At 47.8% G+C, this 57,671-nt stretch carries 57 protein-coding genes, 1 rRNA gene and 1 riboswitch (1 of these 59 running past the window's edge); of the genes, 18 read left to right on the top strand and 40 right to left on the bottom strand.

The window, feature by feature from the left end; translation table 11 throughout:
- On the top strand, positions 1-280 hold the 3' portion of the coding sequence (locus KNQ18_RS13390; protein ID WP_214858867.1) for a cryptochrome/photolyase family protein. It extends 1,250 nt beyond the left edge of the window; the window shows 280 of its 1,530 coding nt (coding positions 1,251-1,530); its start codon lies beyond the left edge, outside the window; its stop codon occupies positions 278-280.
- Positions 281-320: 40 nt separating this feature from the next.
- Here KNQ18_RS13390 and KNQ18_RS13385 read toward each other — a convergent pair whose 3' ends face one another.
- A complete protein-coding gene (locus tag KNQ18_RS13385; protein WP_050678563.1) occupies positions 321-1,688 on the bottom strand; it encodes an amino acid permease in 1,368 nt (455 codons plus the stop codon).
- Between the two features lie 159 nt (positions 1,689-1,847).
- A riboswitch (glycine riboswitch) is annotated at positions 1,848-1,925 on the bottom strand.
- 209 nt (positions 1,926-2,134) lie between these two features.
- Between KNQ18_RS13385 and KNQ18_RS13380 the strand changes: the two genes are divergently transcribed.
- The gene (locus KNQ18_RS13380; RefSeq protein WP_214725203.1) at positions 2,135-2,674 is read left to right on the top strand and encodes a histidine phosphatase family protein; all 540 of its coding nucleotides are present in this window, start codon (positions 2,135-2,137) and stop codon (positions 2,672-2,674) included.
- Here KNQ18_RS13380 and KNQ18_RS13375 read toward each other — a convergent pair.
- On the bottom strand, positions 2,666-3,640 hold the full coding sequence (locus KNQ18_RS13375) for a PD-(D/E)XK nuclease family protein (protein ID WP_215085149.1): 975 nt from the start codon (positions 3,638-3,640) through the stop codon (positions 2,666-2,668). The two genes, KNQ18_RS13380 and KNQ18_RS13375, sit on opposite strands and share 9 nt — an antisense overlap.
- A 221-nt stretch (positions 3,641-3,861) precedes the next feature.
- Here KNQ18_RS13375 and KNQ18_RS13370 point away from each other — a divergent pair, with 221 nt between their 5' ends.
- Positions 3,862-5,085: an MFS transporter gene (locus KNQ18_RS13370; protein ID WP_050678565.1), complete on the top strand. Its 1,224-nt coding sequence runs from the start codon at positions 3,862-3,864 to the stop codon at positions 5,083-5,085.
- A gap of 41 nt (positions 5,086-5,126) precedes the next feature.
- On the opposite strand, the gene KNQ18_RS13365 is transcribed toward KNQ18_RS13370, so the two are convergent.
- Positions 5,127-5,648, bottom strand: coding sequence for an NUDIX hydrolase (locus KNQ18_RS13365; RefSeq protein WP_215085147.1), 522 nt, complete (start codon positions 5,646-5,648; stop codon positions 5,127-5,129).
- Between the two features lie 18 nt (positions 5,649-5,666).
- A complete protein-coding gene (locus KNQ18_RS13360) occupies positions 5,667-6,161 on the bottom strand; it encodes an LURP-one-related/scramblase family protein (RefSeq protein ID WP_215085145.1) in 495 nt (164 codons plus the stop codon).
- A 142-nt stretch (positions 6,162-6,303) separates the two neighbouring features.
- Here KNQ18_RS13360 and KNQ18_RS13355 point away from each other — a divergent pair, with 142 nt between their 5' ends.
- Positions 6,304-7,911, top strand: a complete 1,608-nt coding sequence (locus KNQ18_RS13355; protein ID WP_215085143.1) for an FMN-binding glutamate synthase family protein — start codon at positions 6,304-6,306, stop codon at positions 7,909-7,911.
- A gap of 107 nt (positions 7,912-8,018) precedes the next feature.
- Entirely contained in the window at positions 8,019-9,014 is a 996-nt protein-coding gene (locus tag KNQ18_RS13350) for a tRNA dihydrouridine synthase (protein ID WP_215085141.1), read from the top strand.
- Between the two features lie 47 nt (positions 9,015-9,061).
- On the opposite strand, the gene KNQ18_RS13345 is transcribed toward KNQ18_RS13350, so the two are convergent.
- The 5 genes from KNQ18_RS13345 to KNQ18_RS13325 form a co-directional block, all read right to left on the bottom strand.
- A complete protein-coding gene (locus tag KNQ18_RS13345; RefSeq protein ID WP_215085139.1) occupies positions 9,062-9,574 on the bottom strand; it encodes an SF0329 family protein in 513 nt (170 codons plus the stop codon).
- Between the two features lie 31 nt (positions 9,575-9,605).
- On the bottom strand, positions 9,606-12,365 hold the full coding sequence (locus KNQ18_RS13340; RefSeq protein ID WP_215085137.1) for a glycoside hydrolase family 3 protein: 2,760 nt from the start codon (positions 12,363-12,365) through the stop codon (positions 9,606-9,608).
- A gap of 16 nt (positions 12,366-12,381) precedes the next feature.
- Positions 12,382-13,461 carry an alpha/beta hydrolase gene (locus KNQ18_RS13335; RefSeq protein ID WP_251133427.1) on the bottom strand — a complete coding sequence of 360 codons (1,080 nt, stop codon included), beginning with the start codon at positions 13,459-13,461 and terminating at the stop codon, positions 12,382-12,384.
- Between the two features lie 176 nt (positions 13,462-13,637).
- Entirely contained in the window at positions 13,638-14,825 is a 1,188-nt protein-coding gene (locus KNQ18_RS13330) for a DUF4317 domain-containing protein (protein ID WP_035395462.1), read from the bottom strand.
- An 82-nt stretch (positions 14,826-14,907) separates the two neighbouring features.
- Positions 14,908-15,105 (bottom strand): hypothetical protein, encoded by a 198-nt coding sequence (locus KNQ18_RS13325; RefSeq protein WP_215085135.1) that lies wholly within the window; start codon positions 15,103-15,105, stop codon positions 14,908-14,910.
- 192 nt (positions 15,106-15,297) lie between these two features.
- Here KNQ18_RS13325 and KNQ18_RS13320 point away from each other — a divergent pair, with 192 nt between their 5' ends.
- Both KNQ18_RS13320 and KNQ18_RS13315 read left to right on the top strand, forming a co-directional pair.
- Complete coding sequence (locus KNQ18_RS13320; RefSeq protein WP_029343013.1) at positions 15,298-15,918, top strand: HNH endonuclease family protein; 621 nt, start codon at positions 15,298-15,300, stop codon at positions 15,916-15,918.
- A 15-nt stretch (positions 15,919-15,933) separates the two neighbouring features.
- Positions 15,934-16,173, top strand: a complete 240-nt coding sequence (locus KNQ18_RS13315) for a hypothetical protein (protein ID WP_215085133.1) — start codon at positions 15,934-15,936, stop codon at positions 16,171-16,173.
- Positions 16,174-16,232: 59 nt separating this feature from the next.
- Here the strand turns inward: KNQ18_RS13315 and KNQ18_RS13310 are convergent, their stop codons facing one another.
- The 4 genes from KNQ18_RS13310 to KNQ18_RS13295 form a co-directional block, all read right to left on the bottom strand.
- Positions 16,233-17,078 carry a DUF4352 domain-containing protein gene (locus tag KNQ18_RS13310; protein WP_215085131.1) on the bottom strand — a complete coding sequence of 282 codons (846 nt, stop codon included), beginning with the start codon at positions 17,076-17,078 and terminating at the stop codon, positions 16,233-16,235.
- A gap of 749 nt (positions 17,079-17,827) precedes the next feature.
- On the bottom strand, positions 17,828-18,016 hold the full coding sequence (locus tag KNQ18_RS17345) for an aldo/keto reductase (RefSeq protein ID WP_290714338.1): 189 nt from the start codon (positions 18,014-18,016) through the stop codon (positions 17,828-17,830).
- A gap of 249 nt (positions 18,017-18,265) precedes the next feature.
- Positions 18,266-18,859, bottom strand: a complete 594-nt coding sequence (locus KNQ18_RS13300) for a DUF4230 domain-containing protein (RefSeq protein WP_214748962.1) — start codon at positions 18,857-18,859, stop codon at positions 18,266-18,268.
- A gap of 127 nt (positions 18,860-18,986) precedes the next feature.
- Positions 18,987-19,445, bottom strand: coding sequence for a hypothetical protein (locus tag KNQ18_RS13295; RefSeq protein ID WP_214748964.1), 459 nt, complete (start codon positions 19,443-19,445; stop codon positions 18,987-18,989).
- Positions 19,446-19,994: 549 nt separating this feature from the next.
- On the opposite strand from KNQ18_RS13295, the gene KNQ18_RS13290 reads away from it, so the two are divergent.
- Together KNQ18_RS13290 and KNQ18_RS13285 are read left to right on the top strand one after the other, a co-directional pair.
- Positions 19,995-20,147 (top strand): hypothetical protein, encoded by a 153-nt coding sequence (locus KNQ18_RS13290; RefSeq protein ID WP_215085129.1) that lies wholly within the window; start codon positions 19,995-19,997, stop codon positions 20,145-20,147.
- Between the two features lie 27 nt (positions 20,148-20,174).
- Positions 20,175-20,549 (top strand): hypothetical protein, encoded by a 375-nt coding sequence (locus KNQ18_RS13285; RefSeq protein ID WP_215085128.1) that lies wholly within the window; start codon positions 20,175-20,177, stop codon positions 20,547-20,549.
- A 1-nt stretch (position 20,550) separates the two neighbouring features.
- Here KNQ18_RS13285 and KNQ18_RS13280 read toward each other — a convergent pair whose 3' ends face one another.
- The 19 genes from KNQ18_RS13280 to KNQ18_RS13190 form a co-directional block, all read right to left on the bottom strand.
- Complete coding sequence (locus tag KNQ18_RS13280) at positions 20,551-21,027, bottom strand: GNAT family N-acetyltransferase (RefSeq protein ID WP_215085125.1); 477 nt, start codon at positions 21,025-21,027, stop codon at positions 20,551-20,553.
- A 129-nt stretch (positions 21,028-21,156) separates the two neighbouring features.
- The gene (gene rlmH / locus KNQ18_RS13275) at positions 21,157-21,636 is read right to left on the bottom strand and encodes a 23S rRNA (pseudouridine(1915)-N(3))-methyltransferase RlmH (RefSeq protein ID WP_023469837.1); all 480 of its coding nucleotides are present in this window, start codon (positions 21,634-21,636) and stop codon (positions 21,157-21,159) included.
- Between the two features lie 72 nt (positions 21,637-21,708).
- Positions 21,709-21,870 carry a CxxH/CxxC protein gene (locus KNQ18_RS13270; protein ID WP_215085123.1) on the bottom strand — a complete coding sequence of 54 codons (162 nt, stop codon included), beginning with the start codon at positions 21,868-21,870 and terminating at the stop codon, positions 21,709-21,711.
- 145 nt (positions 21,871-22,015) lie between these two features.
- On the bottom strand, positions 22,016-23,305 hold the full coding sequence (locus KNQ18_RS13265) for a S1C family serine protease (RefSeq protein ID WP_215085121.1): 1,290 nt from the start codon (positions 23,303-23,305) through the stop codon (positions 22,016-22,018).
- A 106-nt stretch (positions 23,306-23,411) separates the two neighbouring features.
- Positions 23,412-24,203: an MBL fold metallo-hydrolase gene (locus tag KNQ18_RS13260; protein WP_023469840.1), complete on the bottom strand. Its 792-nt coding sequence runs from the start codon at positions 24,201-24,203 to the stop codon at positions 23,412-23,414.
- Positions 24,204-24,213: 10 nt separating this feature from the next.
- Positions 24,214-25,050, bottom strand: a complete 837-nt coding sequence (locus KNQ18_RS13255) for a two-component system regulatory protein YycI (RefSeq protein ID WP_023469841.1) — start codon at positions 25,048-25,050, stop codon at positions 24,214-24,216.
- 6 nt (positions 25,051-25,056) lie between these two features.
- The gene (yycH, locus tag KNQ18_RS13250; RefSeq protein WP_215085119.1) at positions 25,057-26,373 is read right to left on the bottom strand and encodes a two-component system activity regulator YycH; all 1,317 of its coding nucleotides are present in this window, start codon (positions 26,371-26,373) and stop codon (positions 25,057-25,059) included.
- Entirely contained in the window at positions 26,370-28,220 is a 1,851-nt protein-coding gene (gene walK / locus KNQ18_RS13245) for a cell wall metabolism sensor histidine kinase WalK (RefSeq protein WP_029343019.1), read from the bottom strand. The genes yycH and walK overlap by 4 nt, the downstream gene beginning before the upstream one ends.
- Positions 28,221-28,222: 2 nt before the next feature.
- On the bottom strand, positions 28,223-28,930 hold the full coding sequence (gene yycF / locus KNQ18_RS13240; RefSeq protein WP_149428086.1) for a response regulator YycF: 708 nt from the start codon (positions 28,928-28,930) through the stop codon (positions 28,223-28,225).
- A gap of 225 nt (positions 28,931-29,155) precedes the next feature.
- Positions 29,156-30,448: an adenylosuccinate synthase gene (locus tag KNQ18_RS13235; protein ID WP_149428087.1), complete on the bottom strand. Its 1,293-nt coding sequence runs from the start codon at positions 30,446-30,448 to the stop codon at positions 29,156-29,158.
- Between the two features lie 211 nt (positions 30,449-30,659).
- Positions 30,660-32,012 (bottom strand): replicative DNA helicase, encoded by a 1,353-nt coding sequence (gene dnaB, locus KNQ18_RS13230; protein ID WP_023469846.1) that lies wholly within the window; start codon positions 32,010-32,012, stop codon positions 30,660-30,662.
- Between the two features lie 19 nt (positions 32,013-32,031).
- A complete protein-coding gene (rplI, locus tag KNQ18_RS13225) occupies positions 32,032-32,475 on the bottom strand; it encodes a 50S ribosomal protein L9 (protein ID WP_023469847.1) in 444 nt (147 codons plus the stop codon).
- Positions 32,472-34,457 (bottom strand): DHH family phosphoesterase, encoded by a 1,986-nt coding sequence (locus KNQ18_RS13220; protein ID WP_149428088.1) that lies wholly within the window; start codon positions 34,455-34,457, stop codon positions 32,472-32,474. The genes rplI and KNQ18_RS13220 overlap by 4 nt, the downstream gene beginning before the upstream one ends.
- A 134-nt stretch (positions 34,458-34,591) precedes the next feature.
- Positions 34,592-34,822, bottom strand: coding sequence for a 30S ribosomal protein S18 (gene rpsR, locus KNQ18_RS13215; RefSeq protein ID WP_023469849.1), 231 nt, complete (start codon positions 34,820-34,822; stop codon positions 34,592-34,594).
- Positions 34,823-34,866: 44 nt separating this feature from the next.
- Positions 34,867-35,385, bottom strand: a complete 519-nt coding sequence (gene ssb, locus KNQ18_RS13210) for a single-stranded DNA-binding protein (RefSeq protein WP_023469850.1) — start codon at positions 35,383-35,385, stop codon at positions 34,867-34,869.
- A 23-nt stretch (positions 35,386-35,408) separates the two neighbouring features.
- Positions 35,409-35,696, bottom strand: coding sequence for a 30S ribosomal protein S6 (gene rpsF / locus KNQ18_RS13205; protein ID WP_023469851.1), 288 nt, complete (start codon positions 35,694-35,696; stop codon positions 35,409-35,411).
- Between the two features lie 120 nt (positions 35,697-35,816).
- On the bottom strand, positions 35,817-36,917 hold the full coding sequence (ychF, locus tag KNQ18_RS13200) for a redox-regulated ATPase YchF (protein WP_023469852.1): 1,101 nt from the start codon (positions 36,915-36,917) through the stop codon (positions 35,817-35,819).
- A 228-nt stretch (positions 36,918-37,145) separates the two neighbouring features.
- On the bottom strand, positions 37,146-37,334 hold the full coding sequence (locus KNQ18_RS13195) for a DUF951 domain-containing protein (protein ID WP_023469853.1): 189 nt from the start codon (positions 37,332-37,334) through the stop codon (positions 37,146-37,148).
- Positions 37,306-38,235, bottom strand: a complete 930-nt coding sequence (locus tag KNQ18_RS13190) for a mechanosensitive ion channel family protein (RefSeq protein WP_023469854.1) — start codon at positions 38,233-38,235, stop codon at positions 37,306-37,308. The genes KNQ18_RS13195 and KNQ18_RS13190 overlap by 29 nt, the downstream gene beginning before the upstream one ends.
- 182 nt (positions 38,236-38,417) lie before the next feature.
- On the opposite strand from KNQ18_RS13190, the gene yyaC reads away from it, so the two are divergent.
- On the top strand, positions 38,418-39,035 hold the full coding sequence (gene yyaC / locus KNQ18_RS13185; RefSeq protein WP_034786343.1) for a spore protease YyaC: 618 nt from the start codon (positions 38,418-38,420) through the stop codon (positions 39,033-39,035).
- A 37-nt stretch (positions 39,036-39,072) separates the two neighbouring features.
- On the opposite strand, the gene KNQ18_RS17440 is transcribed toward yyaC, so the two are convergent.
- From KNQ18_RS17440 to rpmH, 8 genes are all read right to left on the bottom strand, one after another.
- Positions 39,073-39,837, bottom strand: a complete 765-nt coding sequence (locus KNQ18_RS17440; protein WP_023469856.1) for a ParB/RepB/Spo0J family partition protein — start codon at positions 39,835-39,837, stop codon at positions 39,073-39,075.
- A gap of 38 nt (positions 39,838-39,875) precedes the next feature.
- Positions 39,876-40,718 carry a nucleoid occlusion protein gene (gene noc / locus KNQ18_RS13175; protein WP_149428089.1) on the bottom strand — a complete coding sequence of 281 codons (843 nt, stop codon included), beginning with the start codon at positions 40,716-40,718 and terminating at the stop codon, positions 39,876-39,878.
- Between the two features lie 48 nt (positions 40,719-40,766).
- Complete coding sequence (gene rsmG, locus KNQ18_RS13170; protein WP_023469858.1) at positions 40,767-41,483, bottom strand: 16S rRNA (guanine(527)-N(7))-methyltransferase RsmG; 717 nt, start codon at positions 41,481-41,483, stop codon at positions 40,767-40,769.
- A gap of 5 nt (positions 41,484-41,488) precedes the next feature.
- Positions 41,489-43,378 (bottom strand): tRNA uridine-5-carboxymethylaminomethyl(34) synthesis enzyme MnmG, encoded by a 1,890-nt coding sequence (gene mnmG, locus KNQ18_RS13165; RefSeq protein WP_149428090.1) that lies wholly within the window; start codon positions 43,376-43,378, stop codon positions 41,489-41,491.
- Positions 43,379-43,421: 43 nt separating this feature from the next.
- Complete coding sequence (gene mnmE, locus KNQ18_RS13160; protein WP_023469860.1) at positions 43,422-44,804, bottom strand: tRNA uridine-5-carboxymethylaminomethyl(34) synthesis GTPase MnmE; 1,383 nt, start codon at positions 44,802-44,804, stop codon at positions 43,422-43,424.
- 147 nt (positions 44,805-44,951) lie between these two features.
- Complete coding sequence (yidC, locus tag KNQ18_RS13155) at positions 44,952-45,806, bottom strand: membrane protein insertase YidC (protein ID WP_023469861.1); 855 nt, start codon at positions 45,804-45,806, stop codon at positions 44,952-44,954.
- 104 nt (positions 45,807-45,910) lie between these two features.
- Positions 45,911-46,261, bottom strand: coding sequence for a ribonuclease P protein component (rnpA, locus tag KNQ18_RS13150; RefSeq protein WP_023469862.1), 351 nt, complete (start codon positions 46,259-46,261; stop codon positions 45,911-45,913).
- Between the two features lie 166 nt (positions 46,262-46,427).
- Positions 46,428-46,562: a 50S ribosomal protein L34 gene (gene rpmH, locus KNQ18_RS13145; RefSeq protein ID WP_012371910.1), complete on the bottom strand. Its 135-nt coding sequence runs from the start codon at positions 46,560-46,562 to the stop codon at positions 46,428-46,430.
- A 737-nt stretch (positions 46,563-47,299) separates the two neighbouring features.
- On the opposite strand from rpmH, the gene dnaA reads away from it, so the two are divergent.
- From dnaA to KNQ18_RS13105, 8 genes are all read left to right on the top strand, one after another.
- A complete protein-coding gene (gene dnaA / locus KNQ18_RS13140) occupies positions 47,300-48,691 on the top strand; it encodes a chromosomal replication initiator protein DnaA (protein WP_023469863.1) in 1,392 nt (463 codons plus the stop codon).
- A gap of 191 nt (positions 48,692-48,882) precedes the next feature.
- Positions 48,883-50,016: a DNA polymerase III subunit beta gene (gene dnaN, locus KNQ18_RS13135; protein WP_023469864.1), complete on the top strand. Its 1,134-nt coding sequence runs from the start codon at positions 48,883-48,885 to the stop codon at positions 50,014-50,016.
- Positions 50,017-50,178: 162 nt separating this feature from the next.
- Positions 50,179-50,400, top strand: coding sequence for a S4 domain-containing protein YaaA (gene yaaA, locus KNQ18_RS13130; RefSeq protein ID WP_023469865.1), 222 nt, complete (start codon positions 50,179-50,181; stop codon positions 50,398-50,400).
- 1 nt (position 50,401) lies between these two features.
- Positions 50,402-51,556 (top strand): DNA replication/repair protein RecF, encoded by a 1,155-nt coding sequence (gene recF / locus KNQ18_RS13125; protein WP_023469866.1) that lies wholly within the window; start codon positions 50,402-50,404, stop codon positions 51,554-51,556.
- Positions 51,557-51,566: 10 nt separating this feature from the next.
- Positions 51,567-53,480: a DNA topoisomerase (ATP-hydrolyzing) subunit B gene (gene gyrB / locus KNQ18_RS13120; RefSeq protein WP_200864062.1), complete on the top strand. Its 1,914-nt coding sequence runs from the start codon at positions 51,567-51,569 to the stop codon at positions 53,478-53,480.
- A 27-nt stretch (positions 53,481-53,507) separates the two neighbouring features.
- Complete coding sequence (gene gyrA / locus KNQ18_RS13115; protein ID WP_064300777.1) at positions 53,508-56,120, top strand: DNA gyrase subunit A; 2,613 nt, start codon at positions 53,508-53,510, stop codon at positions 56,118-56,120.
- 90 nt (positions 56,121-56,210) lie between these two features.
- The gene (locus KNQ18_RS13110; protein ID WP_050678883.1) at positions 56,211-57,254 is read left to right on the top strand and encodes an HD-GYP domain-containing protein; all 1,044 of its coding nucleotides are present in this window, start codon (positions 56,211-56,213) and stop codon (positions 57,252-57,254) included.
- 346 nt (positions 57,255-57,600) lie between these two features.
- Positions 57,601-57,671, top strand: a 16S ribosomal RNA gene (locus KNQ18_RS13105); the annotation flags it as partial.

The raw sequence follows: 57,671 nt of genomic DNA, 5'->3' as shown, positions 1-57,671 counted from the left end.
ACCGTACATCGCTTCGGCGAATTACATCCATAAGATGAGTGATTATTGCAAGGGATGTCCGTTCCATCAAAAGGACATGCTCGGAGAGGATGCTTGTCCGTTTAACGCCTTGTACTGGGACTTCATCGACCGGCACGAAAAACGGTTCGCTGATAATCAGCGGATGTCGATGATGTATCGGCAATGGGGAAAGCGCGATGCGGACAGCAAACGCGATATTCGAAAGAAAGCGAAAGCACTTCGGAAACAACTGCAGGACGGTGCTTTCGATACACCATGAAACAAGCCGGTCGGATTAGATCCAACCGGCTTGTTTTGGCTTACGCACTTTTTTGATTAGCTGCTTGTTGTTTCTTTTTCCGGAGGTGATACAGTCCGAATAGTCCAAGGAACCAGACCGGTGTCAGCAACAAAGCTGGACGTGTATCGTCAGCAAATAGCATGACGACGAGAATGACTGCAAACAATCCAAGCACGAGGTAATTGACGAGTGGTGTCAATGGTGCTTTGAATGTCGACGCCGCATGCAATTCCGGATTTTGTTTCTTGTACCGGAGATGACAGACAAGGATGACACCCCAGACCCAAATGAAGCAGATCGCACTGATTGTCGTGACGATACTGAACGCTTGCCCTGGTAACAGTTTACTGAGCAAAGCACCGACTGAGACGACGATCGTCGAGACGAACAAGGCGTTTGCTGGAACATGATTTTTATTCAACTTCGAGAACTTGTTCGACGCTTGCTGTTGATTTCCCAGGTTATACAGAATCCGGCTCGTCGAGAACATTCCGCTGTTACACGCAGAAGCAGCAGACGTCAGTACGACGAAGTTGATGATTCCTGCTGCGAGCGGAATCCCAATCAGACTGAACGTCTTGACGAACGGGCTCTCTGTTGCACTTAATCCTGTCCATGGGTTGATCATCAATAGGACGAGTAAGGCACCGACATAGAAGAATAAGATCCGAAGTGGAATCTTATTGATTGCGGATGGAATGTTCTTCTTCGGATCTGCTGTCTCTGCTGCGGATACCCCGACGAGCTCAACGCCAACATAAGCGAAGACGACCATTTGGAACGATAGCAGGAATCCTGTAATTCCATTTGGCATCCAACCGCCATGTGACCAGAGATTCGAGACCGTCACCGGACCCGCGTCTGTTTTAAACCCAATCGCGAGCAAGACGATTCCGACACCAATCAAAGCAAGGATTGTCACGACCTTGATCAAGGCAAACCAAAACTCGAGTTCACCGAACAATTTAACGGTCAACAAGTTAAATCCAAGTAAAATCAAGAGAGCAAGAACGGCTGGAATCCATTGCGGGATATCAAACCAATACTTGACGTAAAGACCGACAGCGATGATGTCTGCCATCGCTGTCATGATCCAACAGAACCAATACGTCCAACCGGTCACGAACGCGGCACGTGGTCCGAGATAATCTTCTGCGATGTCTGTGAGTGACTGATAACCTGCTTTTGACAATAACAATTCCCCAAGTGCCCGCATGACGAAGAAGATCGCGATCCCGACGAGTAAGTAGGCAAAAATGATCGATGGTCCGGCGAGTTGGATCGCTTTTCCTGATCCTAAAAATAACCCTGTTCCGATCGTTCCACCAATGGCAATCAACTGTACATGACGATTCGATAAATCCCGCTTTAATCCTTGCTGTTCCAAACCTGAACTCCTCCTTGTGATGGTTTCTCTACGCTTCAGACCGTTCTGTCGGTCCTGAAAAAGAAAAAAGAGACTGGACGAATGTCCAATCTCAACAAAATCAAAGGAATAACCCATACACGCCACTATGACATTCCATGAATGCCCGTCGCTGCATGTGATTACTCTTCTGTCCGTTTGCCTGAGATTGTGAACCCTTCGGCGCCGTGTCGACACGGTCTCTCCAGAAGCTGCTCCTGCCATAGTGTGACCCATGACAATCATAGCTTTCTCTTTATTTGATTATCCGATGCGTCGCTGCATCGATGAATTGTTTCTAATTCTAGTAATCTCGACAGCGTTTGTCAACGCCTTTTTCAAAATGATTTTTCAATCTATGAAAAGGACTTTACCATCTTTTCCAGAAATCATACAGCACCACTTGATCACGAAAGGATGAAACATTCATGTCGACGATTTACTTGATTCGCCACTGTGAAACGACTGGTCAAGCACCGGAAGCCCCGTTAACACCTCGTGGAGAAGAACAGGCGCAACGACTGTGTACGCAGTTATTTGATCTTCCAATCCCACACCTTATTTCGAGTCCGTATCGCCGAGCGCTCGACTCGATTCAACCACTTGCGACTGCTCTGAAACTACCCGTTGCACAAGAAGAAGACTTAAAAGAGCGACGGTTAAGTGCTGTTCCACTTGACGATTGGCAGGACCATCTTCGTCGAACGTTCATCGATCCAGACTATACGTGTCCTGGTGGTGAATCTAGCCGGATAGCAACTAAGCGCATCACGCGTGTCGTTGAAGAAGCGTTGCAACAGCATGATGGTTCCATTCTCGTGACACATGGGAATTTATTATCTTTATATCTGCATTCGATTGACCCTACGTTTGGATTCGAAGAAAGTTTACAGCTGAAGAATCCGGATATTTTTAAGGTGACGCAAGTAGATGATGTAATATCTTTTCAACCAATCGATCTACACTAACGGAGCCTGACTAAAATACGCATAACGCTTCAACTCTAATACGGTTTGTTCAAAATTAATTTTTTGATCATCAAAGACTTGTATGTAATCGGGGCGTTGTGCAATCGTCATCGTTTTTCCACTACGAACACTTTTTGGTCGACTTAAATTCAACTCATTTTTTTGAGAATACTCCAATAATGCTTGCATACAGTGATCTCGATACTCTCTTATATTTTGACTATCAGCAGCTTCTACCTTTGCTTTTAACATTGATTCTTCTAACTGCCAATAGTGCGGTTGACTATCGTCTCCTTTCCACCAGAATGCCCAAAATCCTCCACGTGCATTTTCAACGCGTCCCCATTTTCCGTTCTTCAATTCTTTTTGCAGATCTCTATAGAATCCTTGCCAAGAGAAAGAATTCCATTCGGTGATTGGTAGTGATTTATAAGATTCGATCGAGGTGTCGATCTGCTTGAGATACTTAAGATAATCGTTCAAAATATCATTGGTCGTCGAAGTATGAAGGCCGCTCAGTACTTCGATCATCTTCGTTCGCGTAAATATTTTATATTCTGCTTCTGTCACGCCGGAGTAGTCGCCTTGTTCTACGATTTTGTAATAAATCGGTATCGGCTTCAAATACCATGTTTCGGGGTGAGTTTTGACCATTTCTAGATATCGACGTAATTGATCTGAATGATGACTCGTAAATACTTTGTCCTCAATCATAATGGCATATTTCTCATTGATGATCGCTAATATATCTAGACTATTGAACTGTCTTTTAATACACACACTTTGAATCGATTCGTTTAACTGGCAGTTATGAAGATCAAAAACTTCTTTAACAAATACATTCGCAATCGTATGGAGTTGCGGATCGTGACTTCGTGCTCCTTCTTCCGCCCACTTCAATAACCAACATAGAAAAGCGTCTTGTGATAACTCACTTGTGGCATAATCAAAAATATTAGGTTTCAAATGAATACCTCCTTTTATTACAATTATAACCATTTAATTTCCTTTTATTATTCATTTGAAGAATAATAACAAACTCTACTCATTCAATTTGCTTATAGATTTCATAAGAACTATCTATTTTACTTCCCTTCGGAACGGCTTTATATTGAATGAATTGATAATAAAGTTAAGTAGTTTTCGATTCAGGTATGAAGCGGAACTTCAGAAAAGAAGGGATTTTTATGTCTACCACAAAAAAAGGCTATTTCATGATGATCGTCCTCTGGTTCGCCTATGCGACCTTCGCCATGAACTGGGTCGCGGGTTCATCTTTGACGCCACAAATAACGGCGCATTTCTTCGGTAATCAGACCGTTGACCCCCTCATCTCACAACTCGTCAACTATTCGATTACGACGGCGCGTGTCTTCGCCAACATTCTCGCCGCGCTCATCTTGATGAAGCTCGGTCCGAAAAAAGCACCGTTGCTCGCACTGTTGTTCCTGATGATGTCGATCGTCGCCATCTATCTGCCGAACTACTGGGCGTATACGGTCGCTCGCATGGTCATGGGACTCGGTGGTTCAATGGTCATCGTCTACATGAACCCGGTCGTGACACGTTACGTCCAAGATCCGGCTGAAAAATTACGGATCAACGCCTTCAACACTGTTTCCTATAACGTCGGTGCATTCGTCGTGTCACTCTTGTTCACCTTGTTTGCCGATCAATTCGTCAGTGACTGGAAACTGACGTTGACGATTTTCGCGAGTCTGACAGCGATTCTCTTCTTCGCATGGTGGATTGGTAGTGAGTCGTTCGAGTTGAACGATGCTGCGGACGCGGACGAAACGCCTTACGGTTACGGAGATGCTGTCCGCGATCCGTTCCTCTGGAAATATGCGGTTGCCTTCGGCGGTTTCTTGACGCTCTATATCTTATCGCTCGTCGGCTTGAAACCTGTGTTCGATACGTATACGCAGTTGAACGGTTCGCTCGTCAACCTGTTGGTCTCAGGTGCCGGAATCGTCGGAACGTTCGTCGGTCTACGGATCGGTAACAAAGGAACACCTCGTAAACCGATTCTGTTGATCAGCGGGACGGTCATGATCGCGAGTTTCCTCGTCACCGTCTTGTTCGGAAACATCTCGCCACTCGTTTCGTATGTCTTTGCGTTCATTTCCGGATTTGCGATGTACATCCAGTATCCGATCTTCATGAACTTGGCACACGAACGAAAAGGGATGACACCGCAAAAGATCACCGTCTTATTCGGTCTCTTCTGGGCGATTGCTTATGCGACGCAGACGATCTTTACGATCATTTGGAGTTACGCACTCGGACATGCGGGATATACGGTCTCGATGATCGTCTTCTTCCTCTGCTGTTCCGTGTATCTGTTCTTCACGTTCTTCTTACCAGAAACAAAACCAAAACGGACGGATGCACTTCGAAAATCCGCTTAATCAAGCAACAAGCCCTTCCGAATCACCGGAAGGGCTTGTTTTTATGCCTCGTTATGCGCGCCGTAACTATGGCGAAGGGTAAACAACAGTCGAATCAATGATTCATGATAACCGATGAACCATCCTTCTTCGATTCCGTTAACGATCGCTTCTTCTGTCATCCAAGCGACGTGTTGGACTTCTTCTTCCTGCAACGTCAGCGTCGTCAAATCCACTTCCTGCTCGACGAGATAATAATCGTCAAAACCGATTTCAAAAGGAATCGTCAGATGGGGACGGATGCCTGTGAAATCGATATCGAGTCCAAGCTCTTCCGACAGCTCACGTTGTGCTGCCATCTGACTCGTATCCCCACTGATTGCACTGCCCCCGACCGTCACATCCCACATGTTCGGCCAACCGGATTTGAACGGTTGCCGTTGTTGGACTAGCATCTCTCCTTTGGCGTTAAAGACACAGACGTGAATCGTCATGTGATAATCGCCGGCTGTATGTGGCGTCCCCCGTGTCCAGAGCCGTCCTGTTTTCTTACGATCTGCTGTGTATACGTCCCACTGTTCCATCCTAAATCATGCCCCTTTTTAATCAATGAAAGATGTAGAGTTCGAACTTTCCTCCGCCTTGACGCAATCAATCGCGACGACGAGAGCGATCAACAATTCTTCCATTGCTTCATCTTCGACTTCAATGATGTACTGATCGGTCCAAGAGTTCCATTTCTTCTGCACGCGACCAATCCGTTGCCCTTGTTGTAAGACCTCAAAATCAACATCCCACCAGTCGCCCGTCACTTCGAATTGATCCGAGTTGATCGTATAGCGGTCCTTGAAGAACGTGAACTCTTTAATGATTTCAAACGATTGCCCTGCTGCTTCGACATAAAAGACCGGTCGGAAACTGAACGTCTTCTTCGTGATTTCCGCGACTTCCTCTCCATCTCGGTTCGTCACGCTGAATGACTTCGGAAGTTTCATAAAACTTCCCTCGATGTGATAGGCGTCGTGCCCTGCCTCGTCTTGAATCGAGAATCGTCCACGTAAACTGAACGCTTTTTCTTTCATATAGAGTGTATGCATACCGGTCTCCTCCTTTAATGTATAAGTTCATTTACGCGATCACCGACGGAAAAGATTCAATATCTGGAAATTATCGTTTGTATCCGAACTTTCAGTGGTATCAACTTACATACCACGAATCTACGGGAAAGAAGGAATTTTGATGTCTATCAATACGATTGTTCTCTTCATTTTACTCGCCATCGCCCTGTTGATCATCCTTGTCCCACCGCTTCTCTTTTGGCACGTCTGGCGCGCTGATCGTCGCCAGCAAGAACACGCGGTCCTGCGAAACTTCCCTGTCCTTGGAAAAATGCGCTATATCCTCGAGAACATGGGACCGGAACTCCGCCAATACTTATTTCTCAACAATAACGAAGGGAAACCCTTCTCCCGTAATGAATACAAGACGGCCGTCCTTTCCGGCAAATATCAAAGTCGGATTCTCGGTTTTGGATCGGAACGTGATTTTGAAGAAGCCGGTTTTTATGTACAAAACGTCCTCTTTCCAACGAATCGTCAGGAATTACGCATCGACCAGTCGGAACGTGTCGACACACACATCTATCAGATTGACCGCGATGAACTATTTACACGTAAAGAACATCTCGTTGCGAAGCAAATTTCACCGTATCTCTTGAAAATGGAGGATGCACCAGTCATTGGCGCAACGACATGTCGACACCCTTATCAAATCCAAGGACTGATTGGTCAATCAGCAATGAGTTTTGGAGCGCTCGGTGACCGTGCCATTACCGCGCTCTCGATCGGACTGGGTCGCGCCAAAGGGAGCTGGATGAATACCGGGGAAGGCGGGCTATCCGATTTTCATCTAAAAGGTGACGTCGACATCATCTGTCAGATTGGTCCCGGTCTGTTCGGTGTCCGAACGGAAGACGGTGACTTTTCGTTCGATGAGTTCCAGAAAAAAAGTGAGTTACCGCAAGTCAAAGCTTTCGAACTCAAGCTCGCTCAAGGAGCTAAGACGCGCGGTGGTCACCTCGAAGGATCAAAGGTCACAGAAGAGATTGCCGCTGTCCGGAAGGTCAAAGTCGGTGTCGGCATCGATAGTCCGAACCGCTTCAACGAATTCACGACACCAGAGACGATGCTCGACTGGGTCGAACGTCTACGTGAGATTGGCGGAAAACCGGTCGGAATCAAAGTCGTCGTCGGTAATCTTGAAGACATGCGGCAGTTGATTGCTTATATGAAAGAATCCGGACGTCATCCGGACTTCATGACGGTCGATGGAGGTGAAGGAGGGACAGGCGCGACGTTCCAAGAACTCGCGGATGCTGCAGGTCTACCACTTTTTTCCGCCTTACCGTTCGTCCACCAACTCCTGACGGAAGCTGGTTTACGCGACAAGGTCAAAGTGTTTGCGTCCGGTAAGCTGATCAGTGCCGATAAGATTGCGATCGCTCTCGCCCTCGGTGCCGACTTCGTCAATATCGCACGTGGTCTGATGTTTAATGTCGGCTGTATCCAAGCGCAAGTCTGTCACACGAATCACTGTCCGGTCGGTGTCGCGACGACCGACCCGAAGCTGCAAAAGGCGCTGATCGTCGACGAAAAAAGTTTCCGCGTGACGAACTACATCATTTCGTTACGAGAAGGTCTCTACAACCTGACGGCGGCAGCAGGACTCGTCTCGCCGACGGAACTTCGACCCGAACACGTTATCTATAAGGATGGAGCCGGACACCTGATTCCGGGGCCGGACTGGATGGCACGGCATATGATGGATCGCTCTCTTTCCTCACGGTAACGAATAGCACTCACTTGCACTTTTTAACCAGAGCGCTTAAAGTGTATAGTTGATGAAATTCTTTAACCACACATGTGCATTACCTTAAGGAAAGGGTTTAATATACTATGAAAAAAAACTTTTGGCAGGACTTACCACGACCATTTTTCGTCTTGGCACCGATGGAAGACGTCACCGACGTCGTCTTCCGCCACGTCGTCGCGAAAGCGGCGCGTCCGGACGTCTTCTTCACGGAATTCACGAATACAGAAAGCTATTGTCATCCGAAAGGCAAGCAGAGCGTCCGCGGACGTCTCGAGTTCACGGAGGATGAACAACCAATGGTCGCTCACATTTGGGGCGATAAACCAGAATATTTCCGCGAAATGAGCATCGGCATGGCAGAGATGGGCTTTAGCGGAATCGACATCAACATGGGCTGTCCCGTCCATAACGTCGCCGTGAACGGAAAAGGCTCCGGCTTGATCAATCGTCCGGAAGTCGCAGCTGAACTGATCCAATCCGCAAAAGCGGGCGGTCTCCCGGTCAGCGTCAAAACGCGTCTCGGTTATACGAAGGTCGAAGAGTGGCACGATTGGTTGCGCCACATCCTCGAGCAAGATATCGCGAACCTCTCGATTCACCTCCGGACACGTAAAGAGATGAGTGCCGTTCCAGCGCACTTCGAATTGATTCCGGAAATCAAGAAGTTACGTGATGAAATCGCACCACAGACGTTACTGACGATCAACGGGGATATCAACGATCGCCAACATGGGCTTGAACTCGTCGAGAAATATGGTGTCGACGGTGTCATGATCGGTCGCGGGATCTTCCACAATCCGTTTGCATTCGAAGTCGAGAAAAAAGAACATTCGAGCCAAGAACTCCTCGATTTGTTACGTCTCCAGCTCGATCTGCACGATCATTACTCGGCTCAATTCGAGCCCCGTCTCTTCAAGCCATTACGCCGGTTCTTCAAGATTTACGTCCGCGGATTCCGTGGCGCGAGTGAACTGCGGGTCAAATTGATGGAGACGAACTCAACGGACGAAGTGCGTGCCTTACTCGACGCCTTCGTTGAAGAAGAAGGCATTCACGAGGTCAACTCGTTTTCAATCTAACAACAAAGCACGCCTCCTCGTCTCGAGGAAGCGTGCTTTTTTTCGTGTCACCAGTGTTCGACGGTTTGCCGCGTATCCGCACACCATTGTTCAAAGTCAGACTGATGCGTCAGCAACAGGAAGCGCCGTTTACCGAGTCGTCGGTCGAGACGTGCGATGCCACGGATGAAAGGATGTGGATGAACGAGCGCTTGTTCAAACGCAAGGTTCGGGTACTGCAACAAGTCCTGTTGGATTTCGTAGTTCGCTAGGTATCCGTCCTGTTTGACCTGTCGTTCAATCTCAGTGGATAACGCATGCGACTGCTTCAACCAGTCGGACTGCCATAACGATCCGGCTGGTTTTTCCGGTAACTGTGCAGCTTGTAATGCGTAGCGCCGATCGACTTCCCGTTCGAAGTGAAAGTCGTCTGCTCCGAGAATTTCTTCTCCGTCAAACGTCACCCAGACGCGACTAGGACTATCTTGAATCCGGTAGACAGCTGCATGAAAAGCAATCCGTCCCTGTAACGACGGGGAAAGCAGTTGCTCGACCCGTTTTTTGATGATGGAAAACTGCACGCAATCCGTCCTTTCCGTCCGGCTAATCTAATCAGCCGTTCTTCATATGAAACGATTCCGCCAGCGTAAACGTCAACTCTTTTAACTCGAGACCACCGAGTGCAAAGTAGAGTTTTAAATAGTTGTGCGGGTTGAAGACGAAGACGTCCTTCGTCTGGCTGACCCACTCGCCGTTCGTTCCGTTGAAGGTGAAGGTTGCGACCGGCATGTTGTTCGCAAACAACGTCACCGGCATTTGCGCCAGTTCACCAGCGTTCGAACGTGCCGTCAACGTGACCTGATACATCCCTGTCTCTTCTGCCGTGACAGCGAAGACGTGACTGCTACCTGTCGTCGTCACGACGTCCGTTAACGGGAACGCATCCCCACTGACGAGCCGTTGGTGCGAGACCGCTTGATCTTCGAGCGTCTCTTCTTCGACCGGTGCCCCGAGAACTTCGACCGGTGATCCTGTTCCCATCACGCGATCCATGACCGGTGACCGAAGTAAGAACTGACAGATGTTCGCGGCACTTCGCAATAACTCGGAACGTCGAAGTGTTCCGTCAGCGAGAGCCGTCAACGTATCATCCTCGAACGGATTCGTTCCTGGTTCACCGACGACCATGTAGAGATCGTTTTGCGAACGGACCATCGTCGCTGTTTGCTGACGATTTGCTTCCGTTCCTTCGGCGTTGATCTTCGCCCACCAGTCGGTCATGACGATTCCGTCAAAGCCCCACTCATCGCGCAAAATACGTGTGTTCTGATCGTATAAGCCGGCAGTCCAGATCCCATTGACGGCACCGTACGTCGTCATGATCGAGTACGCTTTCCCGTCCTTGACGGCCATCTCGAATCCTTTCAGGTACAACTCACGTAACGCCCGTTCTGACACGATCGAATCCAGATCGTGTCGGTGGAATTCTTGGTTGTTGGCACTGAAGTGTTTCAACGTTCCCGTCACACCAACCCGGTGCATGCCGTCGAGTTGTGCCACTGCCATTTTTCCAGTCAGATACGAATCTTCCGAGAAATACTCGAAGTTCCGTCCATTGAGTGGATGGCGGTGAAGGTTCATCCCGGGTCCAAGCAACGTATCAATCTCGTTTTTCCGTAACTCAAGACCTGTCATCTCAAATAGATCGGCAATCAACGTCGTGTTAAACGTCGAGGCAAGCAATGTTCCGTTCGGTAACGAGAAGGCTTTCGTCCCGATGTCCATCCGGATCCCGGACGGACCATCCGCGCAGCAGCCTGCTGGAATGCCGAGTGCTTCGAGTTCTGTCGTCACGCCACCGAAGGCGCCCGCCGTTCCCGGTGTGACGCGCGGTGAGTTCATCCCTTCCCCCCGGACGATTGCCGCGAGATCCGCATCCGTTAATTGATCGAGGAACGTCTCGAGCGTGACACGTTCTTCTTTGACGTCGCGTAATTTCCAACCGGCATCTTCCGTCTGCGTCCGGTCAACGGGACGCTCCTGTTGACGACGTTGTTCCGGATCGATCGTCCGCAGTGGTGTCGCTTCATACGTTACCGTATATCCCGTTTCGGTCGCTTGCGGTTTGATGCGTTCAAACGCCGTCACCGGTGCCAGATTCTCGGTTAACACGTCCGTGACGTCAAGCGTCTCGACGGAATGGCTTGCGACTGGAACCGCCGACCTGACGTCCGTTCCGAGATAGAGCTGATACGTGCCAGGTTCTATGACATAAGACGATTTATGCCCGGTGACGCCACTATCGTCATAACTCGCAAATGAGGCGAACGGTACGACGAGTGTGAGAGATTCTTGCTCACCTGGTGCGAGTTCTTCTGTCTTTCCGAACGTAACAAGTTGACGCGTCGGGTTCCCGAGTTGTCCCTGTGGTTTCTCGAGGTATCCTTGTACGACTTCCTTCCCACTCGTCTGCCCGGTATTCGTCACCGTCGCCGTAATCGTCCAAGCATCAGCTGACGTCGTCACGTCTGTCGTCAGGTCGAACGACGTATACGATAATCCATACCCGAACGGATACAAGACCACTTCCGGTGCGAACGTCTCGAAGTAACGGTACCCGACATAGATGTCTTCTTGATACAACGCACGATCGGCATGACCGAAGTATGGTGTCGACGGATAATCATCGAGTGAACGGACGATCGTATCCGGTAGTTTTCCGGACGGTGAGACGCGGCCGAGCAAGAGATCACTCAGTCCAGTTCCGCCTTCCATTCCTCCTTGCCACGCGTAGAGGACAGCACTTGGTGTCGTCTCTTCGACCCAGCGCATATCGATGATGTTCCCGACGTTCAAAACGACGACAGTTTGTTTGAAGTGTGTCGTCACGAGTCGGAGCATCTCCTGTTCCGTCTCCGTTAAAAAATAACTCCCTGGATCCGCTGTATTGTCGCGGTCTTCCCCAGCCGTACGACCGATCATGATCAAGGCAACATCGGAGTCAAGCGCTGCTTGCTGAACGAGTGTCGCGTCAAGCGGCATCTCTTCTTGCGACCACGGCTCGGCTGCCCAGCCTTCGCCTTGGTCAAACGGATGGTCTTCAAGCCAGTTCTCGTATGCCTTGAGGACGTCTGCGTTCAGCGTCACGTCTTCGCGCAGCATGTCGAGCGGACTGACGACGTTCGTGACGTTGACCATCCCGCCTGATCCTGTTCCACTTTTATAGTAGTTGAACTGATTACGTCCGAAGACAGCGACCGTCGATGCGGGTTGCAACGGGAGCACACCATCATTTTGTAAGAGGACCGCCCCTTCCGCGACGGTTTGTCGTGCGAGTTTTGTATAGGCTTGCCAATCGAGCGTGTATGTCATGCGTCATCCACCTTTGTTAGTTAGTTTGAGAAAAAAGTCGTTTTAAGTCCTTCGCGATTTCGTCTAAGCTGTCTTCGGCTTGCGGATACAGACCGAGTTTATCAAGAAAGGCATGTTCCATCCCGCGGTACTGGAGATAACGGGTCTTGACGCCAGCGCGCGCCAGTTTTTTCGCATACGCTTCCCCTTCAAGACGTAAGTAATCAAACTCTCCCGTAATGACGAGTGCCTCTGGTAGATCATCGAGCGTCGCGAACAACGGTGAGATCCGTCGATCCTTCGAATCACTTGCTTGAACGTACCATTGCTCGAGGACACCTTCTTCATCTTGAAGCGACAAAATGATCCGTTCGAGTAGCTCCGATTCCGTTTGTCGGTCATAGGCTTCAAGCGTCCAGTCATATTCCGAATTCGGATGTTCCCCGACATTGACGACTGGATAATACAAGACTTGATAGCGGATATACGGCGTCGGACGCTCGCGGTCGAGCAAACAACAGACCGTCGCTAAGTTCCCACCGGCACTATCACCGGCGACAGCGATCGCACCCGGATCAATCCCAAGTCGATCAGCGTGTTCGACTGCCCAATCGATCGCTGCATGACAATCCTCAAGTCCTGTCGGAAACGGATGCTCGGGTGCTAATCGGTAGCCGACTGACAAGACGGCGACGTTCCCCTTATCGGCTAATGCCTTACATGGATTCTCGACCGTCTCGAGCGTACCACCGAAAAAACCACCTCCATGGAAATAGACGACGAGCGGGAGCGGACGTGCCGCTTCCGGACGATACAGCCGTGCTTCGATCGTGGTACCGGGTCTTGGGATCGCGAGGACGTCCGTTGAGATTTTCCGAGTCGTCACGTCTTCGTTGTCCCAACCCATGCCGGCACGCGCCAATTCAACTGGCGACGCTCCTTCTGGCATCGAGACCGATGGACGCTGCGTGAGGACGACCTCACGGACACGCGGATCGAGTGTTCCTGGAGTCGAGACGTCGGGAATCGGCTTATCGACGATCTCAAGTCCATCTTGATGGATGGATGAACGATTTCGTAACGTCCGCAGTAAATCTTGCATCGATGCGGTAGACAAGTGGATCGCTTCCTTTCTAGTCAAACCGTTATCGAAAGCGCTTTCGATAACAATTAAAAAAATTTCGAATGCCTCTTTTTTAAAAAAGAGACCGCTTACATCACAATATACCTGTCTTTGACAGGAGAAGCAAATATTTCACCTAAAAAAATCAGCGCAGTCGCCTGCGCTGATCCTCATCGTAATTGTTCTTGTGAAACGATCGTAAAACCATCAATGACCGTGTCTTCCTCGACCTCGATCAACAGGCATCGTTTCCCTTGATAGTTGACTTGTTTGACGTACTTCAAGTCTTGCGGACTGATCGCGATATTTGCGACCTTCGTATTGATTTTAATCGATTTCGCTTCATAGTTCGGAACGATGTTACTTGCCTTCATCTCGTATGTCGGATCGTCAACGACCGTCTTGAACGCCCGTTCGACTTGTTCCGTGCTGACATCTTCGACACCACTTGCCTTGAGGACACGCTCGACTTCCTGAACGTCGAGCATCGGCACTTCTTCCTCATCCTGATCCTCTTCGACGACGATCAACTGGTTGATGTTTTCATAGACACCGGCTAACGTCTTCGTATCCATCGATTCACCCACGACTGATTTGACGATTTCCTCGAAGATCGCTTTATCCTCATCTGCCGTGACGATCGGTTGACCGTTCAAGACGTTTTCAAGGAAGCCAAAATCCGGTTTATTCGGCTTGCCCGCCGCATACAAGACATGATTGACGTCTGCTGCGTTGTCGGTGAAGGTCGGGAAGAGAAATCCACCGATCGGCGATGCCAGTTTGATGACCGGATTGATGAATAAGTTCGACTTGAATTCCCGTTCGACAAAATCAAAGACGAGCGATTGTTTCGGTAACTCTGTCAAGTTAAGGCTGCCGAGGATGAACGGCGTCGTATAGACGTCGTCATTCGGATCGATCTCTGTCTCATCCGCTTGGCGCTTCGTCGTTTTATAGTATTGTCCGCGAATGAACGTGACGACGAGGTCATTCTCGTACTGGACGTCCTGGACCATCTTCAACGCCATCGTCTGCATCTGCTCGACCCAGTCCTCCGGCTCTTCCGCATACAGTCCTTCATAAAGGAGCTGTTGCGTATGACCCGTCTCTCCTTCTTCCGGATGCGTGAACTTGACCTCGAACAGCTTGACGTCGAGTTTTCCACCTAGTACTTTCTTGAAGTTCGCAAGAAACAGCTCCTGTTGTTCCGGATCAAGCAACGGAAACGGTCGGGCTTCCTCATGATAGATTTCGCTCGTCTCTTTTCGAATATAGACGTTGTAGATTTCATGGATTTTTAGTAAATCGGCATCCATCTTGAAGTGACGACGGATGTCGGCGATGTCTTTTTTATTCATGCATACCAGCTCCTCGAATCATTAAAATCCTGCTTCCTGAAAAGCGTACCATATGCGAGATGACCCGACATCTTTTAGAAAATCAATGCGCACGGAATGAATACGCGCGTGTGACAGGATTAACGATCTCATATTCATATTCTTGGTGGGCAGCGCGAGCTTGCGCGATGCAATTATCTAGTTCTTTTGTGTTGAAATAAAGTTGCGCTTCCGTCAACGTGCCACTTACGACTAAAAATACACCGAACACGATCAACCATCCTCTAATTCGTTCGTTCATGATGTAGTCTCCTTTCTTCTCCACCTAAATCCTAACATCAGACCCTTCTATATAATGACAAAAGTTTAATTTTAATAACATTTACACGATATTCATTTTCTCCTAAATAAGTGATGCCATACTAAAAATTGTGAAGGGTGTCTTCACATCATCTCGTCTCATACATAGGAGGAATGACACGTGTTCAAAGCCATCAAGTCCATCGTCATCACTACGCTCGTCTGCCTGACCGCTTTCCAATTCGATACGACGTCTGTTTCCGCGTTACCGTCGGGCATCTCATCGAAAGCGACGGCCCAGTCTCAACTCGATGCCTTAACGGTTAAAACAGAAGGCAGCATGACCGGTTATTCGCGTGATTTGTTCCCGCACTGGAGTAGTCAAGGAGGCGGCTGTGATACACGACAAGTCGTCTTAAAACGTGACGCCGATTCATATGTCGGATCGTGCCCCGTCACATCCGGTTCTTGGTATAGTTACTATGACGGACTGACATTCACGAATCCGTCTGACCTCGACATCGATCACGTCGTACCGCTTGCCGAAGCATGGCGTTCAGGAGCAAGCAGTTGGACGACGACGACACGTCAAGCGTTCGCAAACGATTTAACAGGTCCGCAATTGATCGCTGTCTCTGCGAGCTCGAACCGTTCAAAAGGAGATCAGGATCCGTCGACATGGAAGCCGACACGGGCAGGTGCGAGCTGCGCTTACTCGAAGATGTGGATCAATACGAAGAGCCGCTGGAACCTCAGCTTACAGTCGAGTGAAAAAACCGCCTTACAAACGATGTTGAACACATGTACATACTAAAAAGGAGTCGATTCGATGGAAACGAAAACCTCTACCTTTACCGCCACACATGGTGTCATGACGCAAGAAGTTGGTGTCATCAGCGGTGAACTCGAACTCCGGACGACCTGCCAGGAGGATGGGACGTTGGAACTGAAGATTGCTTACGTCGGAGCGATAGACATCTATACGTTACCCGGAAGTTATCGTGTCCATGACGTTCGGGATCATGACGTCATCCATCAGATGTTAGTGACAGTGCTCGAACGCTACTGAAAAACAAAACTAGGACAAGAATGTGAAACATTCGTCCTAGCTTTGTTTTTCAAGTGCTTTCAATTTATCGATACATCAAAAATATATGGCTTAATTTCTAAATCGTAATTCTCTGAAGACACTTCAGCATTAAATTTAATTTGTGTTTCACTTAAATCTATTGCAGGATAGACAATCACACCTTCAGTTTCTATACTAGGTAATATTTCATTTTGAATTTCTTGAAGTCCAGTAGTTTTAGAATCAACATACTCTTCTTCTAGTTGCTTATTTCCGACAATTAATTTTGCAGATCCCGGATAAAATGAAGCTTTTTCTTTTGTATCGTTTTTTATTTTTACATACACTCTCGTTTGATTCTCCGCAATTTCAATTTTTTTTAAAGTCATCTTAATTTCATATTGATTGATTTCTTTATCCACTTGAACTTCTTTTAATGTGGGAGAAACAGCAGTTAAATAATTAACGACTTCAATATGTTTAGCTAATACAACTGGTGCTGTTACAGTTCCTCCGAATGCATTTTCTCCTTCAAATTCATCTTTAATTACTCCATCTATTTTTACATAATCATCTGTTTTAACTTTAAATTTCGGATCATCTATAGCTACTAATGTATTTTTTTCAGCATTTTCCGGATCAGCCCAAACCTGAATGTACGTACCTTTTTCATCTTTTTCAGGTTCAGCAAATACTTTTCCAGTAATCTCTAATTCGTAACCTTTATATTTTTTAGGGTCACTATACAATTTCTCATAATCTTCTTCGTTTAATTTACCTTTCGTTTTGACACTCTCCGATTTTTTAACATCCTTAGAGTTTGAGGATGAAGACTCATTATCACTACATGCTCCTAACATCACTGTAGCAATAATCAGGCTGACAAGAATCATTAATTTTCGCATAATAAAGATACCTCCTTTAATAAAAATTATTATAGTAATTTTACCATATTTTTTAATATTTATTATTTTAATTCTATTTAAAAGATCAAAATGGTAAATTAAATTCAAAAATGCTATTAAGTCGTATAAAACGTTTTACCACGGTAACTTTGCATTTTTTATTTCTTCTTCCCACAAAATTCGTATCTCCTCGAAAACATTCATCGGTAATTTGCCTTCGGGTGCAGATAGATTGTGTTGCAATTGCTTACTAGTTTTAGCTACAGGAATCATCGTCGATACTTCTTCGTATGAAAAAATGCATTGTATGGCCGCCTGCACCATAGAAGTATCTTGACCGAGAATGCGACGAACGTTTTCAACTAACGCAGCTCTTATTTCGATTTCTTCCTTGCTTCAGCGATCCCGAACCCCACTGAAGGTACTGTAACGATCATACTTTCCAGTTAACCAACCTGAATCTAGCGGAATCTTAGAAATGATTCCGACTCCTTGTTGATGAGCTGATTTCATTCTCGTCACTGGTTCTTGATGAAACATATTGAACATTACTTCAATCACTTGACTGTTCGTGTGTTCTAATAGTTCTTTTACTTCTTTCCCTGTATCGACCGAAGCACCAAAAGCTCGAATTTTCTCTTCTTTTTTAGTCGTTCAAGTAGTTCGAATTGTGGAGATTCGCTTGTCAACGTCGTAAACGGTGGATTATGTAGTAAAAGACAATCTAAATAGTCTGTCTGTAAACGACGTCAGCTACTTTCGACGGATGTTAAGAGTTGTTCCGGTTCAAAATTTTGTTCCCCACTCGATTGATGACCACACTTACTACTGATTATGACTTGATCTCGTTTCTCTTTAATTGCTTTTCCGATCAACTCTTCACTTTTTTCAGCTCCATAATTAGGTGCTGTATCAAAAAAGGTGCACTCTTCATCAATAGCTTGCTCGATCTAATGTACTGCATCTGCATCGGTCATTTTACCCCAATCCTTTTCGTTTCCTAATTGCCATGCACCAAAGCCGATCTCCGATACTTTGATTCCGGTATTTCCTAATACTCTTTTTTTAATAAATATCTCCAACTTTCTTTTTTATGATTATCATCAATAACCCCCCCTTAATCGGGTCACTTTATGTAGTGTATAAAAAAAGACAATCATTCCACCTGACCGTCTTTTGTCATTCATTCAGTAAAATTCAATCGTCACATCGTTATACCCATTTGTTTTAAGGAAAGAGGTTAATAATTTTTGTATGCGTACATCTGCCGCTTTTAGAAAACCTTGCTGAATTTTTTTCTCTTCAATTTTTCTTTTTTCTTTGTTGATATCATCAAAAATCTGCTGGGATTGATAATCAGAAAAAATATTCCCTTTGATATCCGTTACCTTGGCTGTATCTGTATCTGCTACATTATCAAGGATAGTCGCATTCGGAACCTTAACGTATAATTGCTTAGCTGTTTCGTCATAAGATAACTGTAATTTCGAGAGATCCGTTCCTGCTTTTAGATAACCATCATATTCAATTAGTTTGATTGCCTCTGCCAGCTTCATGTCGATGAACGGTACCTTTTTACTGCTTCGACTGACTATGACTTTGCTATATTCATATTTTAAGGTAGTCCACTCGGACAATTCGACCAATCGTTCTTTTACTAAAGCAGTATCAGAACTTTTAGTTGTAGAAAATAGAGAAGGTTTGAAATAGAAAATGGCACCGGCACCGACTATTCCTATGATTACCAAAAGAACCAACATGTTCATAACGAATTTTTTCATTTTTAAAAGTCTCCTTACATGTGTATCACTAAATTTCAAGTATTAAGAATATATCTACGCGCTAGTTAAAAAGAGGTGACATGATCCATGATAATCACATCACCTCTTCCATTCATACTTATTACTATTACATAGCTCTTTTACATACTGCATAACATTCTTCGATATGTGCGTTCCCTAAATATTTCATTGCACCAAAACTAATTCCAGCTGAAACGGCCTGTCCCACAAAAGGAACGTACTTGGTGACCTGTTTAATTGCCATTTTGGCACCCATTCTTTTTAGTAATTGTGCAACTACTGTTTTTGTAATGTACTTCCCAACCAATTCGCTTCCGACCGAAGAAATAATGATTGCGAGTCTTCCTTTTATTTCAGAATCGAGCTGATCAATCTGCTCAGGAGATAATCCGAATTTCCGGTTAATCGCAGGAAGCAGCTCCATCATAATGACGACGTCTGCTCCAACGTCTGCTCCTGGAATAGGAACGACTGCGGCTGCGGCTGAAGCTGATGCTCTTTTATTAACCATTGAATGACACTCTGCTTTAATACGGTCTAGTTCTGAATTAGAAATAGGCAACACGTTGTTTCCCCCGATTCTTAAATTAATTTCTATACTAACAAAAGATGGTATCTCATAATGATTATCGGTTTCATTCCTTAAATTTACAATCTTTTTTATTATTTGATGTAAAAAGTTATTTATCCGTAATATCTTTTATTTTATAAATATGAATAAGAAGTACCTCAGAATTTTTAAAATAGTATTAGGACTGCTTTATGATATCCTGTCCCCTCAGATAGAAACAAAAACCTTTACGTTTGCTACGATCGCGGGATTATCAGCGGTGAACTGGAAGTCGGATGACTTGTTACGGTTGCTTATGTCAGAGCGGTAGACGTTTGCGTTATTCAGTAATTATTGTGTCATGACGTCATTTATCAAATGTTCATCAACGTGCTAAATCAGACACAATAAAACAGACGCTGTTCCATCACTGAATGGCGTCTGCTTTATTGTCGAGTATTTAAAATCAGATTGTCATTATTTACTAAAGCATACGTTTTTATCTGACGTTCCATTCGGTATAGTGAGAGCAGAGTCATTATCCGTTTTAAGGAGGCATAACTCATGCGGAATATTTTGATTCCAACCGGCGTCATCTTAAGTGGTGCAGGTCTCTATATGGCACTAGAAAGTCACGTGCCTTCGTTACTCGTTACGGGCATCATCATGCTGTTTGGTTGCGGTATCGGTCTCATCACAAAAGAAAAGTCGGAGTAATCTATATATCCAGTCAGGGGGATAACTATGATTCAACAATTCATCAAGGAACAACAGTCGCACCGTACTATTGGCGGTTTTATCGCTAAGTCTGCCGACCCGATCCTAGCCCACGTCAATCCATCGCGTTTACAAGACAACGATCTTGTACTGTTGATTCAAGCGGACCAATCGATTATTGTCTCTTTCGCTAATTCACAAGATCAATCAGATTGGACGCAACTATCACGAGAGCAGATTCATCGATCGAAAAGTCTACTTGCACCTAAGACATGCTATTTCAAAATTAAGCACGGTGAATATGCCGGAACCTATTTGATTTCACCAGATTTGATTGTGAATGATCAATTCAAGAGTGAGAAGGATTATTTAGAAGTTCTATCATCAACAACGAATAAGTAACTCATAAATGTTTTATCAAGACGATTTCGTCTTTAATCGGAACTCCCTTTTCATTGTATAACGGGATTTCCGGTTTTATTTTGCGTGCAAGGTCCACGGCATTCGGAATCACCTGCGATATTGTATATCCCCGATGTTGATAGAAACGTATCGCATGCTTATTATCATTCGTCGTAACAAGTGTCAGCAAGTCGCATTGTTGCTGTGCTGCCCTTTCTTCTACCACTTGCATCAATCGTGAGCCGATTCCTTTTCCTTCCTCAAGACTATCCAGCGAAATGATTTCGCACGTCTGTGAAGTCATATGATAGGTAATCAGTCCAATGATTTCATGATCATCGTTTATGGCATAAAATCCATCTAAGAGACTACAATCATGAACACCTGTCGATGTTACCATTTGTGAACTGCCCCAGTGCTTGGTAAAAAAGACTTTAACCTGACTACGTGTTTTTTCTTCAATGATCTGAATAACCATTATGTCCTCCTTTCATTTATATACATTTCGTCGTCTTTGTTAATTATGATATAAGAGTTAATCTTACTAACTAAAAAAGACCACCTAGAGTATCAGTTAATACACTTAAGGCGGTCATCTAAATACTGCTTATTTGTGATAAGGCTCATTCCGATTAATCCGGTACGCTCGATAAATCTGTTCACAGAGGATCATCTTCATCAACTGATGCGGGAATGTCATCTTTGAAAACGAGATCGTATCATTTGCACGCTGCATCACTTCTGGTGCAAGACCAAGTGATCCACCGATGACGAAAGCAATTTTACTCTTGCCGTATGTCGCGAGTTGATCGAGTTCTTTTGCGAACTGTTCACTCGTCCGTTGTTTTCCTTCGATAGCAAGTGCGAGGACGTGAACGTCGGGTCCGATCTTCGCTAAAATCCGTTCGCCCTCTTTTTTCTTCACTTGCGCCATCTCCGCTTCACTCAATTGCTCCGGTGCCTTTTCGTCCGCGACCTCGATTTCTTGGATCGAACAGTAGGCGCCGAGACGCTTCGTATATTCAGCGATGCCTTGCTTCAAATACTTCTCTTTTAGCTTTCCGACCGTAATGATGGTAATTTGCATCTTATTTCTCGCTTTCTGACAGAAAATTCAGGAGTTATCCACAGAGTTATCCACAAATCCACATGTTGATATTTATTTTTTGCTTGACACAAGATATGTTGCCGGTGCGTCACAGTATTCACAGGTGATGTTTTTTTCTGGATTTAGCTGATCGAGAATCGGGTATTGTTCTGTTTCATCTACGATTTCGTCAAGCCCGAGCTCGACATGTTCTAAACAGACGTACTTATCCACAGGTGGTCTCCTCCTTTCACTTATCCACATTTATCCGCTTCCAGTATAACAAATATCGATCTTCCTGACCGGAAAAGGCGCAGGTTTCCTCACTCAAAAAAACCATCCACAGGTCGGACCTGTGGATGGTTTTTCAGATTATGCTTTACTGAACAGTTGGTGACTGAGCTGACAACTTCACATCTGCTGTCTGTTTTTCACCGCCACGGTAGAACGTGACTTTGACCGTTTCGCCGACTTTTGCATCCCGGTAGAGAACACTTTTTAGATCAGCGAACGATGCGATCGCTTTTCCGTTGATCTCAACGATGACATCGTTTGCCTTCATACCCGCTTTTTCGGCTCCGCTGTTACGTGTCAGACCGACGACGACGATTCCTTTCGTGACATCATTCGGTAATTTCAGACGATCTTCGCGGTATCCGCTTGGGAATTCCTGCACGTCACGAATCTGAATCCCGAGCTGTGGACGAACGACTTCACCATTTTGCTCGAGATCACGCATGATTGGTAACGCTTCGTTGATCGGAATCGCAAACCCGACTCCTTCGACACTTGCTTCCGCGATCTTCATCGAGTTGATCCCGATCAATTGACCGGCTGTGTTGATGAGCGCTCCACCCGAGTTTCCCGGGTTGATCGCTGCATCGGTTTGGATGACTTCCGTGTTGAAGTCTTGCTGTCCATCCTTGTTCGTATCGACTGGAACTGTCCGTTCCTGCGCACTGATGACACCGCGTGTGACGGAGTTCGCGAAGATGCCGAGTGGGTTTCCGATCGCAAGCACCGTTTCACCGGCACGTAACGTATCCGAATCCCCCAGTTTTGCGACTTGTGTCACTTTCGATGAATCAATCGACAAGACCGCTAAATCGTACGTCGGATCTTCGCCGAGGACTTTTGCCTCGAGTGCTGTTCCGTCGGATAACGTCACAGACAGGCGGCTCGCGCCTTCAACGACGTGGTAGTTCGTGACGACGTAGGCTTTATTGCCGTCTTTTTTATAGATGACGCCGGACCCCGCACCCGTTTCCTGATCGGTTCCTTGGAACGAGCTCTGAAGGTTCGTCACGCTCACGACGGCTTCCTTCGTCTTACCGACCGCACCGACGATGTCGGCTTCATCCTCTGTCGTCTGTGTCGCAGTCTGTTCCGCTGTCGTCGACGAAACCGGAGTCGGACTCGTCATCTCATCGCGGACGAACGGCCACGCGACGAGAGCAATCAACACGGCTCCGACGATTCCGCCGATCAGACCGACGAAAAAGGCTTTTCCGGCACCGCGACGACGCGGTGGTTCTGGTTGTTCTTCATATGGTTCACGATAAGGGCTGACCGGTTCGCTCGTTGCCGGTTGACGGGGCGGGAAGCCGCTCTCATCGGATGACTGTTCGTATCGTTCGGATTCGTTCCGTGGTTCTTCGGGTCGATCCATCGACATACGCCTCCTTTATGACTCTCTTTACACAAGTATACCCCCATCACGTGGCAAGTGAGCCAAATGTGGGGGTCTTTTGAGCATATTCAGTAATTTCCCATAATCAAAGCTTTAGGAGCGGCGTCGGAATGACCGGATCCGTGTCGAGAAGCTGAATCTTACTCAGATCGACGTCACGGCTCGCGAGCGTCTGGGAGACACTCATCCGGGCGAGTTCCTTCATGTTGTTGTCCTTGCTCAAGTGGGCCATGTGGATGCGTTTTGTCCGGTCATCTAGGACCTCGCTCATCGCGATTGCGGCGTCCTCGTTCGAGACGTGTCCGTAATCGCCGAGGATCCGTCGTTTGACGCTCCACGGGTAATGTCCCATCTGGAGCATACCGATATCATGGTTCGCTTCGAAGATATAGGCATCAGCGCCTCGAATGACACCTTTCATCCGGTCCGAGACGTATCCGGTATCCGTGATGTGCGCCAACCGTTTTCCTTCGTGCGCGAACTGGAAAAACATCGGATCCGCTGCATCATGACTGACATTGAACGATTCGACTTCGATGTCACCGAACTGCTTGACCTCTCCGACTTCCCAGAGGAACTTCAGCGCCGGATCAATCTTACCGATCTTCGCTTCCATCGCCGCCCACGTCTTTTCATTCGCATAGAGCGGGATATTGTACTTCCGTGCCATGATGCCGACGCCTTTGATATGGTCGGAGTGCTCATGGGTGACGAACAGACCATCGATGCCATGCGGCGACCGGTCAATCTGGTCGAACAAGGCGAGCATCGCCTTGCCGGTCAGTCCCGCGTCGACGAGCAAGCGGGTCTGTTCACTTTCGATATAGAGGGCGTTCCCCGTCGAGCCACTGGCCATGACGCTGTAGTGTAGGCTCATCGTGCATTCCTCATTTCTCTGAGACTGTATCCAATCGTTCGACGGTCTGGACACCACCGTCAATCGCATTGACGAAGTAGACTTCTTCATTGTCGAGCTCGATTTGCCACGTCGGCGGCAGGATTTGGACCGATTCCGTGCCTTCCGTGACGAGACAGAAATAACCGAGCTTGTGACTCGTCAACCGCTTCGATGCCGGGAACAAGCCTTGCTCCGACAACTGGACGATTGCTTCACTTGCCGATAACAACGTCACGTCCTGCGCTTGCCGGACGACCTTGTTCAAGTGGCGTTGTTTGTAGCTGACGATTTCCTTTGCATCGTTGAGCTGCAAGACGAGCAGGGACGGTCCGATCATCGCATCGTCCTCACGCGACTGCTGTGGTGTCGAATAGAGCGGCTGTCCCTTATACGTCTGAACGAATGTCATCTCCTGATACTTACTATCATACTTCCAAAATGTATATTCGGCACCATATCGAACTGATGCTTGAACGAACGATGAAGCAGAATCCCGCATCGTCTTCGCATCGAGTCGATACGGTTTCGTCAACCGGACCGACCACTCGACATCGTTCTTGACGGAGGCGACCGCGTCACGAATCGGTGAACTCGCGAGTGGCGCTAACGTCCGCGCATCGACTTCGGCTGTTAAATAGCCGATGTCCCGCGTGACTGGTTGCAGTTTTTTCTCGTCGATTTGACGATCCTTCAAGATCGATTTCCCGGTCGCACTCGTCGCGACGATCCGCGGCTCGACCATCCGGTCCATCAATTGAATGGCGAGGTAGACGTTCAGGATCAAAAAGGTCAGCATCAATAAGGTCTTCGCTTTACTCCAGTCCACTCATCCTCACCCCTCATTCCCGACAGCTTGATTGATCGATTGCCAGACGCCATCGATTTTGATGAACCACGTCGGCTCAAAGACGGCATAGCGGCTCGTTGAAATCTTATACGTCATCTCATATCCAATCCGGATTCCACTGATCTCTTTTAAGAGGTCAGCACGACTCAGACGTTCGAGAACCGTTTCAACAGCTGGCACCGTTTCTTCCCGAAGGATGAGCTTCCGCTTCGCTCGGAGCATGCTACGACTGAGCGACCGGACTTGATTTTCCTCATACATGATCTTCAGTGTCGCAAGATCGAACTTCGTCTGTTCGAGTAGCGGACCACTCTCCCCAAATACCGGATACCGGTTCAAGTACAACCGGAACGTCGCCGTCTGTTCCTCACTCTTTTTACTCATCTGATCAAAGTAATACCGGAAACCACTGCGTTGGGTATCTTGATCGAGCCAGCCCCCATGAATGTTGACATAGCTGACGAGCGTGCTGTAATCGACCGTCGAGCTTTGCGTATTCGGCGATAATGTATTGAAGCGATACACATTATAGTTTCGGTCATACGTCGAAACGCTGACGCCGTCCGTTAAGACGTCGAGATCATCCCGACTCTTGATTTGCTGGACGTTCGAGTTCTCGGCAAAAAAGGCACTCCGAATGCGGTCGAGTGGTTTCGGCGATTGCCCGACCTCGTCATAGACGAAGACTTGCTCTAGTCGCGTCGTACCGCTCGCGACATACGTATAATCGCCACCTTTGAGTTCGACGCGTGTCATCGGTTTTTTCTTATCATGCGCGAACAGTCGCTTCAGAACCGTCTCATCGCCGACGAGCTTGAAGTCCTTCAGGCGACCGGTCGCCGACTCGAGACGGAGGATTGGTCCATCATAATCGAGTAAATAGAGTCGTTTGATCGGTTCCGAGAAGGCGATCTGTTTTTCTCCGAGTAACTCTTCAAGAATCGTCGCACTGATCGATGTCGGGAAGATCATCTCGACACTCCGGTCACCGACCGGGATGTTGTTCGCTTTATCCGTCAAGACAAGGACACCGATGTTAAACGACGCACCGATTCGGTTAAGGAAGGTCCGACCGATGATTTGTGTCTGATAGATCCCTTCCTGATCCGAATAGACGAGTAGTTCCGGGTTGATCAGTTGGTTGCTTTCAATCGTCTTTGAGGCATCGATCTCGTTGAACGAGACCTGTTCCCGCTCGATTGATTCACTGCTTGGATGATAGGTCCAGAGCATCGCTGTCTGAGCGATCGAACCGGCGACAAGTAGGACGAGTAACAGCGAACTCCAGTGTTGTTTCTTCATCCGGCATCCACCTCTTCGATCACCTCATACGGAAGCGTGAAGTAAATCGTCGTGCCGCGTCCCCATTCACTTTCTGCCCAGATGTCGCCACCATGTGCCGAAACGACGTCTTTTGCGATCGACAGACCAAGACCGGTGCCGCCGATTTTACGGGCACGGGCTTTATCGACACGGTAGAAGCGTTCGAAGATTTTTTGGAGATTCGCTTTCGGGATTCCGACACCTTCATCCTTGATGCTGATGACGATCCGTTTTGCCCGGAGCATCGTCCGGACGGTGATCGTTCCGCCTTCCGGTGAGTACTTGATTGCGTTCGTCAGGATGTTGTCTGCGACCTGAATCAATTTATCCTGATCACCACGGATATAGACTTTCCGCTTCATGATCTTACGACGGAAACGAATCCGTTCCGGCTTCGTCATGTCATGGCGATCGAGAATCTCATTCAGGAACTGAATGTAATCGAAGCGGACCTTGTTCATTTTGTATTCCTTACTGTCCATCTTCGACAGTTGTAAGAGATCGGTGACGAGGCGGATCATCCGCTCCGTCTCGTTCTGTGTCGTCTCAAGGAAACGTGGTGCGAGCTCCTCGTCCTGATACGCTCCTTCTGCCAAGGCTTCAAGATAGCTGCGCATCGTCGTCAGCGGTGTTCGGAGCTCGTGACTGACGTTCGCGACGAATTCGCGACGATCCTGTTCGACCTGCTCCTGTTCCGTGACGTCATGCAGGACGACGATCATCCCGGTAATCGGACCACTGTGTTTCTTGACGGGCGAGAAGAATGCCCGGACGAGGAACAGTTCGTCCTCACTACTGAAATCAAGCAGACGCGGTGGCATCGTACCGTCTTCCGGAATCATGAAATCGTCACCGAGTGCCAGTAAGTCCTTCAAGTTCGTTCCGACGACGCTCGCATCGTCCGCACCGACGATATCCTTCGCTTGATCGTTCATCAAGATGACGCGCAGTGTTCGATCCGTCGCGATGACGCCATCGGTCATGTTCTCAAGGACGCTCGTCAATTTCCGTCGTTCGGCTTCCGTCGTCGCGTTCGCTTCGAGTAGTTCATCCGTCAATTCGTTGAAGGAACGGGCGAGTTGCCCGATCTCATCGTCCGAATAGACCTTAACCTTCCGCGAGAAGTTCCCGCGTCGCATCTCGATCGCTTGACGCCGCATATCGGAAATCGGACGCGTGATCGTCCGCGACAGCAACACACCGAGAATTGACGTGATGACGAGGGCGATGACCGTTCCGGTCGCAAGAATCCGCGTAACCTGTTGCATCTGCGAATAGATTGACTCCATCGAAGCGCGAACATAAATCATACCGGTCGTTACACCGTCTCGTTCCGAGGTGACCGGTACGGCAAAGATCCGGATCTTATCCTCTGATTCCGGATCAAGCACGGTGTCCGTCCGGGTCGAGCTCGTTGCCTGTGCCTTTTTAATCAGTGAATTCGTCGCCCGTTGTCCGACTGCTGATTGGTTCTCGTTATCCGATGTCGCTTGGATGATTGAGTCCTGGTCAATGATCTGGACTTCGAGGATGTCGTTCCTTGAGGTGGAGCCATTACTAAACTCAGACAGCAGTTGCCCTAGTGATTGGGACAACTGCCGCTTGGAGGCGTCATCATCGCCTGTTTTATCGAATTCCTTCCCGACGTTATAGGCGACAAGGCCTGCTCGGTCCTCGACCGACTTCGAGAAGTTCGTAATGTACTGCTTTTCAAGGGAACGAACGAAATAGACGCCAATGACCTGCATCGCCACTAAAATCAATAAGGCATAGATGACGACGAGTTTCCATTGGATGGATTTAAAGAAGTTCGTTCCTTTTAACATCGTTATTCATTCTCCCCGTCTTGGAGATAGTAGCCGACACCACGACGCGTCATGATATAGACAGGCGTACTTGGGTTGTCTTCGACTTTCTCACGGAGACGACGTACTGTCACGTCGACTGTCCGGACATCACCGAAGTAGTCATAGCCCCAGACCGTTTGCAACAAATGCTCACGTGTCATGACTTGACCGATGTTTTTCGCGAGGTAGTGCAACAATTCGAACTCACGTTGCGTCAGCTCGATCTTTTGATCCTTACGTGTCACCGTATGCGAATTCGTATCGATATACAGTTCTCCGACTTTGAGTGGACCTGGTCCAACCGGTTGTGGTGTAGCTTCAGAACTCGTGTTGCGTAAGTGGACTTTCACACGGGCAAGTAACTCGCGCGAGCTAAATGGCTTCGTCACGTAATCGTTCGCGCCAAGCTCAAGACCAAGTACCGTATCAATCTCGGAATCCTTCGCTGTCAACATGATGATTGGAATCTTCGACGTCTTCCGGACTTCTCGGCAGACTTCCATCCCGTCCATCAGCGGAAGCATGATGTCGAGTAACATCAAATCCGGTTTGAACTCCTCGAATTTCTCTAATGCCTCCACGCCGTCATTTGCGATCGCGACCTGGTAGCCTTCTTTTTCTAATTTAAACTTGAGTATATCTGCAATCGGTAACTCGTCATCGACGACTAGAATTTTGCGTTCCGTCACTGGGTGTGCCCCCTTAAAAATTTCTATTCAATCTATTTTACCTGTTTTTTCGGCATATAGAAAGGTGGCGACGGAAACTCCCGGCGCCACTCTCTCTGCTGTTCGTCGTCTCACGAGAGAGGTTCCACGTGAAACACTGTATTCAGTATACCTGTTTTTGCTTCCGTTTGTGAACCATTTCGCACAAAAAACAGCCTCTTGCAGGAGGCAAGAGGCTGTTGAGACTTATGCTTCTTCGTAGAGATCACGCAAGACGACTGTCTGTTCACGACCCGGTCCGACCGAGAACGTGACGAGTGAGATACCTGTCAGATCCGCAATCCGCTTAACGTAGTTCTGTGCGTTCAACGGTAGATCTTCAAAGCGACGGACACCTGTGATGTCCTCTTTCCAGCCTGGAAGTTCTTCGTAAATTGGAACACATGCTTCGAGATCACGGAAGCTTGCTGGGTACTCATCGATCTGTTTACCGTTGAATTCGTATGATGTACAGATTTTCAATGTGTCGAGTCCTGTCAAAACGTCGATCGAGTTGAGCGAAAGATCCGTCAATCCACTTGTACGGCGCGAGTGGCGAACAACGACCGAGTCGAACCAACCAACACGACGCGGACGTCCTGTCGTCGTTCCGTATTCACGACCGACTTCACGGATTTGATGACCGATGTCATCGAACAATTCCGTTGGGAACGGACCGTCACCGACTCGTGACGTGTACGCTTTACAGACACCAACGACGTGATCGATCCGAGCTGGACCAACACCGACACCTGATGCGACACCACCAGCTGATGCGTTCGATGATGTAACGAACGGATACGTTCCGTGGTCAAGGTCGAGTAAGACACCTTGTGCGCCTTCGAACAACACTTTTTCACCATGGTCGAGGCTATCGTTGACGACGACGGATGTATCGCAGACGTATTTCGCGAATTCTTGTCCATACGCATAGTACTCTTCGAAGATATCGTCGAATGCGATTGGTTCAGCATCATACATCTTCGTGAACATGCGATTCTTTTGGTCGAGAACGATCTTCAACTTCTCAGCGAACGTTTCTTTGTCGAGTAAGTCTGCCATCCGGATTCCGATTCGAGCGGCTTTATCCATGTAGCACGGTCCGATTCCTTTTAGCGTCGTTCCGACTTTAGCGTCGCCTTTCGCTTCTTCTTCTAACTGATCCTGCAACTGATGATACGGCAAGATGACATGCGCCCGATTCGAAATTAACAAGTTATCCGTTGAAACACCACGATCGTGTAGATACTTCAATTCCTTGACGAGTGATTTCGGGTTAACGACGAGACCGTTCCCGATGACACATTTCTTATCCGAGTAAAAAATACCTGATGGGATCAAGTGCAATTTGTACGTCTCGTTATTGAATACGATCGTATGTCCTGCATTGTCTCCACCTTGATAACGTGCTACGACGTCGGCTTGTTTCGAAAGAAAATCGGTGATTTTCCCTTTTCCTTCGTCGCCCCACTGTGTTCCGACTACTACTACTGATGACATCTTATCATCCACCTCCACGTACGATTCAAAACCACGACTAAGTGTAACGCGATAAAAAAAAGAAGTCAACCAAATACCGAACAATTAATTGTTACAATTCTCTTTCGTTCGTTTAATTATCGTTTTTGATAAATAAACTGAGAATCTTTAGGTGAAAATAAAAAAAGCTACGTTTTGTCTCCGATTGATCGAAGACAAAGCGTAGCTTGGATTAAGCTGGTGGCGCGTACGAGTTACTTGGCTCGAGATCCACGAACTTGTTGAATTCTTTTCGGAAGGCGAGTTTGACGGTACCGGTTGGACCATTCCGCTGTTTTGCGATGATGATCTCAATCGTATTCGCATCTTCCGTTTCTTTATTGTAGTAATCGTCACGATACAAGAAGGCAACGATATCGGCATCTTGCTCGATCGCTCCCGATTCCCGGATATCCGACATCATCGGTCGCTTATCTTGACGACTCTCAACCCCACGAGAGAGCTGCGATAAGGCGATGACCGGAACTTCGAGTTCCCGCGCGAGTGATTTCAAGGAACGGGAAATTTCCGAAACCTCTTGTTGACGGTTGTCGCTTGAGCGACCATTCCCTTGAATCAGCTGCAAGTAATCGATCATGATCATCCCAAGACCGTGCTCCTGCTTCAAACGACGGCACTTCGCCCGGATATCGTTAACCCGAATCCCTGGTGTATCGTCGATGTAGATGCCGGCTTGAGACAGGTTACTCATCGCAAGCGATAACTTGCCCCAGTCCTCTTCCTCGAGTTGACCAGTCCGCAGACGCTGCGCATCGACGTTTCCTTCGGCACAGAGCATCCGCATGACGAGCTGTTCGGCACCCATCTCAAGACTAAAGATGGCGACGTTCTCGTCAGCGCGTGTCGCGACGTTTTGCGAGATGTTCAAGGCAAACGCCGTCTTCCCGACCGATGGACGTGCTGCGACGATGATTAGATCGTTACGCTGGAAGCCGGCCGTCATCTTATCGAGATCCTGGAAACCGGTCGGAATCCCCGTCGTCTCGCCACTTTGCTTATGCAATTTATCAATCGTTGCATAGGCACTCGTCAAGACGTCCGAGATCGGGATGAAGCTTGCGCTCCCTTTTCCTTGTGATACTTCGAGAATCTTCCGTTCTGCCTCGTTCAGCAGGACATCGACCTCATTTTGCCGTTCGTACCCGTCAGTGACGATTTCACCAGCCGTCCGAATGAGACGCCGAAGCGTCGACTTCTGGTCAACGACGTTGACGTAGTAATTAATGTTGGCTGCGGTCGGTACCCCTTCCGCTAGTTCCGCTAGATACGGTAGACCACCGATCTCATCTAGGATACCAAGCGTACTGAGCTCGGCTGTGACCGTGACGAGGTCGATCGCTTCGCCTCGGTCGGACAGCACGAGCATCGCTTCGAAGATCCGTTGGTGAGAGGCACGGTAAAAGTCCTGCGGTAACAGACGTTCTGATGCACTGATCAAACGATCCGCATCAATCATGATCGCCCCTAGGACGGCTTGTTCTGCCTCGATACTTTGGGGAGGCATATTTTGCATGACTTCACTCATCACCGTTCCCCTTTTCTACTCACGCCTCTTTGACCTGAACGTTCAGCGTCGCTGTCACTTCGTTGTGTAGCTTCAATGGTACCTTCGTAAAGCCGAGTGCCTTGATTGGGTGCTCGAGCTCGATTTTACGTTTGTCGATTTTGTAACCCATGCTCTTGAGTGCTTCCGCGATCTGTTTGCTTGTGACAGAACCGAAGACACGACCGCCTTCACCGGCTTTCGTCGAGACGACGATCGTCTCTTTTTCGATTTTCTCTTTTAACGCTTGTGCGTCAAGCAAGTTCTGTTTCGCTTCTTCTGCTGCTTTACGTTCATGTGCTTCATGTTGCTTCAAGTTGCCAGTCGTCGCAGGACGCGCCAACTTTTTCTTGAAGAGTACGTTATTTGCATAAGCATCGGCCACGTCTTTAACGTCTCCTGCTTTACCTTGTCCTTTTACATCTTGTAAGAAAATAACCTTCATTCTGATTCCTCTCCTTTTGTCTCATCTTCTAGATATTGATCGATCGCTTTACGCAACGCATCCGCGACCGTGACGACCGATTCTGACATCTGTGTCGCCGCGTTCGTCAAGTGACCGCCGCCTCCGAGCGTCTCCATGATCAATTGGACGTTGACTTCTCCGAGTGAACGGGCACTGATCGCTGTCCGTCCGTCTTGAAGTTCCGCGATGACGAAGGCAGCACGGATGCCTTGAAGCGACAACAATTGATCGGCCGCTTGTGCGATCAAGACTTGATCGTGAATGACGCCAGGTTCCGCTGTCGCAATCGCCATCCCTTTCGTATAGACCTCGGACCGCTCGAGGATATGTGACTGCTCAACGTACGTCTCAAGATCCTGACTGAGGAACTCTTGCACGAGCACCGTGTCAGCACCTTGTGAACGCAAGTAAGATGCAGCATCGAACGTCCGCGAGCCGGTCCGAAGGGCAAAGCCTTTCGTATCGACGATGATTCCGGCAAGTAACGCCGTCGCCTCAAGCATCGATAGCTTCTGATTCGTCGGCTGGTACTCGATCAACTCGGTGACGAGTTCTGACGTCGAAGAAGCATACGGCTCGAGATAAACGAGGACCGCATCTTCGATGAAGTCCTCCCCACGCCGGTGATGATCAATCACGACCATATGCTCGAATCGATCGAGTAACGTCGGCACGACGACGAGCGACGGCTTATGTGTATCGACGACGACGAGTAACGTCTGGTCGTCAATTAACTGATCTGCTTGAAACGCATTGACGAACCGTGTCTCGAGTTGTGGTACTTCAGCGATCTCGTCCATCATCCGGCGAATCCCACGACCGATTTCTTCTGGCGGTAAAACGATATGCGCTTCCTTATCGTTCATTTCCGCAAGCTTCAAAATGCCGATCGCTGATCCGAGTGCATCCATATCCGGATTCTTATGCCCCATGATCAGGACACGGCTCGATTCCTGCATTAAGTCACGAAGCGAGTTGGCAATGACACGTGCTCGGACACGTGTCCGTTTTTCTGTCGGATTCGTCTTGCCGCCATAAAAGCGGACTTTTCCATCGCGTTTGATGACGACTTGGTCGCCTCCCCGTCCTAATGCGAGATCGAGACTCGACTGAGCCATCAGACCAAGCGCCGGAATCGGGTCACTTCCGCAACCAATTCCGATCGATAACGTCAACTGGACACCACGCTGACTCGTCTCTTCGCGAACTGTATCGAGAATCGTGAACTTCGATCGTTCGAGAATCCGGAGATTCTCTTCTGTCGTGACGATGAAATACCGATCAGATGCGGTCCGCTTGATATACGTTCCGTGTTCGGCTGCCCAGTGATTCAATAGTTGAGTGACACGACTGTTCAACTCACTGCGCAACTGATCTTCGATACCTTGTGTCATCTCATCGTAGTTATCGAGATAGATGACGCCGATGACCGTCTGATTGTCGACGAGTTGTTGTTCGACTTGTGCCTCTTCTGTCATATCGAACAGATAGAACGTCCGGTTCTCATGATTTGAAAAGACGCGATATACGGCATCACCGATTTCAAGCGTCGCTTGGTCCTCATTCGTCGCGACCATCTCGATGAATAAGGGATCGAGCTCATTGAGCGTCTGTCCCATCGCTACATCATCAAAGATGTCCCGCATCGGATCATTGAACCAGGTGACGAGGGTTTCCTCATCGTATAACAAAATCCCGATTGGCATGTTCGTCAACGCATCTTGTCCCGTCTCCTCGACTTGCATCGAGATTCCGGCGACGTACGCCTCCCATGCCCTGCGTGCACGACGTTCTTCGAATAGGTGCAATCCGAAGAGGAGGGCAGTCACGACGGCTCCGATAGCGGAGATGATCGGTTCACGTACAGCGACGACGAGAAGCAGACCGACGATTAATAGATACGGAATGAAGCGAACGATGCGTCGTTCTCGTTCCGGTGATACTTGTTGACCTGACTCCATCGTGTCCTCCTTATATGCTCTATAGGGTTCATTTAAATTTTTAGTAACTTGTTTATTATAACCGAAAAGCAGGAGGGGATGAAAGGGAAGCGAAAAAAAGCACCATCCTCACGTATGAGGATGGTGCTACGAAATCAGTCAGCCACGTATGGGATTAAAGCCATTTGACGTGCGCGTTTGATTGCGATTGTAAGTGGACGTTGGTATTTCGCTGAAGTACCAGTCACACGACGTGGAAGAATCTTACCGCGTTCCGAAATGAAACGTTTGAGAAGTTCTACGTCTTTATAATCGATATGAGTGATGTGGTTCGACGTGAAGTAACATACTTTACGACGACGTTTTCCACCTGGACGACGTGCCATGTGATTAACCTCCTTTTTAACTTGGATTTTTCAGGACGATTTCCTTAGAACGGGAGATCGTCGTCTGAAAGGTCGATCGAACTACCGCCGCTGAAAGGATCAGCGCCGAAGCCCGAATTCGATGAAGCGGGTGCTGGCGAGGAAGAGTTGTTCTGCTGTTGCTGTGAACCCCATCCTGCAGCATTCCCGTTTCCACCAGTAGATGAAGCGTAGCCTTCGCTACCATCCGAAGAACGGCTCGCGTTACGTGACTCAAGGAAGCGGACGCTATCAGCGACGACTTCCGCACGATAACGGCGTTGCCCTTCTTTATCGTCGTAGCTGCTAATCTGGAGGCGACCCTCTACACCAGCAAGACTACCTTTCTTCAAATACTGAGCAACGTTCTCTGCTTGCTTGCGCCAAACGACGCAATCGATGAAATCAGCTTCTCGCTTCCCATCTTGCCCTGTGAAAGGACGGTCACATGCGAGTGTGAATCGCGTTACCGCAATCCCGCTCTGCGTATAACGCATTTCCGGGTCACGAGTTAACCGACCGACTAAAACGACGCGGTTAATCATCAGAATCACTCTCCTGTTTCAGCTTATTTCTCGTCTTTTGTGATCATTAAGCGAACGATATCGTCACTGATCTTCATGAGACGGTCAAGTTCTTTTGTAGCTGCTGGTTCAGCAGAAACGTTAAGAAGAACGTAGAACCCTTCACGCATATCATTGATTTCGTAAGCGAAACGACGTTTACCCATTTCAGTTGTTTTATCAACTGTACCACCGTTATCAGTGAGGACTTTGTTGAAACGCTCCACTGTTGCTTTGCGTGCTTCCTCATCAAGTTCCGGACGGATGATGTAAAGTACTTCGTATTTACGCATATCTGTCACCTCCTCTTGGACTGGCGGCTCGAATGTTCGAGCAAGGAGCAATAATTCATTACTCACATTCGTTAATACTACCAAAGTATTTTGCTTTATGCAATAACGATTCGTTTTCGATTAGACGTTGAAGCGGAATGTGACGACATCGCCGTCTTGGAAGACATATTCCTTACCTTCTGAACGGTAACGTCCTTGTTCCTTGACTGTCGCCATGTTGCCTGCTGCTGCTAAATCTTCGTACGAAACGACTTCTGCACGGATGAATCCACGTTCGAAGTCCGAGTGGATGACACCCGCACATTGTGGAGCTTTCATCCCTTTTTTGAACGTCCAAGCGCGTACTTCTTTTTCACCTGCTGTGAAGTATGTCGCAAGACCAAGCGTGCTGTATGCTGCATGGATCAATTGATCAAGACCTGATTCTTCGATTCCGAGATCGACGAGGAACTCTTGACGTTCTTCTGGCTCAAGCTCCGCAATCTCTTCTTCAATCCGAGCACAGATGACGATGACTTCAGAACCTTCTTTTTCTGCGAATTCGCGTACGAGACGGACATTTTCGTTATTGTCCGCATCTGCGACTTCATCTTCGCCGACGTTTGCGACGTAAAGCATCGGTTTCATCGTCAACAATTGGAAGTGTTTGACGAGAGCTGCTTGATCTTCGTTCAATTCAGCGAGACGTGCTGGTTTCTCATCTTCGAGTAATGCTTGCACGATTTCAAGTGCTTCGAGTTCAGCCGCTGCGTTTTTATCGCGTGACTTGACTTGTTTTTGGACACGCTGAATCCGTTTTTCGACTTGCTCGAGGTCTGCGAGGATCAATTCGAGGTTGATCGTCTCGATATCATCGATCGGTGAGACTTTCCCGGCCACGTGTGTGATGTTTTCATCGACGAAACAACGCACGACCTGACAGATCGCATCTACCTCACGAATGTTCGCGAGGAATTTATTTCCGAGACCTTCCCCTTTAGACGCACCTTTTACGATACCTGCGATATCCGTGAATTCGAATGCTGTCGGGATCGTCTTTTTCGGGTTGACGAGTTCCGTCAATTTCCGAAGACGTGCATCTGGTACTTCAACGACACCGACGTTCGGGTCGATCGTTGCGAACGGGTAGTTCGCTGCCTCTACACCTGCTTGTGTGATGGCGTTAAAAAGTGTTGATTTTCCTACGTTTGGTAAGCCAACGATTCCTGCTGTTAATCCCACTTGGAATTCCTCCTTTTCGGTATTTCCTAGGAAATCCGTGCTAGCGGCCGCAGTGGGTAGAATGATTACACCACGTCAGCACATCTTTCACAATTATAGATAGTTCAATTTTTTTAAGCAAGGAGCTCGACCGTCTTTTTTACTCACGTCCTAACCGAACGCAACCGCTCCACTTAGGCAAGACAATGAAAAAGCGAATCTAATCACGAGGATCAGATCCGCTTTTCATCACTCTGGTAAGACTTTTTTCAATCGTTTATCAAAATCACGACGTGGCATCAAGATACTTGCCCCGCAACCTTGACATTTGATTCGGATATCCATGCCGACCCGAATGATTTGCCATCGGTTCGTACCACATGGATGCTGCTTCTTCATCTCAACATAATCATGGAGTTGATACGTTTTTGGAATCATCCGTTTGTCCACCATTCTTTTGTTCTGGATTCATCATGACCATCCGTGGATACGGGATCTTGATGTTCTCTTCTTCGAGTCCTTGCTTCAATTCTTTCCGGATCAGACGACCAGCTTGGAAATGTTGCATCGGTGGTACTTCTGCCATCAAACGATAGACGACTTCAGAAGGACCAAGTGTCTGGACGCCAAGCATCTGGATTGGTTCGACGAACATATCGACATACTTCTTCGTCGTCCGGTCAGCGATCTCATGCAAGACTTGTTCGACCCGCTCGAGATCTTCGTCATAGGAGACTTGGACGTCGACGAGTGCAAAACTGTTGTCGACCGAATAGTTCGTCACTTGCAAAATCTGACCGTTCGGGATGATGTGGATCTCCCCATTGAGTCCTTTGAGTTTCGTCGTCCGGATCCCAAGTTCCGTGACGACCCCTTCAATCACACCGACGCGTACATAATCTCCGACTTTGAACTGGCGTTCGAAGATGATGAACGCTCCGGTAATGATATCTTGCACCAAGTTCTTCGCACCGAACGAAATCGCAAGACCGGCGATTCCAGCACTGGCGACAAGACCGGTGATGTTGATTCCGAACTGACTGAGTACCGTCAACAACATGACGATTCCGAGCACGTAACGGATTGCATTTTGGAGCAACTTCAGTAATGTCTCGTTCTGTCGCTGCGCCAAGTAGTCCTGTTCATTGATTTTCCTGATCGTAAAGAGACGCGAGACTGCCCCAGTCAAAACGCGCGTTAACACATAGAACGCCGCGATGATGATGAGCGCAATCAGTAATTTCATCCCAAAACGAATCCACATATCCGCATCCATTACTTGATTGATTAGTTTATCGACTTGGGCGACGGATTCTTGTACATCTTGATTGGTAGCCATTCTCTCACCCTTTCTTGTTCTCTCTATTACGACAGTATACGTGATTTTAATTGAGTTTCAACCAAAGAGCCGATTTTGACGTTAGATTTTCGGAAAAACCGGGAAAGGAAAATCATCTAAGAACCCTTCACTCTTGCCAATCCACCACGACACCGACACCAAGAGAAGAAAGGATGATTTCGATGAATTTCCGCTTTCATTCGCACGAGCCCAAGCCTTATTCTTTCTTTTTAGAATATACGGAACCGTTCGCGAAAGAACGCTTAGCTGAACAACTATTCGAACAAATCTCCGCAGTCCAAGAAAAACGACCAATCGTACTCGTCTGCATTGGTTCTGATCGTTCGACGGGCGACTCACTCGGTCCACTTGTCGGAACATTCCTTGAAAAACAAGCACCTGCTCATCTCCACGTTTACGGTACACTCGCTAAACCCGTCCATGCACTGAATCTCGCTGAAACGATTCACTCGATCCAAACGACCCATTACCGTCCACTTGTCATCGCAATTGATGCGTGTCTTGGTCGGCTTTCAAGCGTTGGGCATGTCTTTTTCTCGGAAGGACCACTCGCACCCGGTGCTGGCGTCCAAAAAGAATTGCCAGCGGTCGGTGACTTCAACATTAAGGCCGTCGTTAACGTCAGTGGATTCATGGAGATGATGATTCTCCAAAATACACGGTTACATCTCGTTTATGAACTAGCAGAACTCGTCGCGAACAGTTTCCATATGCTCGATGCGAAACTATCCGCTGAATCGACACGGACGACGATTTCTTTCACGCCACGTTCTATGTAATCAAAAAGAAGCGAACCGTTACCGGAACGCTTCTTTTTCATTGATCCGATTCAGGTAATAACAAATCGAGCAACCGATTGAGGTCGTCTTCATCTGCAAAATCAATCTCGAGTTTCCCCGCCTGTTTGCCTTGTTTGATTCGTACCGTCGCCCCGTATTTTTCGCGAAGCGACTCTTCGACGAATTGGACAGCGGTCGCTTGTTGCGGACGGACGGCTTCCTTTCGCTCCCGAAGTGCCTGCTCCAACCGACGGACGTTCCAGTTTTCCGCCATGACGCGTTCTGCCATCTGCTCGATCTTCTTTGGATGCTTCAGCGACAATAGGGCACGGGCATGTCCCATCGATAGCCGCTCATCCATGACGGCTTGTTGAACGAGTAGTGGCAATTGTAGTAACCGAAGACTGTTCGTGATGTGCGATCGACTTTTGCCAACACGCTGCGCAAGCTCTGCTTGCGTGATGCCGAATTCCTCGATCATCTCCGCATACGCCATCGCCTCTTCAATCGCGGATAAATCCGCCCGTTGGATGTTTTCGATCAAAGCGAGCTCCATCACGCGTGTCTCGTCTGCTTCGATCACGAGGACCGGTACACGTTCGAATCCTGCGCGACTTGCTGCTTGATACCGTCGTTCGCCGGCGATGATTTCATAATAGCCATCACGTGGTCGGACGACGATCGGTTGGATCATCCCGTGTCGAACGAGCGATTGGGCTAACTCTTCTAATGCTTTTTCATTGAATCGTTTCCGGGGTTGAGTCGGATTCGGGCGAATCGCCCGAACAGGTAATTCGTTCACTTGCCTTCTCTCCTAAACGTAGCGGAAGGCACGACCGCTTATTCCGGACGTGCCTTCACGATGCGAATCCGCACCTCTACATATTCTTCACAATCGACTTCTTCTTTTTCAATCGTCAATCCGGTTTGCTCGATCATATCGACGGAATCGCGAAGGGTATTTAACGCAATCCGTGTATCGCGAGCAAAGCTCTTATGACGTTTTTTCTTCGGTGGCTGTGGTGTCATCAATCGTTCCACCCGGCGCTCCGTCTCCTTGACGTTCCATTCCCGTTCCAGGATTTCAGCGAGTACCGTTACTTGTAGCGCTTCATCCTTGAGCGGCAATAACGCACGGGCATGACGCTCCGTGATCGTCCGTTTCTTCAATGCTTCCCGGACATCCGTTGGCAATCGAAGCAAACGCAATTTGTTAGCAATCGTCGATTGACTACGTCCGAGCTTACGGGCTAACACCTCTTGCGTGATCTCTTGTAACGCAAGCAAGCGCTCATAGGCTTCCGCTTCTTCGATTGGTGTCAAATCTTCGCGTTGCAGATTTTCAATCAATGCCAGTGAAGCAGTCGTCTCGTCCGTCATCTCTTTGACGATGGCAGGAATCGTTTCCCAACCAAGCGAGCGCACTGCCCGGTATCGTCGTTCTCCCGCAATGATTTCGTATCCTGTTCCTTGTTTTCGAACAACGATCGGCTGGAGTAATCCATGCTCTTCGATCGTAACGGCTAGCTCTTCAATTCGGTCCCCATCAAACACTGTCCGTGGTTGGAACTGGTTCGCGACAAGTTCTGTCAATGGTAATTCCTGAACCGTCTCTTGTGGGTCAAGCTCGATCGTAGCAGGTTGCCCTCCCTTACCGAGCAGCTTGGCAATTGCATTTCTCACGTTGGCGCACCTCACCTTTATCAGTCATCGTTTCACGTGAAACGGTGTTTAGCTTAATGGATCTTTTGCAGGCGTACCCGCTTTACGCGGATATTTCCCGGGTGTTGTTCGTTTTTTATCTACAATAACGATATTACGCTCACTTTCCTCGCCTGGCAATTGGAACTGGAAACTTTCCCGTAAATTCCCACCGAGTACTTTTAAGGCAATCGCACCATCCTCGAGCTCTTCACTGACTTTCGCTGCCTTCAAGGCAACGAATTGACCCCCGACTTTCGCAAGCGGTAGGCAATATTCCGCGAGAACGGACATCCGGGCGACCGCACGTGCTGTCACGACATCAAACCGTTCGCGGAATTGTTTATTTTTACCGAACTCTTCGGCGCGTCCATGATGGAACGCGACACCTTCGAGTCCGAGTTCCGTCGCCAAATGATTCAGGAAGCCGATTCGTTTGTTCAGTGAATCGACGATCGTCACTTGGAGATGTGGGAACATGATCTTGATCGGCAGACTTGGGAAACCAGCGCCCGCTCCGACATCACAAACCGTCGTGACCGTCGTGAAATCGAAATAGAATGCTGCTGTGATCGAATCATAGAAGTGCTTGAGATAGACATCTTCTTCGTCCGTGATCGCCGTCAGGTTCATCTTTTCATTCCACTCGACGAGCAGTTCATAATACCGTTTGAATTGATGCAACTGATGTTCTGAGACCTCAAGTCCCTGTGCTGCCAATGCTGTTACGAATTGCTGTTGGTTCATCTCGTTCACTCCGCAGTCAATGCGTATTGGCCTTGTTCGATATAGACAAGCAAAATCGAGATATCAGACGGGTTAACCCCTGAGATCCGGGATGCTTGTCCGATCGAGAGCGGACGCACTTGGTTTAGTTTTTGTTTCGCTTCAATCGCTAATCCACTGATCGCATCGTAATCGAGACGATCCGGAATTCGTTTTTGCTCCATCCGCATCATTTTTTCGACTTGATCGAGTTGTTTATCGATGTAGCCGGCATATTTAACTTGGATTTCGACTTGTTCTGCTGCTTCTGCAGACAGTGGTGTTTCCGGTGGTGTCATCTGCGCGATCATTGCATACGTGATTTCCGGGCGTTTCAGCAACGTGATCGCATGCAGCGCTTCCTTGAGTGGTGATGCACCAATTGCTTCTAGCTGTGCATTCACGTCCGGTGTCGCTTTGATGACGACCTTCTCAAGACGTTTCATCTCAAGACGGATTTGCTCTTGTTTATCGAGTAACTTCGCTTGGCGTTCTTCCGAGATCAATCCGAGTTCATGTCCGATTTCCGATAGACGAAGATCCGCATTATCATGACGGAGCAACAACCGATACTCGGCACGTGACGTCAAGAGGCGGTACGGTTCGTTCGTACCTTTCGTAACGAGATCATCGATCATGACACCGATATAGCCTTGTGAACGTGACAAGATAAGTGGTTCTTTGCCTTGGACTTGTAGTCCGGCATTGATCCCTGCCATGATCCCTTGTCCTGCCGCTTCCTCATAACCACTTGTTCCGTTGATTTGACCCGCTGTGAATAAACCAGGAACACGTTTTGTCTCGAGCGTTGGCCATAGTTGTGTTGGAACAACGGCATCGTACTCAATCGCATAACCAGGACGCATCATTTCTGAATTCTCAAGCCCAGGAATCGAGCGGAGAATATCGTGTTGAACGTCTTCCGGTAAACTTGTCGATAATCCTTGCACGTAGACTTCTTCCGTATCGCGACCTTCTGGCTCAAGGAAGATTTGGTGACGCGGTTTATCGTTGAACCGGACGACCTTATCTTCGATCGATGGGCAATAACGTGGACCTGTTCCTTTGATCATCCCAGAGAACATTGGTGAGCGGTGCAGGTTCGCATCGATCAACTGATGCGTATACTCCGTCGTATACGTCAACCAGCATGGGATCTGTTCCGTGATCATCTGAGTCGTTTCATGACTAAATGGAAGTGCTACTTCGTCGCCTGGTTGAATCTCCGTCTTCGAGTAATCGATCGTTTTCCCGTCGATTCGCGGTGGTGTACCTGTCTTGAAACGTGCGAGCTCAAATCCGAGTTCTTCAAGATGTTTCGATAGATTGATCGATGGCATCTGATTGTTCGGACCACTCTCGTACGACAATTCACCGATGATGATTTTTCCGCGCATGAACGTTCCTGTCGTGATGATGACCGCTTTCGCCCGGTACTCCGCCCCTGTATTCGTGACGACACCGACGCAACGTCCTTCGTCGTTAATCAATAACCGTTCGACGAGCGCTTGACGTAAGAGCAGATTCGGCTCATCCTCGAGCGCTTTTTTCATTCGGTTTTGGTATTCGAATTTATCCGCCTGTGCCCGTAGTGCTCGCACGGCAGGACCTTTTGATGTGTTTAACATTTTCATTTGAATATACGTTGCATCGATCGCGCGTGCCATTTCGCCACCGAGCGCATCGATTTCCCGGACGACGATTCCTTTTGCAGGACCACCGATCGACGGGTTGCAATACATGAATCCGACCATATCGGGATTCATTGTCAACATGACCGTTTTCGAGCCCATTCGTGCCGCAGCAAGAGAGGCTTCGATGCCGGCATGTCCGGCTCCGACGACGATGACGTCGAATTCACCTGCTTGATAAGCCATAGTACTGGTTCCTCCTTCTTATTCCACACGCAGTCGTCTCGAATTATTTCCCGAGACAGAACTGCGAAAACAACTGATCCAATAAACTATCCTGTGCTGTATCACCATTGATTTCGCCAAGCGTATCCCACGCTCGTCGTAAATCGATCTGTACCATGTCGATTGGCATCGCTGCTTCTGCTGCACCGAGAGCATCTTCAATCATTTGACTCGCTCGTTTGATGAGCTGGATGTGACGCGCATTTGAGACGTACGTCATATCCTGACTTTCGACACCCTGTTCAAAGAACAGACTCGCAATCGCTGCTTCGAGATCGTTGACGCCTGCTTCTTCGAGCAAGGATGTCGTGACGATTGGTCGACCATCAGCAAGCTCCGTGACACGCGCTAAGTCAATCTGTTGCGCCAAGTCACTCTTGTTGACGATGATGATCGCGTTCATTCCTTTGATTGCTTCAAACAGCAAGACGTCCTCATCCGTCAGAACATCATTCCCGTTTAGGACGAGTAAGATTAAATCGGCCGTCTTCAAAGCCTGACGCGACTTTTCAACACCCATCCGTTCGACGATATCTTCCGTCTCGCGAATCCCTGCCGTATCAATCAACTTCAACGGTACACCGCGAACATTGACGTACTCCTCGATCGTATCGCGTGTCGTTCCCGCGATATCCGTGACGATGGCCTTTGCTTCTTGCACCAATGTGTTGAGCAAAGACGACTTTCCGACGTTTGGTCGACCGATGATCGCTGTGGATAACCCTTCGCGCAAGATTTTTCCTTGGCGTGCCGTTGTTAATAACTCTGCTAAAATCGCGCGGACAGCACCAGCATCACGTTCGACGATCTGTTGCGTCATCTCTTCTGCATCGTATTCCGGGTAATCGATGTTGACTTCGATCGCAGCAATCGTCTGTAACAATTGTTGACGTAAGTCTTGGACGAGTTTTGAGAGACGTCCTTCAATCTGACTGACGGCGACATGCATCGCTCGGTCCGTCTTCGCCCGGATCAGATCCATGACGGCTTCCGCTTGTGATAAATCGATGCGTCCGTTCAAGAACGCACGTTTCGTAAATTCACCAGGTTCCGCCAGCCGGACTTCCGGTTGGGCGAGGATGAGTTCGAGGACACGATTGACCGCGACGACTCCTCCATGACAATTCAATTCGATGACATCTTCACGTGTAAACGTCTTTGGTGCGCGCATGACACTCACCATTACTTCATCGACGACACGGTCCGCCTCATGGTCGACCAATTTCCCGTAATGAATCGTATGGGTTGGTACTTCCGTCAAGCGGTTGCTCCCTTTGTAAACACGGTCGGCTACAGCGACTGCATCAGGACCTGATAAGCGCACGATCGCAATCGCCCCTTCTCCCATCGGCGTCGAAATCGCGGCAATCGTATCAAATTCCATCATCCGTTCTTCCACCTCGTTTTTCTTCTGTCTTTTTATGAGTATTTAATCCTTAATCGTTGCAATGGGTATAACGAAACAACTATACACGAAATGACGCAAAAGAAAAAGAGCGACACTCTGTCAAAACAAAGCGTCGCTCTTCACGTATTAGCGTTTCTTTTTCGATTTTTTAGGAGCCGGAGCTGCTTGTGCTGCTTCTTTTTCACGTTTAGCAGCCATTGTCGCTTCCGTCTGCAACTTAATCTTTTCACGCATTGGTTTCATGATGACGATCGTGACGATGATCGAGAAGATGTAACCGACGACCCAGTAAAGCGAAAGGGCAGATGGGAGTGTAACACCCATGATGAAGATCATGATTGGGAAGACGTAAAGCATGATTTTCATTTGTGGGTTGTCTTCTTGACCTGCCATCGAGATCTTTTGTTGCAGATATGTTAGTACCGCAGACATGATCGGCAAGATGAAGAATGGATCCGGTTTCCCAAGGTCGAACCAGAGGAACGTGTGTTGGAAAATAGCTGGTGTATAAATGATGGCATTGTAGAACGCGATCAAAATCGGCATTTGGATCAAGATCGGTAAACAGCCTGCAAGTGGATTGACGTTGTGCTCTTGATAGAGCTTCATCATTTCCTGTTGCAATTTCTGTTGTGTCTCTTGGTCTTTTGAGCTGTATTTCTCACGAAGCTTCATCATTTCTGGTTGAATGACTTGCATTCCACCCATACTCTTCGTTTGTTTAATCATCAATGGAAGGATGACAAGACGAACGAGAAGTGTCGTAATGATGATTCCGATACCGTAATCACCGCTAAAGAACTGTGAAATCTCACGAATCAACCACGCCATCGGCCAAACGAAGTAATGTTTCCAAAAACCTTCTGTGTCTGCTGTGATCGGTTCACCAGTACCATACGAACTAGGTGTACAGCCGGATAATACGATCGCGAGCACGGACATGAGTCCGAGAGTTAACCAAATCTTAGTTCTCTTGTTCATAATTCCTCCTAGAAATTGTTTACGCTTTGTCGAACGCCATCTTCTTCTATAGTAAGGCAAGGAAAGGGAGCGCCGTACAAATCAACAGGATGCATTGCTACGATTCATTTTTTTGATCGCATCCAGACACCGGAACGTTTGAGCACGTGACGGAGACTGTCAGCCACTTCTTGCGCGGTCATCTTCGCGGCCGGATTGCGCGCGATGATCACCAAATCATAATTCGGGGCAATCGAGGCTTCATGCTGCTGGCATGCTTCCCGAAGATACCGTTTTACCTGATTCCGGACGACGGCATTCCCGATTTTCTTACTGACGGATAAACCAACCCGAAAGTGAGTCTGTTGCTCCTTTTTCAAGGCATACACGACAAATTGCCGATTTGCGACAGAGGCTCCTTTAGTAAACACCGCTTGGAACTCCTTGTCTTTCTTGACGCGGTATTCCTTCTTCACCTTATTCACACTCCATCCTGACACTACGAAAATTCGTCGTCTCTCATCATATCATAGAATAAACATGCGACGCGATAGGGCGCATGTGACAAAAGCACGAACACACGAAAAAACATAAAAAAAAATCACCTCGGATCATGCCCGAAGTGATGGATGCATCAATGCATTAGACAGTCAAGGCTTTGCGGCCCTTAAGACGGCGAGCAGCCAAGATACGGCGGCCACTCTTCGTAGCCATACGCGCACGGAATCCGTGAACTTTTTTACGCTTACGGTTGTTTGGGTTGAAAGTTGGTTTCATTCGTCTGCACCTCCTTTAAAAGATCTTTATAACCAATTGTTATTTTCTACTTTAAGGCAGTCTTGTACATTATATAAACTGATTGTGGCATTGTCAATGAAAGTTCAGAAGATTTCTTGTCCTGCTTAAGGGATTTCTGGTTCGAAAACAGGCGATAGGATTCGACTGCGCAAACTCTATTACGCGATAGAATACATATCGATCATGGAGGGGATGTTTGTAGACTTATCCACCTATCCACAGACTTATCCACATTATCCACACTTTCCGTGGATAACTCTTCACTTTGTCTACAATAGTATTTTTTAAAATCGACGTCAATCCTCGATTTTGGATTTCCTTTTTCCACTTCTTTTGTATTTTGTGAATAACTCTTTTTCAACGCTTCCTCTTTTAAAAAGTTATCCACCTCTTATCCACAATTTATCCACACTATCCACAGCTTGTGGGTAACTACCTGTGGACGGTTTAATTTACTTGTGGATAAATCATTCCAACCATTGCCAGGGCTCATTTCTTTTGATACACTAATTGTGCATAACATGATCCTGATTGTTCAGGACAAAACAAGTTATACACACCCTGTGGATAACTTTATACACAGATTCAACTGCCTGTGGATAACGTTATCCACAGTTTTTACGTTATGGGGATAAGTCGAGTTTCTTCATTAACTTTGTCTGTGTATAAGCCTGTGTACAAAAATTTTCTATCTTGATAAAAAAAGGGGGGTATTTATGAAAAACGCTGCCGAACTTTGGCATAATGTCTTATCTGTGATCGAGGAAGAGGAACGAACACCGAAAGCTAGTTATGATATGTGGTTGAAATCCACAGAAGGCGTCACGCTAAATGGAACGACACTACTCGTTTCAGCACCAGCTGCATTTACGGTGACATGGCTCGAGCGCCAGTACTTATCTTTACTCGAAGACACAGTTGAGGAAGTAACAGGAAGCCGACTCGATATTCAGTTCATTGAAGAGGGACAAGCGAAGAAAATGCTCGATCGACAAGAAGAGGAACGTGTTGAGGCAACACCGACTCCGAAATCGCGTCCATCGAACATGCGGAGACCAACAGAGGAATTGACGATGAGTGAACTCGGACAATTAAATGAGAAGTATACGTTCGATACATTCGTCATCGGATCGGGGAACCGTTTTGCGCATGCCGCTTCACTTGCTGTTGCGGAAGCGCCTGCTAAAGCATACAATCCGCTTTTCATCTATGGTGGCGTTGGTCTTGGCAAAACCCATCTGATGCATGCCATCGGACAGTACGTTCAAGATCAAAATCTCGGGACACGGATTGCCTATGTCTCTTCTGAACGCTTTACGAATGACTTCATTAACTCCATCCGCGATAATAAAACGGTTGAGTTTCGAAATAAATACCGTAACATCGATGTCCTCTTAATTGATGACATCCAGTTCCTTGCGGGCAAAGAACAGACGCAAGAAGAGTTTTTCCACACGTTCAATGCCCTGCATAACGACCAAAAACAAATCATCATCTCGAGCGATCGACCACCAAAAGAGATTCCAACGCTTGAAGATCGGCTTCGTTCTCGTTTTGAATGGGGATTGATCACAGACATCACGCCACCGGATCTCGAGACACGGATTGCGATTTTACGGAAAAAGGCGAATGCGGAGCAGCTTGACGTCTCAAACGAAGTCATGCTCTACATCGCGAGTCAGATTGATACGAACATTCGGGAGCTCGAAGGGGCGTTGACGCGTGTCATTGCCTATGCGAATCTCGTCGGGCGACCAATCGATCCAAATGTCGCTGCAGAAGCCTTGCATAACATCATGCCGGTCGCTGAACCGCGTAAAGTCACGATTCGTGACATCCAGGAGTCGGTCAGTAAACATTTCAACTTACCGTTTGATGATCTGAAGGCGAAGAAACGAACGAAATCGATTGCCTTCCCACGTCAAATCGCGATGTATCTTTCGCGTGAGATGACAGAAAGCTCTTTACCGAAAATCGGAGAAGAATTCGGGGGACGCGACCATACGACCGTCATTCATGCCCATGAAAAAATCAGTATGTTGATCAAATCGGACGGGGAAACAGGCAAAGTCATTGAACAAATCAAACATGAATTAAAGCATTCGTAAAACTGTGGATAAACATGTGGATAAAGTAGGGTAGTTATCCACAACTTATCCACACCGTTTTTGGCTTTATATCAAGTTATCCACCGACTTATCCACACTATCCACAGCCCCTAAGACTATTATTAAAAAAATATATTATTATGTTATGATGGGCGCATGCCCATTATTTTCGAGAGGAGTCTAACGACGATATGCATATCACCATTCAACGCGAAGCTTTAATTCAAGCAGTACAAGATGTAGCCAAGGCGGTCTCATCCCGCACGACGATTCCGATTCTGACAGGGATCAAACTCGAAGCTCATGGAGATGGCATGACGCTGACAGGAAGCGATACAGAAATCTCGATTGAACGGACGATCTATGCAGAAGAGAATGGAACATCTTATGTCACGGTTCACCGTGCTGGTAGTGTCGTCTTGAATGCCCGCTTCTTCGGCGATATCGTCAAAAAGATGCCAAAAGACGAAGTCACACTCGAAGTCTCACCGAACTTCATGACACGGATCCAGTCAGGAACAGCGGAATTCCATTTGAACGGTCTTGATCCAGATGAGTTCCCACGCCTTCCACAAGTCGATGGGGGACAACGTTTCCGTTTACCGGCTGATCTCTTACGTTCGATGATTCGTCAAACAAGCTTCGCTGTCGCCGTTCAAGAAACACGTCCTGTTCTGACAGGTGTGAACTTCTCAGCTGATAAAGGTATCTTGACGTGTGTCTCAACGGATAGTCACCGTCTAGCCCTTCGTCGTGCTCAGTTCGAGACAGATACGGACATCTCGTTCCAGAACGTCATCGTTCCAGGGAAGAGCTTAAATGAATTATCGAAGTTGCTTGGGGATGGTCATGTGGATATCACGATCACGAACCAACAAATCTTGTTCAAGATGAAGCACGTCCTCTTCTTCTCGCGTCTACTCGACGGAAACTATCCGGATACATCACGCTTGATTCCAGAAGAGTACCGGACAGCTGTCCGCATGAACGCGAAAGAATTGCTCCAAGCGATCGATCGCGCGTCACTGCTTGCACGTGAAGACCGTAACAACGTCATCAAGTTCGCAGCTGAAGGAACGACAGCGGTCGAGATCTCTTCACATTCACCAGAAGTCGGGAAAGTCTCGGAGCAAGTCAGCATCCTGTCGCTTGAAGGAGAAGAGCTGAAAATCTCGTTCAACTCGAAGTACATGATGGATGCCTTGAAGGCGCTTGACGCGACAGATATCGAAATCCAGTTCACGGGTTCGATTCGTCCATTCATCTTGCACCCAGTCGATCAAGATAACGTCCTGCAACTGATTCTTCCAGTCCGGACGGCGTAAGTATAAACACGAAATACGTGATAAGACGGGTTCGATCGTTTCGACATCGGACCCGTCTTTTTCGTATACCGTATATACGTTCGGGGATTTTGCTAAATCGCTCAATGTTTAGTACAATAAAGAGTACGTCATTTATAATATGTAGGTAGGAGGAGTCAATCCATGCAAGAAATCAGAATTACAACGGAATACGTCACATTAGGGCAGTTCCTGAAGCTATCGGATATCATCTCAAGCGGAGGACAAGCCAAACCGTTTTTAGCAGAGGTACCGATTCTAGTCAACGGCGAGGTCGATCAGCGACGTGGTCGTAAATTACGGGATGGAGACATCATTGATGTAGAAGACTACGGTCAGTTCATCATCAAGAACGAGGGCAACTAACGTGCGGCTGGATTCAGTCCGACTCAGTCATTATCGCAACTATGACGCACTCGAACTGTCATTCTCCGAAAAAACGAATGTCCTGATTGGTGAAAATGCACAAGGGAAGACGAACTTACTGGAAGCGATCTATGTTCTTGCTCTCGCGAAGTCGCACCGGACGACGCATGACAAGGAACTGATCGGTTGGGACCAAGAAACAGCGCGCGTCGAAGGACGTGTCGTCAAGCGGACCGGCTCCCATGTCCAAGAGATCGTCATCTCGGGTCGCGGGAAAAAAGCAAAGCTGAATCATCTAGAGCAACGACGCTTGAGTGATTATGTCGGGGCACTGAACATCGTTTTATTCGCCCCGGAAGATTTGCATATCGTCAAAGGCAGTCCACAAGTCCGCCGGCGATTTCTCGATATGGAGATCGGTCAAGTCAGTCCGGTCTATCTGCATGAATTGAGCCAGTACCTGAAAGTGTTGAAGCAGCGGAACGCATTGCTGAAACAACTGTCCATGAAGGGAGGAGACGAGACCTTCCTTGATATCTTGACGGAGCAAATGATTACGCTAGCCGTTAAAATCGTTCAGCGCCGGCATCATTTCATGGCCCAGCTCGAAAAATGGGCACGACCGATTCATGACGGAATCAGTCGTGGACAGGAAGAACTCGCGCTCATCTATCGTTCGGACACATTCGGCGACGAATTACTCGATGTCGAAGGAATGACTGCGTCCTACACGCGGAAGTTTGGTAAAATAAAAGAAAATGAAATCCGAAGAGGAGTTACGTTGTTTGGACCACATCGCGATGACTTCGAGATGGAAGTCAATGGACGAAACGTCCAAACGTATGGTTCACAAGGACAACAACGGACAGCAGCTCTCTCGTTAAAGCTTGCGGAGATCGAATTGATTCATGAGGAAGTAGGGGAATATCCACTTCTTCTGCTCGACGATGTCTTATCCGAACTTGATGATCATCGTCAAACACATTTGCTCGATACGATGCAACAAAAGGTCCAGACGATCCTGACGACGACAAGCGTCGACGGGATTGCGCATGAAACGATCAACCAAGCGAAGTTGTTCCACGTGAAACAAGGGACGGTCGATTTGGAAGAGACATCATATAAAGAAACAGTAGGTGAGAAAACCGATGAGTAATCATGAAGATATGGAATTGGAACAAGGGTACGGTGCCGATCAGATTCAAGTACTTGAAGGATTAGAAGCAGTTCGTAAACGTCCAGGGATGTATATCGGCTCGACGGCATCAAAGGGTCTCCATCACCTCGTATGGGAGATCGTCGATAACTCGATTGATGAGGCGCTCGCAGGATACTGTGACACGATCAAGGTGACGATCGAACCAGGGAACTCGATCTTAGTCGAGGATAATGGACGCGGTATTCCAGTCGACATTCAAGAGAAGATGGGTCGTCCTGCCGTTGAGGTCATCCTGACAGTCCTCCACGCCGGTGGTAAGTTCGGCGGCGGCGGATATAAAGTATCGGGTGGACTACACGGTGTTGGGGCTTCGGTTGTTAACGCCCTGTCGACGAAACTTGAAGTATTCGTCAAACGGAACGAGAAGCTGTATTACCAAGCGTATCATCGCGGTGTACCAGCGCAAGATCTCGAAGTAATCGGAACATCAGAAGAGACAGGAACGACGATTCGTTTCTTCCCAGACGGTGAGATTTTCCAAGAGACGCTCGAGTATGACTATGATTTGCTAGCGACACGCCTGCGGGAACTTGCTTTCTTGAACAAAGGCTTGAAGATCATCATCACGGACGATCGTGCGGATGAGCCGATGACGCGTAGCTTCCACTACGAAGGTGGAATCAAGTCCTACGTCGAGCACTTGAACCGTTCAAAAGAAGTCGTTCATGCGGAACCTGTCTATGTACACGGTACAAAGGATGGCATCGAAGTCGAAGTCGCGCTTCAGTACAACGATGGATTTGCGTCAAACATCTACTCGTTCACGAACAACATTCCGACGCATGAGGGTGGTACGCATGAGACGGGCTTTAAGACAGCTCTGACACGCGTCATCAATGACTATGCGAAGAAGTTCGGTTTGATGAAGGATGCGGACGGTACGTTATCCGGTGAGGACGTGCGTGAAGGAATGACCGCGATCGTTTCCGTCAAACACCCGAACCCACAGTTCGAAGGTCAGACGAAAACGAAACTCGGGAACTCCGACGCGCGTACGGTTACGGATTCACTCTTCTCTGGTGCATTTGAGCAGTTCATGCTCGAAAACCCGACGAACGCACGCGCAATCGTCGAAAAAGGGATGATGGCGTCGCGAGCCCGCATGGCAGCGAAACGCGCCCGTGAACTGACACGCCGTAAAGGTGTTCTCGAAGTGAGCTCACTACCGGGTAAACTGGCTGACTGTTCATCACGTGATGCGTCGATTTCCGAATTGTACATCGTTGAGGGTGACTCGGCGGGTGGTTCTGCGAAATCCGGACGCGATCGTCATTTCCAAGCGATCTTACCGATTCGCGGTAAAATCTTGAACGTTGAGAAAGCACGTCTCGATAAGATTCTCGGAAGCAATGAGATTCGGACGATCATCACGGCACTCGGAACAAGTATCGGTTCTGAGTTCAATATCGAAAAAGCACGCTATCACAAAGTCATCATCATGACCGATGCCGATGTCGATGGTGCCCACATTCGGACACTCTTGTTGACGTTCTTCTACCGTTACATGCGTCCGCTTGTCGAGCATGGGTATGTCTATATCGCTCAGCCACCGTTATACGGGATCAAACAAGGGAAGAACATCACGTACGTGCATAACGAACGTGAATTGACAGAGGCGCTTGCAGCGCTTCCTGAAAACGCACGGTACGACATTCAGCGCTACAAAGGTCTTGGGGAGATGGATCCAGAGCAACTTTGGGAAACTACGATGGATCCAAGTGGTCGTCAAATGTTGCGTGTCGAGCTTCAAGATGCAATCGAAGCAGATGAAGTCTTTGATATCTTGATGGGAGATCAAGTCGAACCACGACGCGACTTCATTCAATCACACGCACATTACGTCAAGAACCTGGATATTTAACGCTGAACAGAGAGGGTGGCCAGAAGCATGTCCGAACAAAATCACGGAATCATCAAGGATATTAATATCAGTCAAGAGATGCGTACGTCCTTCATGGACTACGCGATGAGCGTCATCGTCGCACGTGCTCTTCCGGACGTACGGGACGGCTTAAAACCCGGACACCGCCGGATTCTCTATGCGATGAACGACCTCGGTATTCGTGCCGATAAACCACATAAAAAGTCTGCCCGTATCGTCGGGGAAGTCATCGGTAAGTATCACCCGCACGGGGATTCTGCCGTCTATGACACGATGGTCCGCATGGCGCAAGACTTCAGCTACCGTTACGAACTCGTCGATGGACACGGAAACTTCGGGTCTGTCGATGGGGACTCGGCGGCTGCAATGCGATATACGGAAGCTCGTATGTCAAAAATCGCGATGGAGATCGTTCGCGATATCAACAAAAACACAGTCGATTTCAAAGATAACTACGATGGTTCGGAACGCGAACCGGAAGTCTTACCGTCACGCTTCCCGAACTTACTCGTCAACGGTTCGAGCGGGATCGCGGTCGGGATGGCAACGAACATTCCACCACATCAGCTTGGCGAAGTCATCGATGGTGTCTTAGCATTGTCTCACGATCCAGAAATCACGATCCAAGAACTGATGCAGCACATTCCGGGACCTGATTTCCCGACAGCTGGTGAAATTCTTGGTCGTAGCGGGATTCGTCGCGCTTATGAGACAGGACGTGGCTCAATCATCGTCCGCGCGAAAGCTGAAATCGAACAGACGAAAAAAGACCGGGAACGGATCATCGTGACGGAGCTGCCTTATCAGGTCAATAAAGCCCGCCTCGTTGAAAAGATTGCCGACCTCGTTCGCGAGAAAAAGATCGAAGGTATCACCGATTTACGAGATGAGTCAGATCGCCGCGGTATGCGCATCGTCATGGAAATCCGTCGTGACGCAAATGCGAGCGTCATCTTAAACAACTTGTATAAGCAGACGTCGATGCAAACGACGTTTGGTGTCAATATGCTAGCGATCGTCGGAGGACGTCCGAAAACATTGACGCTCAAGGAAATGCTTTATCATTACCTCGAGCATCAAAAAGAAATCGTGCGTCGTCGGACACAGTTCGATCTCGAAAAAGCAGAAGCACGTGAACACTTACTCGCTGGTCTACGGATTGCACTCGATCATTTGGATGAAGTCATTCAAATCATCCGCGGGAACCGGACAGCGGACGCAGCACGTGAACAGTTGATGGAGCGTTTTGCGTTATCCGAGAAACAATCACAAGCGATTCTTGATATGCGCTTGCAACGCCTGACAGGTCTTGAGCGGGAGAAAATTGAAGCAGAGTATGACGAAATCATGCAATTGATCGCGGAACTGAACCGCATCCTTGCGAGTGAGGAAGTCTTGCTTGATTTGATCCGGACAGAACTTGAGGAGTTGAAAGAACGTTTCAACGACGAACGTCGGACGGAAATCCGCATGGACCACATCGAATTCGAAGACGAAGATTTGATTCCGGAACAGGATATCATCATCACGTTGACAAGCAGTGGCTACATCAAACGGATGACGACGGATTCGTACCGGACACAACGCCGCGGTGGACGTGGGGTTCAGGGAATCGGAACGAACGACGAGGATTACGTCACGCGTCTCTTGTCTTGTTCGACGCATGATACGATTCTATTCTTTACGAACCGTGGGAAAGTCTACCGGATTCGTGGATATGAAGTACCGGAGATGAGTCGGACATCAAAAGGTGTACCAATCATCAACCTCATCCAAATCGAACGCGACGAAAAGGTCGAGACGATGATTCCAGTCAACTTCAAACGTTATCTCGAGGAGCAACAAGCAACTGAAGCACCTGTCGAGGTGATTGAAGGAGAGATTGAAGAGACGGAAGAAACGCTCGAAACGGAAGAAGTCGTTCAAGATGAGCAAAAATCATTGATCTTCATGACACGTAAAGGACGCGTTAAACGTTCACCGTTGTCTGCGTACGCACGGATCAACAAAAACGGTTTGATCGCGATTCGATTGTTTGAAGACGATGAGTTGACATCGGTTCGTCTCGCATCGACGGACGATGAAGTCTTTGCTGTATCAACAAGCGGGAAAGCGATTCGTTTCCCAATCACGAATGTCCGCTCGATGGGACGTGGTGCTCGTGGGGTCAAAGCGATGACGTTACGCCCAGACGATTTCGTCGTCGGGATGGAACTTGCACGCGATGCACAAGATGTTCTTGTCATTACGGAAAAAGGATTCGGTAAACGAACACCGATGACCGAGTTCCGTAGCCAGTCTCGTGGTGGTAAAGGATTGATCGCGAGTAAGGTGACGGATCGCGTCGGTCAAATCGTTGCCATGCGAATCGTTGATGTTGATGATGACATCATGATTATGACAGAGAGTGGTATCGTCATTCGGACAGACTCGCAATACATTTCACGTGTCGGCCGGAATACCCAAGGGGTGAAGGTCATTCGAATCGAAGAGGGTGACCGTGTTGCGACGGTTGCCAAACTGAAACGCGAAGAGACTGATGAAATGGAAGAAGACACGAATCTTGTGTCAGAAGAGAATGAGATCGTGTCGGATGCTTCAGAAGAAGCGGAAGAATAAGCAAGACGTCAGCAAGAAAGCAGCAGAGTGATATACTACTCTGCTGCTTTTATCTACATATATAGAAAGAAGAGAAAGGAACGAAGCGATATGCGAGTGGCAAGTGACCAATTACGCATCGGGGATCGTTTGACTGAATCCATCTATTTACATACGGATCATCCGATCGTAGAAGCAGGGAAAAAAATAGGAAGCGATGAGTTACGACGAATCCAGCGTTTTTTAATTAAGGAAGTCGTCATTGAAGATCGACCTGATTTCAGTAAAGATGAACAAGTGCAGACTGAAACAGTTGAAGCCCATGTGGAACATCCATTTGAAGAATTTATTCGCTTTTACAATAAAGTCTTCATGTCATGGGAACAAGGAATGAAGCCGAATGTATACGAAGCATTGAGTTGGGTCAAACAGTCCGTTCCAGAACGGATTACGAGACAAGATGTCTTACCATTCTTCCTAGAGCGGGGAACGGAAGCTTATACAGTGCGACATGCCATTTATCGAGGAGCAATTGCGCAAATGCTGGCGGAAGCAGTCGGAAAAGAACGGAAAATGATTCATGAGTTGTGGACCGCATCCTATTTTGCAGACTATGGACTAGCGCGAATCATGGAATGGCGTCACACGAAACGATATGAAGCGATGCAACAAGAAATTTTTCAACGTCACCCGGCTATGGCGTATCAAGCCTTGCAAAAGGAGACGATCATCTCTGATACAGTAAATCGTTTAATTGTTCAACATCATGAACGTTTAGATGGAACAGGTTACCCTTTAAAGGTAAAAGGAGATAAGATCGCAGATCACACACGGTTATTCATCGTAGCGGATGTCTTTGCTGCAATGACGAGTTGGCGTCCGTATCGGGAAGCTTATACGCCGTTTGATGCCTATCGTCATTTGAAAGCAAGACCGATGCAATATTGCTCAAAGTATGTATTGTTGCTCGGACAATTACTTCTACCAATAGAAGTCGGTGATCGCGTGCTGATGAGTAACGGAAAGATTGCAACCATCACGCGAAAGAATCCAGTCTTTGATCGACCTGTCATTTCTTATGAAGAACAAGGACGGATGACGATCATTGATTTAATGGAAGAACGACAACATAGTATTATTCAGTTGATGGATTAATAGGGAATAAACAGCCTCTTGAGCCGGAATCGCAAGGTTCAAGAGGCTTGTTCATGATTTTAAAAACAATTTTAAAATAAGTGTTGCACAATAATAAAACGCATGATATATTATTACATGTCCTTAACAACGACAAGCGCTTGAAACAAACGAGAAAAACAATTTCAAAAAAGTTGTTGACTTCTTGTTTCAGACTTGGTATTCTAATTGAGTCGCCAAAACAGGCGCGGACGAACTTTGAAAACTGAACGATGAGGCAAAAATCGTATTCTACGGAATACAAAAATGAATGAAGCGCAAGCTTCGTCAATCGTGACTTCGGTCACACAACGAGCAAGTCAAACACTTCATGGAGAGTTTGATCCTGGCTCAGGACGAACGCTGGCGGCGTGCCTAATACATGCAAGTCGAGCGCAG

The sequence above is a fragment of the Exiguobacterium sp. s78 genome, from assembly GCF_018618985.1.
GTDB lineage: Bacteria > Bacillota > Bacilli > Exiguobacteriales > Exiguobacteriaceae > Exiguobacterium_A > Exiguobacterium_A abrahamii.
Note: the sequence above shows the minus strand (reverse complement) of the source record. Positions and strands in the feature narration are given on the sequence as shown.

Coding starts and splice junctions, on each gene's coding strand:
- KNQ18_RS13260 (WP_023469840.1), bottom strand. CDS start 24,203: ATGAGCCTACACTACAGCGTCATGGCCAGTGGCTCGACGGGGAACGCC.
- KNQ18_RS13285 (WP_215085128.1), top strand. CDS start 20,175: ATGATTCAACAATTCATCAAGGAACAACAGTCGCACCGTACTATTGGC.
- gyrB (WP_200864062.1), top strand. CDS start 51,567: ATGGAATTGGAACAAGGGTACGGTGCCGATCAGATTCAAGTACTTGAA.
- rpsR (WP_023469849.1), bottom strand. CDS start 34,822: ATGGCACGTCGTCCAGGTGGAAAACGTCGTCGTAAAGTATGTTACTTC.
- yycH (WP_215085119.1), bottom strand. CDS start 26,373: ATGAAGAAACAACACTGGAGTTCGCTGTTACTCGTCCTACTTGTCGCC.
- yaaA (WP_023469865.1), top strand. CDS start 50,179: ATGCAAGAAATCAGAATTACAACGGAATACGTCACATTAGGGCAGTTC.
- dnaA (WP_023469863.1), top strand. CDS start 47,300: ATGAAAAACGCTGCCGAACTTTGGCATAATGTCTTATCTGTGATCGAG.
- KNQ18_RS13190 (WP_023469854.1), bottom strand. CDS start 38,235: ATGGCTACCAATCAAGATGTACAAGAATCCGTCGCCCAAGTCGATAAA.
- KNQ18_RS13360 (WP_215085145.1), bottom strand. CDS start 6,161: ATGCATACACTCTATATGAAAGAAAAAGCGTTCAGTTTACGTGGACGA.
- KNQ18_RS13290 (WP_215085129.1), top strand. CDS start 19,995: ATGCGGAATATTTTGATTCCAACCGGCGTCATCTTAAGTGGTGCAGGT.
- yidC (WP_023469861.1), bottom strand. CDS start 45,806: ATGAACAAGAGAACTAAGATTTGGTTAACTCTCGGACTCATGTCCGTG.
- KNQ18_RS13340 (WP_215085137.1), bottom strand. CDS start 12,365: ATGACATACACGCTCGATTGGCAAGCCTATACAAAACTCGCACGACAA.
- KNQ18_RS13195 (WP_023469853.1), bottom strand. CDS start 37,334: ATGATTCCAAAAACGTATCAACTCCATGATTATGTTGAGATGAAGAAG.
- KNQ18_RS13365 (WP_215085147.1), bottom strand. CDS start 5,648: ATGGAACAGTGGGACGTATACACAGCAGATCGTAAGAAAACAGGACGG.
- KNQ18_RS13265 (WP_215085121.1), bottom strand. CDS start 23,305: ATGGATCGACCCGAAGAACCACGGAACGAATCCGAACGATACGAACAG.
- KNQ18_RS13280 (WP_215085125.1), bottom strand. CDS start 21,027: ATGGTTATTCAGATCATTGAAGAAAAAACACGTAGTCAGGTTAAAGTC.
- rpmH (WP_012371910.1), bottom strand. CDS start 46,562: ATGAAACCAACTTTCAACCCAAACAACCGTAAGCGTAAAAAAGTTCAC.
- KNQ18_RS13300 (WP_214748962.1), bottom strand. CDS start 18,859: ATGAAAAAATTCGTTATGAACATGTTGGTTCTTTTGGTAATCATAGGA.
- mnmE (WP_023469860.1), bottom strand. CDS start 44,804: ATGATGGAATTTGATACGATTGCCGCGATTTCGACGCCGATGGGAGAA.
- KNQ18_RS13110 (WP_050678883.1), top strand. CDS start 56,211: ATGCGAGTGGCAAGTGACCAATTACGCATCGGGGATCGTTTGACTGAA.
- mnmG (WP_149428090.1), bottom strand. CDS start 43,378: ATGGCTTATCAAGCAGGTGAATTCGACGTCATCGTCGTCGGAGCCGGA.
- rpsF (WP_023469851.1), bottom strand. CDS start 35,696: ATGCGTAAATACGAAGTACTTTACATCATCCGTCCGGAACTTGATGAG.
- rplI (WP_023469847.1), bottom strand. CDS start 32,475: ATGAAGGTTATTTTCTTACAAGATGTAAAAGGACAAGGTAAAGCAGGA.
- KNQ18_RS13355 (WP_215085143.1), top strand. CDS start 6,304: ATGTCTATCAATACGATTGTTCTCTTCATTTTACTCGCCATCGCCCTG.
- gyrA (WP_064300777.1), top strand. CDS start 53,508: ATGTCCGAACAAAATCACGGAATCATCAAGGATATTAATATCAGTCAA.
- KNQ18_RS13310 (WP_215085131.1), bottom strand. CDS start 17,078: ATGCGAAAATTAATGATTCTTGTCAGCCTGATTATTGCTACAGTGATG.
- KNQ18_RS13235 (WP_149428087.1), bottom strand. CDS start 30,448: ATGTCATCAGTAGTAGTAGTCGGAACACAGTGGGGCGACGAAGGAAAA.
- dnaB (WP_023469846.1), bottom strand. CDS start 32,012: ATGAGTGAAGTCATGCAAAATATGCCTCCCCAAAGTATCGAGGCAGAA.
- KNQ18_RS13380 (WP_214725203.1), top strand. CDS start 2,135: ATGTCGACGATTTACTTGATTCGCCACTGTGAAACGACTGGTCAAGCA.
- ssb (WP_023469850.1), bottom strand. CDS start 35,385: ATGATTAACCGCGTCGTTTTAGTCGGTCGGTTAACTCGTGACCCGGAA.
- yyaC (WP_034786343.1), top strand. CDS start 38,418: ATGAATTTCCGCTTTCATTCGCACGAGCCCAAGCCTTATTCTTTCTTT.
- dnaN (WP_023469864.1), top strand. CDS start 48,883: ATGCATATCACCATTCAACGCGAAGCTTTAATTCAAGCAGTACAAGAT.
- KNQ18_RS13220 (WP_149428088.1), bottom strand. CDS start 34,457: ATGGAGTCAGGTCAACAAGTATCACCGGAACGAGAACGACGCATCGTT.
- KNQ18_RS13315 (WP_215085133.1), top strand. CDS start 15,934: ATGGAAACGAAAACCTCTACCTTTACCGCCACACATGGTGTCATGACG.
- rsmG (WP_023469858.1), bottom strand. CDS start 41,483: ATGAACCAACAGCAATTCGTAACAGCATTGGCAGCACAGGGACTTGAG.
- KNQ18_RS13325 (WP_215085135.1), bottom strand. CDS start 15,105: ATGAACGAACGAATTAGAGGATGGTTGATCGTGTTCGGTGTATTTTTA.
- walK (WP_029343019.1), bottom strand. CDS start 28,220: ATGTTAAAAGGAACGAACTTCTTTAAATCCATCCAATGGAAACTCGTC.
- KNQ18_RS13370 (WP_050678565.1), top strand. CDS start 3,862: ATGTCTACCACAAAAAAAGGCTATTTCATGATGATCGTCCTCTGGTTC.
- rlmH (WP_023469837.1), bottom strand. CDS start 21,636: ATGCAAATTACCATCATTACGGTCGGAAAGCTAAAAGAGAAGTATTTG.
- KNQ18_RS13350 (WP_215085141.1), top strand. CDS start 8,019: ATGAAAAAAAACTTTTGGCAGGACTTACCACGACCATTTTTCGTCTTG.
- KNQ18_RS13330 (WP_035395462.1), bottom strand. CDS start 14,825: ATGAATAAAAAAGACATCGCCGACATCCGTCGTCACTTCAAGATGGAT.